Here is a 57,671-nt window from a genome sequence, read left to right as displayed (position 1 = left end):
TTATCTTGATTCGTATCTCTACTCATATCCGCATATAATTTAATATACTTCTGTATATCCTGACGTAAAATGTAGCCATGAGATGGTGCAATCATTTGTACATCCAAATCTTTTAAAGCTTCTATTAATGTTCTTACATATCTTCTATGTGGATGGATAATGGCATTATAATAACCAATAAAGTCTTCCGTAATATCTACATTCGCTTTATCACTGAAAATCTCGTCATTTGCTATATGAGTACTAAAAATATCACAAGGAAATAAAATTTTATCCTCTACACAGTAGGTAATCATTGTTTCTTCCGTATGAAGATATGGTGTTTCTTTAAATTTTAATGTTTTTCCACCAATATCTAATGTATCACCGTCTTTTACTATTAAAAACTTTCGATTATGCAGCTTATACATCTCTTGTATTTCTGGTACTGCAATTTCTGTACATACAATCGTTGCATTAGTAGCTCTTGATGCTAATGCTGCCAATCCCCCTGAATGGTCGGGCTCTGTATGATTCACTACGATATACTGAATTTCTTGTGGATCAATTAATTTACTTAATGATTCTACAAATTCTCTTCCAAACTCTATATCAACTGTATCAATCACTGTTGGTTTTTCCGTTTTTAGCAAGTACGCGTTATAAGTTGTTCCTTTTGCTAAGATTAAACGATGAAATGGAACTTCTCTATTATCAACTTTTCCTACCCAATATATATCTTTAGTTAACTGAATTTCTTTGCACATATAACTCAATTCCTCCTCAATCAGATTCGATTTACCACTGAATTATATAAACTTTTTTATAATTAAAAGAGGACTAGAATCACATTTTAAAAAAATTAATAAAAAAATACCTGAGTAACAGCTTTCTACTCAGGTGTTTTTAAAATTTATTTTGTTGCTACAATTACTAATGCCGGACCATCAAGTGAATATATTTTTTTATCAAAATTAGCGTAAGTTTCTACTGACTCAAATCCACAATCTATTAATATGGGAAGTAATTGTTTTTTTGTAATTGGATATAACTCTATACTGTTTGAGAATTCTTCACCACATGTATTTAATGTTACAGTAAATAGCACCTTTGTTCTCTCTATTGCATAATCTCGTTTGAATGAGAAATGTTCTTTCTTAATTACTGGAAATATGAAATTTTTTTGATTTAATACTTTTTCATAGTTTACAATTTGAACTATGAACTTTCCATTTTTCTTAAGTTTTTTAAAAGAGCTTTGAATAAAATCAGTAATTTCCTGTACATTGTCTAAATGAACCAACGTATTTCCAATACAATAAATACCATCAAATATCCCAGGTACATCGTCTATTTGCTGCATTCTAAGTGTATTTACAAAAAGTCTTCCCCTATGGGTTTTAGCCTTCTCAGAAATTTTATCAGCCATTTTCTTCTCTGGTTCCATCGCAGTTACAATCATTCCTTTTTCAACTAATGCATTAGCCACATTCCCTGTTGCCGCACCTACATCAATTACGGAGTCCCCCTCTTGTAAATAAGAAGCAATAAAATTCACTTGTTTTTCATTTTCCGGAAAAATTTCATCATAATACGGCATTAATTTTTGGTAAAAAGTCATTATTTATACACTCCTTTCTACAAACAGTATTGAAGTAAACATTAATACAATATTATATATAAATATAATATAAACAATATAAATCATTATTAGTCTTTACGAGATAAAATATTTAAATACTATTATTGTTGTAATAAAAACGTAAATAGCATTTATACTCTCTAAAATCCCCACCTTTAAGATTGAAATATTCCTTCCATACAGTACTATAGACCGTATCAAACTTGGGATAAAAATAATGGTAATCGTTGGTGATAAAATAAGCGTAACAATCACAAGTAATAAATGGTACCACCATGACAGAATGCGATACGTTGGATTCTTTTTTTCACGTATCATTGTTTTTACATAAAACGTACTTCCTATAAAATATAAAAATGTTATAGTCGCTATTATCAATATATTTTTATCGACTGTTTTCATTGTGAAGTAATAACTTATAATGCCCCCTATACAAAACAAAAGAATTGCACATACATCATTTAATAAGGCTCGTTCATTTTTTTTGCTAGAAAAATAAATGTTTATACAAAAAAACGGGAGCATAATAATAGAAAAGTAAACTATACGCCATTCATAACTAAGAGCAATAGCTGTACATATACAAGCCTCACCAAAGTAAAGAAAAAAATAATATAAATAATACTTCTTTCGCGGCTGTTTTACATACATTAATAAGGGATATGTAGCTACATACACAAAAAACCACGCTAACAAAAGAGGTATATGATACCATGTCCATTTACCAGTTAAAATACCTAAAACAAATGGAATAAGCAGCATTCCCCAGGCTCCATGCTGCTTTGGAATAATTAACTTCATTCTTCCACACCTCACATTTAATTTTTTATCAAAATGTTACGTAAGAATGATAATAAGTAGCATATATATCATTAAATTTATAGATAAAAAACTTTACCAGTGAGAGAATCCCCCCACTGGTAATCATACTCCACCAATTTAGGGAATACCCATCCCAAATAGTAAAATATAATGAATTTCTCATACTCACTCTTCCCTTATAAGATAAACTATGTTTTTAAAAAATACTGTGAGTGAAATCACTGCATTCTATTTTTATACCTTTTATTTTATAGAATAAAACATTCTTCATTGTGTTTTTACTCTCTATTGATAACCTCACTCTTTGAACCTAAAACAAAAGAATTTTTATCTATAAATAATTAAATCATTCTATATCTTTTCATTTTTTATGAGCAAGATAATACGATAAACTTCTAGATTTAATCTCTTCTAAATAGAAAACATCACATACTTCATTTATTAGTACCATTGCAGAAATAAACTATATATAGTATCATTTATCGATGTTGAGTACTATATATTGAAAAGGAGTGAATTTAATGAACAACTCAGACAATGTAAAACAGCAAAAAAATACTTTATGGACAACTTTTGATAAAATTATAAACAGTAACGATCAAGACTTAATGCAAGAAAATGCAAATGTTGATGGTCGATCTCCAATGGGAATGATGGGAACATTTGCATCAGAGAGCGCAAAACTTTATGTAAGGGAACATTTGCTTTCTAAACAAGTAAAACAAGCTATTAATCAAAATATTTTATACCCACACGATTTAGATTTTTATGCAACAGGAACAACCACTTGTTCACAAATTCCTTTAGCACATTTGCTGAAAAAAGGGTTCCACACTGGACATGGCCATATGAGACAACCACAAGATATTAAAAGTGCATTAGCACTCTCGTCTATTATTCTTCAAGCTAATCAAAATATGCAGCATGGTGGGCAATCTCTTGCCATGTTTGATATAGATTTAGCACCATATGTGAGGAAAACATTTGAAAAAAATAAGAAAAAGTTAAAAGACTATCCACTAACAAAGGAACAAATCGAAGTGTTTGCATGGAAAGAAACAGAAAACGATACATATCAAGCATGTGAAGCATTTATTCATAATTCCAATAGTATGCATAGCCGTGGTGGTGGACAAGTTCCGTTTATTTCAATTAATTACGGAACAGATACATCAAAGGAAGGAAGGCTATTAATTAAACAATTACTACAGGCAACACAAGCGGGATTAGGAAAAAGTGAAACTCCTATTTTCCCCATTCAAATTTTCAAGTTAAAAAAAGGTGTGAATTTTGAAGAAAAAGATCCAAATTATGATTTATTTGAACTTGCATTAGAAACAACAGCAAAGCGATTGTTCCCTAACTTTTCATTTTTAGATGCGCCATTTAATGCAGCGTATTATAATGGGCACCCAGAAAGTGAAGTATGTTATATGGGTTGTCGTACTCGTGTGATGTCTAATATTCATGGTGAGGAGACAGCAATTGGCAGGGGAAATCTATCATTTACCTCTATTAATCTAGTAAAATTGGCTTTAATAAATGATTCAAAAGAGGGATTTTTCGAATCGTTAAATCATTATATCAAACTTGGCATTCGTCAATTGCTAGAAAGATATTCATATCAATGCACAAAAAAGGCAAGAGACTTTCAATTCCTATATTCACAAGGGATTTGGCGCAATGGAGAAAAACTACAACCGGAAGACTCAGTTACTGAGATTTTAAAGCAAGGAACATTGAGCCTTGGTTTTATTGGACTTGCGGAATGCTTGGTTGCCTTAACAGGAAAACACCATGGGGAAGATAAAGATTCATGGCAACTTGGAAAAGAAATTGTTACCTTTATGAGAAATAAGATGGACCAAGCAACAGAAGAACATTGCTTGAATTTCACTTTAATTGCAACTCCTGCCGAGGGACTATCAGGGAAGTTTATCAAAAAGGATTGTGCTGAGTTTGGAACTATTACAGGTGTAACCGATCATGATTACTATACAAATTCATTTCATATTCCAGTTTATTATCCTATTCAAGCAATTAATAAAATACGTTTAGAAGGACCGTTTCATGCTCTTTGTAACGGTGGTCATATTACGTATATTGAACTAGATGGGGCGGCAGCGCATAATCAAATGGCTTTAAAACAAATTGTTCAAGCAATGGCACAGTATGAAGTAGGATATGGTTCAATTAATCACCCAGTGGATCGTTGTAAATGTTGTGACTATAATGGAGTGATTGAAAATGAGTGCCCTAGCTGTGGAAATATAGAAGATCATCATATTGAAAGAATTCGCCGTATTACTGGATATCTTGTAGGGGACATGTCAAAATGGAACAATGCAAAGCGTAGTGAAGAAGCAGATCGTGTGAAACATAAATGAAGGTAATGAATATTATTCATGATAGTGTAGTAGATGGTGAAGGGTTACGGACAGTTGTGTTTTTTGCCGGTTGTCCGCATCATTGTTTAGGTTGCCATAACCCCAAATCATGGAATCTTTATAATGGTACCGAGATGAGTGTGAAAGATATTATAAAAGAAATTTCCACAAACCCTCTAACTGATGTAACATTTTCAGGTGGTGACCCATTTTTTCAAGCTATCGAGGTCAAAGAAGTTGCAAAGGCAGTAAAAAGTTTAAACAAAAATCTTTGGATTTACACTGGTTATACACTAGAAGAGTTACAAAACTCACAAAACAAAGATATGATTGAGCTGTTACATTATGGAGATGTTTTAGTTGATGGAAGATTTGAAATCGAAAAAAGAGATTTGACACTTCCATTTCGCGGAAGCTCAAATCAACGTATTATACGACTAAAATAAATATAATTTCCTTGCTCTTTTTCGATTATTAGTCATTACTAATCCAATATTTATGAGCAGAAAGCATCTGCTCATAAATATTGGAAATATACAATAAAAAATTTATAAAAAGGGCCATGCTCAATTCTTACACTTTTTTTGCAATGCTTTTGGAACATATACACAAAAAGGTTCGCTTTCCATGTAATCCCCCGTAATCGCAAATGCCCTAGAACGAGATCCCCCACAAACATATCGAAACTCACAAACACCGCATTTTCCTTTATAATTGTCTGGATTACGAAGGCTTTGAAAAATAGGAGAGTTTCGATAAATTTCAGCTATCGGTTTTGATTTAATATTCCCGGTTTTAATTGGCAATAACCCACTTGGGTATACATCTCCAATATGAGAAATAAATACAACTCCATTTCCATCGTTCACTCCTTTTGGAGCGCGTCCAAATCCATTAATTCCGTCCATCATCCTTTCCATTAGTACATCTCTATATTGAATAATTTGATCGATTTTTTTAATCCCTTTCATTTTTTCTTGAAGAACAACGCGTCTATAGTGCTGAGCAGCTGTGGTTTTTATATCAAAAGAAACCGTTCTGCTAAGCTGGTATAGCCAGCGGAACACTCTTTCATGTTGAATTGGTGAAATCATATCTTCCTCTTTACCACGTCCTGTTGGGACTAAGAAAAATACACTCCACAACACACAACCTAATTCTTCTACTAAAATTGCCATATCTTTAAGTACACTCAAATTATAATTAGAAACAACTGTATTAATTTGAATAGGGATGTTTAATTCGTTTAAATGATGAATTGCATCCATTGTTAATTTAAATGATCCCTCTGTTCCTCTAAAATGATCGTGTACTTCAGCTGTTGGTCCATCTATACTAAATGCCCATCTAGCAATCCCAACCTCTTTTGCTTTTTTAATCGCTTCTTTAGTAACCTTTGGAGTAGCACTGGGCGTCATAGAAACCCGAATACCTTTCTTCACCGCGTATTCCGCAATATCATATATATCCGAACGCATTAATGGATCCCCACCAGTAAAAACAAGCATCGGATTATCCATTTCATAAATATCATCAATTAGTTTTTTTCCTTCTTCTAATGTTAACTCAAAAGGATCACGATAATGCTGTGCTTCAGCACGACAATGTAGACATTTTAATTTACATGCTCTTGTTAACTCCCATATTACAATAAATGGGTTTTTATTATAATCACGATTTGTCAAAAAGAAAGCCTCCCATCAACTTACATACTATATTGTAAAATTATATGTTCATTTATGTTGTGAGTTTTATCACGCATAAGTTTTTAGCAATTAAAAATCCCTCACCAAAATAGATCAAATTAAGATAAAAAAGCACTCCCCTATAAGTAGGAGAGCGCTTTTTATTTTAAAAATATCTTAAAAATTTATATTTTATATTTTTTTATATAAATTTTATTTATTTATTATTTCTATTAGATTTCATCAAATCATCTAGTAATAAATCTAATTCTCTACTATAACAAATTACCTTTTCATGAATGAATCCATACTGCTTAACAAGCGATATTAATTCCTCTTTTTTTTTCAATTACTTGATTTAACTTCTTATAATTAGACATAGCTTTTGTACACTCCCATCTTACCTACATACAGGTCATCTAGGCAGCATTTTTGTTAGATGTTCTATTTAAAACAATGCTGTTTATAATATATATTTCCCCTTAACACCCATATACAATATATTTACAAATATCAAATACAAAATCTATGAACTTAAAAAGTTATACCTACTTAACTTATTACACACCTTTATATGCTTGTTTATATACTTCTTTTAATTCTGAAATCAATGGAAGTTTCGGATTTGCTGGTGTACATTGATCTTCAAATGCTCTTTCCGATAAGACATCCACAACATTGTCAAATGCTTCTTGTTTTACTCCTTGTCCTGCAATACTCATATTAATATTTAATTCTTTTCCAAGGCTGATAATTGCTTGCACAAGAGATTCTACCCCTTCTTCTACTGTACTTGCTGGTAGCCCCAATGTTCTTGCAATATATGCATAACGTTCATCTGCCACAAAATGCTCATATTTTGGGAACAATGCATGTTTTCTCGGCTTAATGGCATTATAGCGAATTACATGTGGCATTAAGATTGCGTTAGCGCGTCCATGTGGAATGTGAAATTCTGGCCCAAGCTTATGCGCCAAACTATGATTAATACCAAGAAATGCATTTGCAAAAGCCATACCTGCAATTGCAGAAGCATTATGCATTTTTTCACGTGCTTCTTCATCATTTCCGTTTTTATATGCTCGCGGTAAATATTTAAATACTAGATCAATAGCTTTTAAGGCCAATCCATCTGTATAGTCATTTGCCATAATAGACACGTATGCTTCAATTGCATGTGTTAACACATCCATTCCAGTGTCTGCTGTTACATGAGGTGGCACTGTCATTACAAACTGTGGATCAATAATCGCTACATCTGGTGTTAATTCATAATCAGCAAGTGGATATTTTATATTATTTTTTTTATCTGTAATAACCGCGAATGGTGTCACTTCTGACCCTGTTCCTGATGTTGTTGGAATCGCAACAAATTGTGCTTTTTGCCCTAATGTTGGAAACTTACATGTACGTTTTCTAATATCTAAAAACTTTTGTTTGATTCCAAAGAATTTTGTTTCTGGATATTCATAAAATAGCCACATTCCTTTTGCTGCATCCATTGCTGAACCTCCGCCCAATGCAATAATTACATCAGGTTTGAAGCTTCTCATCATCTCAGCACCCTTGAATACTGTTTCATCTGATGGATCTGGTTCTACCTCTGAGAAAACACCTACTTTTACATCATTTAAATGCTGTTGTAAGTAATGTGTAACTGTGTCCACATATCCCAGGTCTACCATTCCTGGATCCGTTACAATGAATGCTCGCGAAATGTTTGGCATCTTAGCTAAATATTGTGTCGCATGTTTTTCAAAAAAAACCTTAGGTGGTAATTTGAACCATTGCATATTATTTTTTCTATTTGCCAAACGCTTTACATTTATTAAATGTGTAGCTGTTACGTTTTGAGAAACAGAATTTTTACCGTATGAACCACAACCTAATGTTAAAGATGGAATAAATGCGTTATATATATCACCAATCCCACCTTGTGCTGATGGTGAATTTACAATAAGGCGACAAGCTTTCATTCTTAAACCAAATTGTTTTTGTACTTCTTTATTTGTAGAATGAATAACCGCTGAATGCCCTAAGCCACCTAAATTTAACATTTCTTCACAATATTTAAATCCTTCTTCTTGTGAATTTGCTTTGATACAAGCTAATACTGGGCTCAATTTTTCACGTGATAGTGGATATTCTGCACCCACTCCCTTAATTTCAGCTACAAGTATTTTTGTATCTTCTGGTACCTTAATGCCTACTAATGATGCAATATAATGTGCTGATTTCCCAACGATATCACTATTTACTGCACATGTATTTTCATTAATAACAAGCTTCTCTAGTTTTATTCTCTCTTCTTCGGTAACAAAATAACAATTGTTGTCTTGCATTTCTTTTTTTACACTATTATAGATTTCTTTATCTACAATGATTGCTTGTTCAGAAGCACAAATCATACCATTATCAAATGTTTTTGATAAAATTAAATCATTTACAGCTCGTTTTACATGTGCTGATTTCTCTAAATAACAAGGTACATTCCCAGGTCCTACTCCTAAGGCCGGTTTCCCTGTAGAATATGCTGATTTCACCATTCCAGCACCCCCGGTTGCAAGAACAAGTGCAACCCCCTCATGGTTCATTAATCTTTTTGTTGCCTCAACAGAAGGTTTTTCGATCCATTGAATGCAATTTTTCGGTGCCCCTGCCTTAATTGCAGCATCTCTTAAAATTTTAGCCGCTGCAACAGAGCATCGCTGAGCAGATGGATGAAAAGCAAAAATAATTGGATTTCTTGTTTTCATTGCAATAATTGCTTTAAACATAGTAGTTGAAGTGGGATTAGTTACTGGTGTCACACCAGCAACTACACCTACTGGTTCGGCAATTTCAATGACTTCTTCATGTGGATCTTCATGAATAATTCCTACAGTCTTATCTTTTTTTATGCTATGCCAAATATATTCAGTCGCAAATATATTTTTTGTACATTTATCCTCATACACACCTCGACCAGTTTCCTCTACCGCCATTTTTGCTAATGGCATATGTTGGTCTAATCCAGATAGTGCCATTTCATGAACAATATGATCTACTTGCTCTTGCGTATAAGATTCCATTGCTTTTAGTGCTTCTTTTCCATTTTCAACTAAAGTATTAACAACTTCTTGTACATCATTTTCATCTTTAATTACTACGTTGACCATTGCTTGTACTTCTTTTTCATCTGTCTTGTTTGTCATATTAAAGCCTCCAGATCACTATAAAAATAGATTTAAAATGTTGGAACTTATTGTTTTCATCTTGCCTATTAAGTAAAGTCTTAAAACATGTGAAGTATTTCACAAGTAATGATATGAAATTTTCAACTACTCCCACTATACATGAAATGACTATTTTTTATTGTGTATTTTTTGTGAAGTATTTCACAAATATTTATAATAATTCTAATCAGTAATTACTTATTTACACCATCAATATATACAATTACATTCTCAGTTGTATTATTTCTCAATTCAATGTACACCTCAGCATTAAAATACAATATTTGTTGATGCCTTAATATCTCAATTTCATTATCAATTATAACCATCGTTTCACCGAAAACTGCATAGATACATATATCCTTGTTCAAATATTTTGGTATGACAACATTACCTGACGGATTAATGAAAAAAAATGATGGGAATGTATTTTCAGTTTTATTAATAATTGTTTTGAATACATCATCATTTAACCCCATAGGTGTTACATTTTTTAGTTGCATAAATATCACTCCTATTCATGTATAAAAAATTTAATAAAGTATAATAAATTTATACTTTATTTTTACAAACTTATAGCTAGGATCTTGACTTTGCATATAAGTTTATAACTATTAATTTCCTAAAGCAATAATAATTCATCTTCTTGTAAAGGACTATTAATTTGTTATAGTATGTAAATCTCTTTGTTGTGATAACTCTACTAAAGAAGACACTTAACACTTATATGTAATTTATCTAGTAGTATTTTATGTGTATAGTAGTTAGAAATTTTTATTAATAAATTTTGAAAACATTAGTATATATAATATAAAATATTTTTTTATTTAAAAATATTTTGTTTGTCCCCATCCTCTCTAAAATATTCCCCCTTTTCTTAAAATCTTATATAAATATATATCTTATATATATTAAAAATATAAAGATAAAACTTTTATAGGTTCATAAAATATAGAATAAAGCCTGCTATGACAATGTTTTTAACATACCCTACTGTAAAAAATCATAAATGGTATGTAATGGGAGTGTAAAAATAGACTTTGTTGTACCATCCTTTCTACATAAAATCATAAATTAATACCACTATTCCTACATAAAAAATGAAGAAAAAAATTCACTGATAGGTATATTTATTCAAACGTAAATAAGAAGATATTCTCGATAGTTGTCCCCAATTTGTAGTTATTTGTACACAATCTATACACAAGGATCATAATTTAATCCACTTAATTCAGTTATTCATATTTAATCACATAAAACTTGATGAATTTTAGTAGATTTACTTATAGAACCTTTATATAGCAACAATAGTATGATATTTTTATTCACAAATGATACTTTTTATAAACATATCCACTAAAAATTTAATTTTTCTTATGATTTTATGTAGGGTAAAATCTCTATTTATATAGGTATTGGATACCTTTTCAAGTTACTATTGTGGAAATTAAGAAGGATGAATAACTTTTATTGTATAGAAGTGCATAAAAAAAGACTCTATTTTCAATAGAATCTTTTAGAAAAGTATATAAATGTATCTAATAGAAAGACTTTGAATGATAGAGCCAACACGAATAGCCCTCTACTTTGATTTTTTTTCAAATATAGAGAGCTGAAAATGATTACATTTCTTCCATTACTTTTAATACCTGTTCAGTTGATGTTACTTGAATTCCAGTACGTATCAGCTTTTCCAAGGCACGTATAAAGGTAATTAAATTTATGCTATCAGGTACTTCAATTACCCTTAGCTTTTCTTTTGGTAATTTATCTATCTTTTCAATGAACAATTCACGTACATCGCTAGGAATAAAGCGTTCCTTATGTCCTTTTATTTTTAGAAGTTCACGCATTTCTATTTCTAAAGCCATATAAGCATTTAGATTTGCACCTTGTTCATAAGCGTATTTTCTAAATAATGTTTCTTCTTGATATCTTAGATAATTACGATGGTAAGATTCCTCTGTAACAGGTACGGCAAATTTGTTCTTTAATAACTCAAATGTTTTACGGAACAGCTTCTTGATGCTTCGGCGAGAGTACATAGAGAAATGCAATCCGAAATCAAATATAGCTTGTTCTTTTTGTTTTGCGGGTACGTGCTGTGTAATAAGAGGATAAACCCCTTCTTTAGCTGCGGTATCAAGAATATGATACTGTGATGTTTGATTCAATAATTTTTTCAGTGTATATACTAACTTACTTGGATATTTTTCAGTGCGATCAATCATGTCACGCAAACTATGTATTACACTACGGATTTGTCGATGACAGGTATTTTTAAGTACATGAATAAATTTATTCATGTCTCGTGTAAATTCCCCAATATGCATTTCTTGTAGTGTAGATTCAATAAATCTGGCTTTACGGGCATACGTAACCTTTGGAGTAAAAGGATCACGATACTGTAGTTCGCCTGATTCTTTTCCACATAAGAAGTCTGAATGAATAGATAAAAATAAAGTCGTGTATTTTTTCTTGTTTTGAACCCCTTTTTGTAGTTTACAGATTTTGAATAGTGGAGTTCCTGTACAAGGCAATACAGTCGTTAGTTCTTTCATAACTGCACGAATTTGATGTGGATACTTCTTATGTAGAAAGCGGTACATCCCACCCAAGTGAGTCTTATTACCTCTTTCATCCTGTTTGTCTAAAGAACGTTTTAATGTAGTTTCTCTATGCTGTTGCATAGCAATATCTAAGAATAGCTTCTTAGATGCTACTGAAAGTTCAAAGAAAGCTTTTGTAAAGACTACAGGACTAATGTAAACATAAGGATTTGCTTTTTCTGTTTCTTCATTCATAAAATGAGTTATTTTAATTGTGTATCGACTATCTAATTCATTTTCAATAGTAATAATGTTATGTAGGCTTAATTTTTTTAATGCAATATAGAATTGAGAATGCTGTATACATGCCAATTCTTCTTTGTATTGCTTATAGTCTTCCCAAAGCATATGTACTGTTACGTTTGGAATAATACCATTCGTATAGCATTTTTTATGTAGATAAAGGAATACTTCAAGATCTGCATTTGTAATACCGTACAATCTATGTTTTCTTCCCATTGTCTTTGAAATAGTATGACGTGAAAAAGATGGCTTTGCCTGTGCAACAAATCCATCGATATCCGCAATACGTTCTTCATACGACATTTGATTAATAATATCTTCAAGGTATGTATCTTTATAGCTATAGTATTTTCCTTCCAATGCATCAACAAGTGCTTGCCAAGATTTTAATGTAACTATAACCGCATTAGTAGATTGTCCATTTAGACTACGTTGATTACGAATAACAAATGATTTGCTCATCTTTTTCACCTCCTATACAAATTAAAATATACATCTCCGTACAATATAAAATATACCGATTTTAATTATAGCAAATCAAAATTCGATGAAATGGGCCCCTTTAAGAGCAAACATGAAAAAATGAAATGTACGTTAATCCCTTTCATATCAAGGGGTTTCGGGTTTTGTTCTATTTTTTTTATGGACATGATATCACTATGGATTTTTATGTTCCGAATAAACAAGAAAATGAGTTATAAACTGCTAATAAACGTTGTTCTAATGGGATTGGAAGCTTATTTTCACAAAAATATAAGGGACATGATAGGGCTGTGGATTTTCATATTTCTATTTATTACAATTCACATGAAAATCGTTAATAAACATTGATGTTAAAGGGATTTATATGAAATTTGGCATTTATAAAAGGAACATGATACCGCTAGGAGTGATTCATCTTTTCAGATAGAAAGGGACGTGATATCGCTATAAATTTTCATGTTTTATAATCCCCTGAAATTTGAGAAGATGTGGTATAAATGTATGGTATATAAGGGATTTAAGAGGATTTATGAAACACGAAAGGGACATGATACCGCTATAAATTTTCTTGTTTCATACCTTGAATATAGAAGAAACCCTTTTGTATCAAGGATAGAAAAGATTATGAAAAAATATATAGTTTAATTTCATGAAACATTTTAGGCTGGATTTTTTTCATGTTTTAATCAAAAGGGACATGATACCGCTATAAATTTTCACTTTGTATGCAAAATTTAATGAGTTTTACCATATATACAGCGAAACTGTTAAAACATGAATAACCTAGCTTTTTCATGTTTAGTCAAAAGGGACATGATATCGCAAAAGAATTTCATGTTTCAGTTAATCCCTTGAAAAATATTGGTTTTCATATAACGTCTTACCTTTTCCAAATGGATACAGTCTTGTATAATCAGTAAAAGAGGTGGTTATAAGCATACATGCTAGATTATCACTAAAGGATGGTTGGATAGAACTTACTGTATTCTTTTTTATTTTCATGAATAGGAACATCATAAGGCTATATAGATTTAAGTTTAAATCATTCTCAATTGTAAATTAAATAAGGAGAAGGATGTATATGGATAATGTTCTACAATTGTTTAAAGATGCATTAGTAATATCAGCACCTATCTATAAACATAATGAACAATTGTGGTATAAATGGAATGCTTATTACTTAGAAGTTAAAGAAGATACTAGTAGGATCGTAACTTCGGACTATTTTTCCCCATCATTTTCAATGCTTGTACAGTGGCTTGAACAGCAACAAAAAAAGGGTATCTCCTCTTTGGAAATATTCACCAACATAGAAGCTTACCAAATTGAAATTGATGTGGCGATAGGATTATTTGTGGAGCAAGAGTTTTCAAGAGCTAACAATGAAACCGTGCAGGAACCAAAGGAATCTAATACAAGTTTAGAGCACGAGAATTACTATGAAGTGAATAATTCTGCGGTTTATTATAAATTAAGAGATGGTATAGCAAAGAATCAATTTGAAGAAGATGAAAATACAAAGTTGAAATCTTATCCAATTGAAACGAAAGATAGTAGTGGAGTTGCACAACTTTCTTCACATAAAGATGAAGATTTAAGATTAATAAATATTGAAGAAGCTGCTCGTTGGAATACATTGGTTGATGGTGTAATGAGTAATATGGATGATTTAACTGCTGACTGTTTAGATGCAATTACTATCCAATGGTTAAATGAGGCAAAGTCCCCTGATGAATTCATAGACTTTTCATATAATCAGGTATTAGAAATGTGTAGTATACCTAAAGCAAAGGCTAATAACACAGAATATTATCGAGCAGAAGATAAAATAAAGGTTGCCAAACGAATTGCTGCCTTAGCAAGTATTTTTATCTATTTAAATGATGATAATGAGGTAGTTGTATTAAATGATCGAGCTGAAGCAGGTAAACATTATGAAGTAAAGCGAGAAGTTATTAAAAGGCTTTTTGTATTAGATTCTGTGGTACTCTGGAGAGATACTAACACTAACGAATATATGGGGATAGAATCTTGCAGGATTAAGCCAGGGAGCTTCTTATCAAGTTATTTATATGGTTCTAGTAGTACAACGGCACTATTATCAAAAAAAGCTTTAGAATATAATAGTTATAGACATAAATATCATAAGAGATTGATTCGTTATTTAACTTGGCAATGGAGAATTCGTCAAATGTTCTCTAGCTTAAAAAGGCCTTACTCTATAGGAGGAGATAAGGGATTACTGGCTGTCATGGGTATAAATCAAAATCAAAAGCCAAATCGTATTCGTGAACAGTTAGAAAATGTTCTTATTGATTTAGAGAAGGAAAAGGTAATATCACATTGGGAGTACAGTGAAGATTTAAAAGAGGAAATGTTAACAAAGAAGAATTGGTTTAAGAACTATTATGCTCAGTTAGGTATAATAATTTTACCGCCGAAAGAATTAATGAATTCAATAGAAAAAATAGTGAAGAAAAAAACAGTAGAGATCATACAAGAAGAGTCTCCTGTGAAAATAGAAAATAACACTTTAGATGTTGATGAGTATGAAAATTCAATTAGAGAAAAAATATCATACTTCCATATGAATAAAAATATTACAATGCGAGAACTTTCAAAAGAAATAGGTATATCACAACCTACCCTTTCTAGGTTTTATAATAAGAAAACAAAACGCCTTTCAGGCACGGCTAAAGATAAATTAAATCAGTGGTACAAAAGACAAATTATTATTGATAAGATGTAGAAAAAGCTTAAATTTATGATAAAAAGAGTCCCTATTTTAGGGACTCTTTTTATCATGGATTTATAACGCTAGTTACCAAATAAATTGGCCGTATCCAGATCTTCATATTCATCTTTTAGTACTGCTTTTTCAGTTGTTGATTCATTTTCTATATGTGTATCTTTAGAAGTAGAATTCTTTTCAGTAGATGAGATTATTCTATTTGAATCGGCTAGCTCTTCTTCATTTGCTTGGCTTTCTTTTTGAATAGTAAGGTTTGAATTATTTAAAAGTATACGCTTAACATCATTTAAAAAGTCTTTATCTTGAAGTAAAATTTCTTTTTGCATTTGTTGTTGTATCTTATAATCAGCCACGTCTTGTAATCCGTGTTTATCAATAAAATAGCAAACAAGTTTATACAAAGAATCGGCTATATTGCTTTGTGACTCGAACCATTTAAAGAATTCTTCATTCTCAATCTTCTTGAGGTTCCAGAAGAAGGATTCTCTTTTTTTGTCGGACATACTATTTCACCTTTTTTCGAGAAAGAATTTTCTTGATAATTTGCATCCCCTTAGCATTCATATCTACAGCGTATTTCTCTGGAATCCACAATAAGTACATTCCAACTCGCTCACAATACTCTAATAATTGATTATATAATTCATCTTTAAAAGTAATACTTCCCCCACCATACACACATAAAACTTCAGCTTCACTGGCTGTATTGTTTACATATTTTTCATCTGTATCTTCTAGGATTAGTTCAGCTTGTTCCACTTTTGTAATATTAAAGTGGGTTGTTGCCTCTTCATGGTATTTATGATCTATATCTTGAAGAATTTGAGAGAATTGTTGGCGTTTAATGTTTGTGCCACGTTCTTGATTTAATAATTTTACAGCTTCTTCTGTAGCATGACCGACACCACGTCTTTCACCGCTACAAGCATCAATTACTGGGTTCACGCCAACTGTATAGATATACTCAGTTGTTCCATCCCCAATATCAGAATGTAGAATCTTTTTGTTTTTAAAGAAAGAGCCGTCAATTTTTTTGATTTCAAGTTTTTTTGCATATAGTTTAGTGAAATCAGTAAACATCTCCTCTTCCCCTTCAAGAATTGCAAATAACGGAGGAACACCCTCTTGTGTAATGTTTGCACTATTAAATGTTAAGCTAACCGTTACCTGCTCTTCTCCTACATAAACCACTACAACATGATTTGAATTAGTAAAACGCTGTTCTAAATGTTTAGCGTTTACGGGTGTCCATTGGCTTGCTGGGATAGCTGAAATAAGGTCGACAGTCACATTGATTGATTGTGGTAGTTCTTCTGTGCGTTCCCATTCAAGTTGAACTGATTTGTTTGCAATTAATCCTAGCATATTAATTAGAGGTAAATCATCATTGTATTTTTGACCTACTTTAATGTTCATGTTTTTAGGATTTTTCCCTGTTAACATCGCTCGATTACCAATGAAATACATTCCGGATCTTCGAATTGATTTACTAGCAATATTTACGAACATATTATCTACTAAATTAACTACGTTTTTTTGGATGTTTGTCTCAGTAACATTAGGCATTGAGTAAACACTTTGATATACATTTTTCATTTTTATGTATTCACCATTGATGTAACCTTTAAATGAATCGTTCCCAATATCACCTTCTATGTCTATATGAAGAGTTTTGCCTTTTAAACTTGCCATTATACATCACCTCTATGAAATTTATTTCTAATTTATATCTAATAAATATATTATAACCTATAAAACCTTTAACAACAAGGTTTTTATAAAATTCATGAATAAAAAATATAATTTAAATATAAAATAGATATAAAATAAATATAAATTAGATGATAAATCGAGATGGATTGGGTTATTTCGGGATATTTCTGATCCTTTGTATTTTTAGATATATATTAGATATCTTTTAAATATCAATAAAATATAAAAGGCGTTATTGGTGGGAGGAATACGTTTGTCGAAGATGCCTTTTAAAATATCATGTTGCTTCTATGGTTTACGGATAGACTATTGATGATATATTTTGGGAACCCAAGGGATATCTAGTGGAATGAGGTATACATTTTAATCAGGAGGAAGAAAATTAGAAAGCAAGTAAGATTAATTACAAATATGACTTATACATACTTGAATAGTTAAAATGGTTAGCTGAATAAACGTTATAAAGGTGTTATTCCGGTGTTTGATATTATGTGAACGCTAGGCGTTATTAATGCGTTAAACCCCTTTATATCAACGATTTCAATGTTTTTTATAAACAAATAGCTGATAAAAGAAATGAGATTGGAAGATTAGATGTTTTTTGGTGTAGTAACGCATTGAAAGACGGTTTTAAACTGAGATCTTTACTATATAAGTTTGTTTTTGGCTATTTTGATGATAACTATAACTAAAAGACTAAAAAAGTAGTATGCAAATTAACCCTATACATATCAAGTTACAATATGTATTTTGTTGTATATGTTCTATTTGTATCTGCAGCACTCCTTTAAAAGAATAGAGAATCTATAAAATTTGATTTGAATACAAAAATTGAACAGGATTAATTACAGATTCATATATATTTGCTAAACAAACGTTATTATGGTGTTTATCTGGCGAACTTAGCAGATGAACACTAGGCGTTTTTAAAGCGTTAAACATTGTAATAGCAACATTTAAAGGTGGTTTTAAAGAGAAAATGGTTTACGTAATGATAAAACCTATAAATTTATTTTTCGAGCTCAATAATAAAAAAAGTAGTTTATATAGGCTGTAAAGAATTTCAATTGAAGTATTTCTATATAAAAAATCACATAGATATCAAAGTAGTCTCTACATACATACTTAAATCATAGTGGCAATATAAAGCTATGTTGAAAAGGTGTTTTTTAGGAGGTTCATTGGTAACATACTTTGAAAAATAAAACTACTTTCTGAAGCAACTAATATAATATGATTTGGGATTGGATATATATCTAGGGTGTTAATCGGTTTACATACTTTTACTGTTTATAGTAGGAATGTAGTAAGTGATCCTCCGTGAACGCATAGCGTTCACGGAGGATCACAGGAATGCTGGCTTAAAGTTTAAAAGTAAGATATTTAAATAGATAATGAATAACCTTCAGTGCTCTTGTTTTATTTTTGAAATTAACTCTAAATTTTTGTGGTAAGACATCAAATTTTTTAACCAAAATTATATATTTAAGTTTCTTAAGTTACATTAAATACAATAGTTTTATTATATGAACGTTTTAGAAGTGTTATTTAGGCGTTGTTATTTTGTAATGGGGCCTACTTGAATCAATTTTTAGTTGCATATTTACATATTAATTAATTCGATGTTTTTGATGGATAGAGCAGAAGCTTCGGTAAAGAGATAATATGAGTGTAATTTAAAAGAATCTTCTTTTTTATATAAGGAGATTCAAGATAGAAATCTTAGTCCGGAGAGAAGTACGATGGATATAAGCATATGTTTTTTGAAATGAATTACTCTAGTTCAAACAAAATAAAATTCTACAAAAGAAACAAACGAACGGAAATATGGTTATAATAGATGATCAAACAAAAATATCTATAATCTATAGTGGAACGCTGTTTGTAAAGCCTATGAATTAGTACGACTGTTAGATGATACATAAAAGAATTAATGAAAATTGGTACTTCTGTTGAGAATGATGTGGGATTAGGAATTAAAGAAGTCTTTTTATTTATAAAAAAGCTAAATTTGTTCCAACAGTAGAAACTAGCTAATAAAAACAAAACGTATTCTTTTCAGAAGAACGAATGATACTTTGAACTGGCATATGTAGTCTAAAGAAGGCAATAATTTTTTGATGTATCTTAGATGTAATTTCAATAACGTTGGAGTCGAAGGCAAAATGTAATGAGGAGAAAGTTATAGTTATATCTAATCGCATGCTTTAGGCATTTATTTTAGAGGTTTTACGAATGAATTTTTCATTATTATGGCATATTCTATAATAGATATATTAATCAAGGATTAACTAAAAAAATAAATCAATTCATTTCTAGCTTTACAATATAATTATAAAGAAATAGAAAAATTTTATAATGGGATTTATGAGTGTAACGAAAGTTACTATCACACATTGAGGGTTTCATGAACGTTATAAAAACGGTCATGAAACCCTCAGAAAATATTTTTAACACTACTAACAATTTTTTGTATAGGATGTATTTAATATGAGAATACTATTTATGTGAAACTGTGACCTCTTAACAATATTGCGATCTATTTAATATATGAGATTACTGTTTTATCCTGTTTTTCATAATTTCGTCAAGTATGGGACGATAGTTTACAATTGCAATGAGTTTTCTGCAACCAACATCCTATCTTAAGAATTCATAAAAAGCAATATCTACAATTATATGATAACAAGCCAAGCATTTTGGCTTACGTCAATTGGCATACACCTACCACGTTCACATTTTTGAGGAAATAGTTCTTTGTCAGAGATTGATAAAATTTATGCAATAATTTTGAGAATGCTACTTTTAAGCAACTATGCTTTTAAATGATGTTACCAAATCGAAGATGTTATAAATTTAAATTATTAATCCTAACTATAATCTATAAAGGTTAAGTGAATATTTTAAGGTATCGGGATTCTTGGAGAATCTAAACGTTATCAAAGTGTTATTTTAGTGTTTATTTTCACGTGAACGCTATCCGTTATTTTACCGACTAATCCCTTAACTACAACGTTAGGAGTTATTTAAAGAGTGTTACACCTAACAGATGTATGAATAAATAAAATAAGGATTCATATGATGTTTTGTTCCATTTGAATGATAAAAATAAAATATATCTATACATAAATTAGCATTCTATATATTATTTAATTCTTATAATATAATATATTTTATAACTAGTACTAAATGTTATAAAAACAATTTCAACTAAATGAAGTAAAAATATATCGTATTAAATTCTTTAAACAGGGATCAACTTGCAAGAAGCAAAGCATAATCTTCCAAGGGCTTATTTCAAGAAATCCACTAATTTTAGCTGTGTTATAGATGTTCATGAGAGTTTCATTCTTATAACACACATTATGATAAAGGTATTAACACAAGTTTAAATCATGAGAAGGAAGTATTTTATTTATAAAGTATATGAATTACGAGAATAGCCACCTAACAAATAAGAAATGGAGTGTCTTTTTATTTAATAATCTTGCATCTCCAAACATCCATACAGGCTGTTTGAGGCACAAGATGTTTAATACTGTAGGAATAAAAAAATGAACGCTTACGAAACGTTAATTTAACGATTCGTAAAACGTGAACGCATAGCGTTCACAAGGAATTCGGCACATTAATATTATACGTTTAGATATATTTATATCTAAACGTATAATGTGGCTTTAGGATAGATAGGTCTTATTTAACAGTGTTGATAACGCGTATAAATTAGTAATAATGAACGCTGCGATGGTATGGTGCTTTTTTTTCATTACAAATCTTAAGATGTATCCTAAGTTAATGTTAAGCTTAATATAACAAATACAATCTGATAAATTTATTAAAGTAGGCTGGAGATATATGAAGTATCTTTGGAATCCATAAGGCAGGACAAAGGGATAAGTAGTTGTGATTATGCTAAAATCTTTTTAACTTAAGTGTTATTGAGTGTTTTTTATGTGAACACTACCCGTTTTTTTTGCGTTTATCTCTTTAATATCAATATCCTGAGTTGTTTAAAGGATACAATATATGCTAAAGCAATATATAAAATCTGATAGGGTGTATCAATTAATAGTCCATAATAAAGCTGGATGTTTCTATGTTGTACTAATTAATGAACGTTATAATAACGACCCTGACTATGCTATATATGTCATAAAGTATTTTAAGCAAGTGGTATGAAATAAAGTAGTTGATGTTAGTAGACTATGTTCGAAGTATGATTACGGAAATATAGACATTAATTGGCGTGTTCTTCCTGTGGTACATATCTTATTAGCAAAGTTTTAAATTATAAGAGCGATAAGAATCGTCTAAAAGGCCTAGGAGCTATGTGATAGCGGCCTAACAAATTAAAGAATGGAAAATTTTCTTTGTTTAGTGTTTTGAACTTGAAACGATCTGTAAGGATATTAGATGGCAAGTATTTTAATACAATAAAAAAACGCTATGAGCGCTTACAAAACGTTAAATTAACGTTTTGTAAATAATGAACGCTATGCGTTCATTAGAGATTCAGTGCATAAATATAGTAGTTTTCCTTTAAGGACGACATAATGTAACTTTAGAAGTAAAAGATATGGCCTTTAATAATAGCGTTTATAACGCATAGGATTTAATAATAATGAATGCTGTGATTGATGACATTTATATGAAAAAATTTAGTCTGGCAAAATGAATTAAAGAAGACTAGAAAAAACATGGAGTTTCCTATACAGGTTTATTATGTGGTTAAGAAATTAGAGGAGTTGTCAATCTTACCTAAAAATTGACAAAGTAAACACTTAACTAATTTTAGGAAATAGGATTAACATGTTTTTATTAGCGATATAAAGAGTTTTTTGAATCCATAAGAAAGGTCCAATAAGATATGTTAAGAAAAATATATTGGGCAACTGAGTACCTAGTATCCTTGAGGTAATGGATACCTAAGTACAGAAGCCAAACGGTTTCTAATTCAGTAGGCTATCCCGATAGTTCTTATGTTTAGCTTCATTTCTAAGATTGAGCGCTGTGTTACGATCTCTATCATGACGTGTGTCACAATAAGGATAGTCCTACTCACGAATGTTTAAATTTTTAGCATCTATGTTTTTATAGTTGCAATTGGAACATAATTGACTAGAAGCAAATGTTTTAGATATTACAACTAATTGTTCACTACACCACTTTACTTTATATTTCAACATTGTTTGAAATTGTGACCAAGACATGTCACTAATCGCTTTTACAAGCTTTCTATTTTTGAGCATACCACTGAATTATAAGTATTCTTTACCAATGACATGATGCTTTTTGATGATTTTAGTAGAAAGTTTATGTAATTAATCAACCCTTATAATAGCATCATGTATCACAGGCTATTTATTCTAGTTAGGATTAGTAACACAAGTTGTAAAAAACTACACTCTTCGAAATTTAACAAGAAAAAACGTATCATAGAAATTTTTTTTACAAAACTACATATTCGTGTTGTAAGGATGAGCAAAAAAAAAAGCGGTAGCTACCGCTTTTTTTTTTGCTCAATTAGATATATTTGATAAAAAACGTATATCTGATTTAATTTAAATTAAATTAAATAAACGTTGAATGAACGTTTTTTTGGTGTTATCTTGCTGTTCTTGGCGATCTTCATTTAATAGTTCAATTGCTTTATCCAGTTTTTCTTGTAATAACTGAATCTGTAGATCTTTGTCTTCTTTTTCTGAGCGTTCCTGTAATAACAATTTAATGATATCTTGGTTTTGTTGTACAATTTTATCTTGTTGCTCAAGCATGTGAGAAAATTTTTCTTGAATCATCAAAATATCAGTTTCTGAACGTTTTCTGAGCGTTACTTGAACTTCATTTTCCTCATGAACGCTATCCGTTTTCTGAGCGTTCTCTTCAGTATTTTCCATGCTTTCCATACTTCTTGTTGCAGCTTCTTCTAGTTTCCAGTTTTGATTTAAGTATTCTTTCATTTGCTTTAAGATATCTATATCATTCTCATAGTAAATTCGTTGATTACGCTCATTTCTTTCAAATATATATTCCATTTTTTCTAGTTCAATTGACCATCTGCGAAGTGTATTGGTGTTTATATCTAGTTGTTTTGCTACTTCTTGTGCAAAATATCCATATTCCAAACTTCACACCTCCATTATTTGTATGTTAGATATTGATTCGTTCTTGAAAAGATCTTTCCTTTAAGAGTAGAAATTTTTATAGGCAGCCATCTAATCATTTGTACTCATATCAGTTTGTTTGTATACATACTTATATATTAAGTCAGTATATACATCTAGCGTTAATGTTTTTTCAATAATGAACGCTATTCGTTCTAATAGCGTTCATTGTTGGAAGTGAACAAGTATTTATACAACATTAATGTACATAGGAAACTATTTTAAAACTAACTATTAATATTAGAAGTTTGTTGCTGATATAAGAATTTTACTAGATATTTGCAATAGAATCAAAGCTTTCATTAATAGAATTAGCAATTAAGTACGGTTTTTATAGTACATATGCCTAAAAAGCTTTATTTATATGTGAACGCTATGCGTTAAAGTAGCGTTTTATTGTTGTATGAAAGCATGTATAGGTATTGTTTGAATTTTCAAAAGATGCTGATATTATTTGCTGGGGTTTGAATCTCGAACAGGGTTATTTTTATAAGTGAAAAGTAATGAGCATATTGGGAGATGAAATATATTAATTAAATATTAAATAATCAAAGCTAAAAAAACTTAATTTGAGGTTTCATTTGTATTAGTATGGACCAGATTTCTGAATAATATACATTATAAATTTGATATGAAATGTAGATGTGTATAGGAAGATGAAAAGGGGGGCAATAAATCTAGACGTTTATTAATTTTACTAGTAATTAGGGTGAAGGATTTCAAGAGTCGTTAAAAGTAATAGAACAGATGCTAGAACAAAATGTAGATTGTACTATAGTTGAAGAGGGGGACGAAGACGCTTGTATAATGAAATCAGTTGTTAAGACAATTCGTGAAATAAGTTATTATACCTTTTAAAGAGTGAAATCAATGAGTACGAAGATTTTAAAGAACATAGGTAATTTAGAAAAAAGTTAATTCAATATTATTGAACAATTTTGATGAATAATAAAAGATCAGTGTAGTTATATAACCAATAGAATCATATTTTAATCGATTGTTTAAAATATGAATTATGCCAAATTATATAAAAAGTTAGGGAATCTTTTAGAAAATATGCTAAGCCTCCCTAAAAAGTTACAAATAGATGCAAAGTACTATATTTAATAAATCTTGTTTTAGAAATTAAAATAAATAAAAACATTAGAATTAATATTTGGGCCATAATGGTTATTGTATCAAGGTATTGGAGATTTTTACTTAGTAAATTTCTAAGTAAATAGTTTAGTAAATAATAATTGAATATACTGTATTCATAAGGTTTAAATTTTATAGTTGAATTAAAAAGAAAAAACTATAGTACATAGAAAATATATATGATTTATGAGTTGTTTAATTGAAGACCAACAAGGTTATAAAGAACTATAGGAAGACATTACAAATAGCCTTGCTGTATATGTTTTTTTTCAGCAAGGCTATTTGTAATTGGATTTTTTTGATTTTAATCGTGTTCTTCTAGAAAATTATAGAAAAGAAATGTATGACTATTAGTTGTATCTGAGAGTGAGCTTGTATTTTGTGCATTACGTTTTCTACGTTCTTGCTTCTGTTTAGATTTTTGATTAAACATTTTTATGAAATGTGCAGGATTACTGTTTTCAGCTTTATTAAACTGGAACCATTGCACACATTCTTCAAAATCCCATCTTGTGTAGCGATCAATATCCGGTGGCAATCTTAAAGCAATTGTATACGCATCATTTTCAGATAGGTATGTTAGCTCTTGACTCAAAATGTAGTAATACGCTCTTTTCTGATCTTCACTCAAATAATCATTTAATTCTTGTAATCTATTATTTTTTCCTTGTTTCTCATGATTGACAGCAGGTTTTGATTGCTCTTCAATGCTGAAAAAATCTAAGGAAGGTGAAGGTTTAAAATTGTTTTTTTGCATAAATTCAAGATTTGTTACATCAGAGTTTTTACTAATTTTGTTCTTTAAAAATCTAGTAAAAGTAGCACAAACATCAATTGCTACAGCCCATTTTATCTTGAAATATTCAACAATCTTTAAATAGTTATTATGTATTGTTAAGATGTAAACAGAGGGGGCGATCTTTCCATGTCGTCTTACCTTTATTTGTTGGCATACTCCTAAATCTTGCAGCCAATTAAAAACGTAATTAATAATAGGTTTTGAAATTCCAGATTTTTTGCTGATGTGTTCTTGTCTAACTTGACTATAGCCTTCTTGTACTAAATAAGATAAAACAGTCTCTAAAGCTTCGTATTTCCTTTTGGTAAGATAATCTTTTGTGGTAGCACCTTCACACTCTAGGACAATACTATCAATATAAGAAATTATTTTCTTGATTGCTTGATTGATAGCTCCAGGAGTTTTAGATAAGTGATGAATGTGGGGACTTAGTTCCGCTTTTGCTCGACTTAACAAAAAGTTTCGTGAAATCACAAAAAAACCTCCTATTTCTCCCACTAAACACATACAGAAAAAACATGGAAAAATAGAGGTTCTTATTCACATTAAATTCACCTTATGTTATAATTATCGTCATAAGTGAACATTAAAAATGTTAAATAAGACCCTTGCTATTCTAGGAGTTTTAAATTGGTTCATGTCGCCAAACTAGAGACCAATTTAAAACTGAGTATAGTGGGGGTTTTTTTCTGTCTACATATTTAAAAAAACATTTTTTCTTCAAAATACAATCTTTCTTTTTATCTTATATTGTTATTAAAATAATATCAATCCCCTCAAGTAGACTTTGTTATCCCATCTGTAAAAAACATGTGGATTTATTCACGCTAAAAGCATATCTGAATTTAAAAGTTTGTATTTTCTTATTAAATTTTTTAATTTTCTGATAAATAAATATAAAATTTTTATAATGAGCACTTTACACATAACTATAAGACCTTCGTGTTAAAATATTTCTAATTATACAATTTATGAGAAAAATATTAAGTTATATAATGACAAGTTTTGATTACCCGATTATAAAAATTAATTATTAACCTCCAAGAATATATCAAAATACTACACTATAGATTAAAATGTCTTTTAAATAATTTATATTGGGTGATGCGTCTTGTGCTTGGAAGGGGGCTTTACATTGAAGAATTTAATGGGGAAATTGTCGAAAATTAAAACTGAAAAGAAAATAAGTAGTAGACAACTAGCAAAGGAAATTGGAACAAGTAAAACAACAATTGATAACGGACTTCAATGTAAAACAGAAGAGTTTAAATTTGAGATTTTCTTAAAGTTAGTTCAAGCCATTTGTGATAGTTCGGAAGAGCAAGGAAAAATCATTCATGAATATATTCTTCTTTGTAAAACACCATTAAATGTACAAAAAGCATTATGCTATTGCCAAGCAATGGGAGAATACAAATTAATAGCAGATATTATAGAAAAACATTCAGATACAAAAGGATTAAAGAAGTACTTAGCGGTTTATAAAATACAGAACAAAAGGAATCAAAACATAGCAAGAGGTCAGCAACTATTGGATGAGATGTATGTTAAAGATTTCTCTTCAGATACAGTGTGCCAAGCAGCCTTAAACATTTTATATATGGAAGCTATGTATGATAAGCAAAATTATAATGCTGTTATCCCTTATGCTGATCGCACAGATGTTATTTTAAAAGAAGTAAAACAAGAGTACGTTAAGCAATGCTTGGAAATGAAATATAAAGAGCGTTTGGCTTATATATACTTAATGAGAAATGACTTAGAAAGATGTCGCAATACATGCTATGAAATTCTGGATTCTGAATTAGATATTTCTATTATTAAAGCTACAGCGTGGTGTTGTTTAGGAGAAAGTTTCACATTTGAATGCCCATCTACAGCTGAGACGTATATTAAGAAAGCTATTTCTCTTTGTGAAAGTATTCAAGTTCCACAAAAAACACAAAAATATGTAGCGTTTCATACTACACTAGCGCATTTATATATAGAAAATGGTGTTAATTTGGAGGAGATAAGATTTGATCTTATTCATTTATCTGAGAAAGCTTTTTTTGAATGTATGCATGGTGATAGGGAAACAGGAATTAAGCTATATGAAGGACTGAGAAAAGATGGCAAAAAATTCACGGCTTTTCAACAGTATTCGTTTTCGAAAATAAATAATGATATAATAGGATTAAAAGAATCGTTAGAATCTTTTGAATTGACAGGTAATATCTTTTATTCGCAATACGTCAAGAAAGAGCTATTAAAAGAAGAGGTGAAGTCAAGTGAATAAATTTTTAGCGGTTACGTTATATACCGTAATGCTATTGACATCGTTTTTTCAATTAGAAACACCAGATTCACAACATGCAAAAGTGCAAGATACAAATAAATATGTTATGCAAAGAATGGTCGACCCCGGCGGTGGTTAAGCCGTTTAAGCAAGAAAGACGCTACTAAAAGGTAGCGTCTTTCGTACTTTATAATGGTGGTTCATTATTTAAAAACGTAAAAATTTCGTGCCACTAACACATGAAAATATAAAAAATTCACGTAAATACGGGAGGGTTACATAATGAATCTTAATCAAGAATGGTTTAATGAAATGATTGACCAGGACAATCAAATTTTAGAAACTTATCGTGAATTATTACTGTTAATTGGAAACTTCCAAGAAGAATAATGGATTTCAGCTATCTTTTAGTTTATTTTTAGTCTCAATTCTATGCGTTAAATATTTTGCATACTCAATCAATTCATTTTCTAATAGTGGTTTATCTTTATCAGGAACATTTTTATAACTTTCGTACAAATCTTGGGCTAAACGTTCTACAATTATTTTTCGATCTTCTGTTGTAAGAGCTTCACTATCACCAATTTTATGATTTAGGAGTCGATCAGTACTTACATTAAAATAAATGGAGATCTTTTGGAGCGTTTCAAAACTTGGCTCTTTCCTGTTATTTTCCCAGTTGGAAATAGTACTACTAGCGACTCCTAAAACATCACCAAGTTCCTTCATATTTAATCCTTTAAGTGTTCTTAGAATTCTAACATTTTCCCCGAAATAATTCTGTATCATTTATTTCACTCCAATCGATTTATTCACCTTTGGGATAGTAATTCACCGTTGGGATAAAAAAGTTTCCCGAAAGGATTGACATTCTACTTTAAGGAGAATAGAATGTGATTAAGGGGGTGAGAAATTGACTGTTATACGCAATATTAGAGAATCAAAAGGGTTAACAATTCAAGAGCTGTCGGAGGCTTCTGAAATACCCGTGAAAACTCTGTATCACATTGAAACTGGTACAAAAGGAGTTATTGAAAATAGGGCCAAACTTCTTGCCGATATTTTCAATGAACCAATTGAAAAACTTTTTTTTGCTACGTACTATCGAGCAAGATTAGAATGAAACAAATTTCATTTACTCGTTAAACAATAATTATACATCTATATTGTAAATGAACAATACAGAAAAAGGATAACTTAATTAGTATTTTTCAAGTTAATAAAACTGAAAATTTAGTTTTTAATGATCTTTGAAAATTGTATATCATATGAGGGAGCTGTTAGTCATGTTGAAACGTTCGTATCAAATGCTACTCATTACAATGAGTACGCTTCTTGTAGCAATAAACTTCCTATTTCCGTTTACTAAGGTAAGTGCTGAAGTAATTCAGCATGAGCAATATAAAATGGATTGGAGTTATAGCCATCAATATGGGAAAGATGTTCGAACGGAACTCCTCAAAAATTCTAATGGGCAAATTGCGTACTGTCTTACATATGGACTACGTTCACCGAATGGTGAGGATCTTCCAGAAGTAGGGCGAGCAGATAATGTGGTATATAGAATTTTAATGAATGGATACCCACAGAAATCTCCACAAGAATTAGGTGTTTCGAATTGGAAGGAAGCTCATTATGCAACGCAATTAGCGATTTGGAATGCATTAGGACAATTATCTATTTGGGAGCTTGAGCATCGTAATGCTAATGTTGAAAAAGCAGCTAAGGAAATTATTTATGCGGTGAATCATAGTAACGCAACACAAGAAACTTACATGAATGTAATTCAAACTGATAAACAAGAAGCAAAACTTAATGGTGAGTACTTTGAAACGAGTTTGTACCAAGTAGAAAGTAACGCTAAAAATGGTGTATTCACTGTAAACCTTAAAAATGCACCGAATGGTACAAAAATTGTAGCTGAGAATGGAGCAATGAAAGAACAATTACAATGAGGAGAGAAATTCCGTATTTTGGTTCCGAAATCCTCCAATACAGGTAATCTTTCCTTAAAAATCACTTCTAACCTAGTCAATTTACATGCAGTTGCTTACAAAGGAACTGATAAAATTCAAGATGCTACCGTACTATTAGAGCGTAGTGAAGAAAAAGTAAGTACGGATTTAAATGTGAGTTGGAAATCAGTAGGGCAATTAGAAGTTATTAAAGTAGGAGAACAAAAAGAAGTATTACAAGATGCGGTATTTGATGTGTTTAATATTAAGAATGAAAAGGTTGGTACTATTACTACAAATGAAAAAGGAATTGCTAGCCTTTCTGGTTTAGAAATTGGAACTTATACTCTTAAAGAGGTAAAATCACCTACTGGTTATGTACTGAATGGGCAGCCACAACAAATTGAAGTTAAAACAGGTGAGATTGCAACAATTACAGTGCAAAATACGAAGATAAAAGGAAACATGGAGATTAAAAAACTAAGTGATAGTGGAAAAACACTTCCAAAAGTAGAATTCACAGTGTATACAGCAGAGGGAAAACAAATCACAAAAGCAACTACAAACGAACAAGGGATTGCACAAGTGAAGGATCTACCGTATGGAAAGTATTATTTTGTTGAGACAAAAGGGGTAGAAGGATACCTTCTTAATCAAACTAAATATCCATTCGAGATTAAAGAGCAAGGAAAAACGCTAACATTCACAGTCGAAAATAAAGAAGTAAAAGGAAACGTGCAACTTCTAAAAGTAGATGGAGAGAATCCAGATAAAAAATTAGAAGGTGCAGTGTTCGTTCTTCAAGATAGTAAAGGGAAGAAAATAAGTGAACACAAAAGTGATAAAAACGGTTTGATTGAAGTGAAAGACTTACCATTTGGAGCATACTCATTTGTTGAGAAGCAAGCACCAACTGGCTATGTTTTAACGAAAGAATCTATTCCTTTTAGTATCTCGGAACAAGGAAAGACAATCATGCTAACAGCGAAAAATAAGCACATCACAGGTGAGTTAGAGATTAGTAAGGTAGATATTGCGGATGGCAACAATAAACTTCCAAACGCTGAATTTACTATCTTTAACGAGGAAGGAAAAGAAGTTGCAAAAGGAAAAACGGATGAAAACGGCATTGCAAAATTCAAGCTTCCATATGGAAAGTACACGTATAAAGAAACGTTCGCAACAGACGGATATCTACTGAATGAAGAGATTTTCCCTTTTGAAATTAAAGAGGATGGTCAAATTATTAAGCATACTGTGAAGGACCAGAAGAAACCGACACCAACTACACTAGAGACACCAAAACCAGAACAGCCAGAACAACCACAAAAACCAGAAATACCACAAAAGCCAGAGCAAGCAGAAGCGCCACAACCACAGGTACCGGAACAACCAAAAGTAACCGAAAAACCTGTCATTCCACAACTAGAGCAACCACAACAGATTGTTATAAAACCACAACTAGAACAAACACCAAAGAAAATTGAAACGTATCTTCCGACAACAGGCGGTAAAGCTGAAAATCCATACATAAAATGGATTGGTCTTGCATGTGTCGTACTTGGCTTAATTGGAGCTGTATTTGCAGTAAGAAACCGTAAGAAAGCTCAATCATGATATGAAAGAAAATGAAGCTCATTTTACTGAAGTAGATGAAAATCCGTTAGGGTTTGCTATTGGATGTCGGAATGCATGTATACTCGTAATTCCCATTTGGATCGTTGTTTTTTGGATAGGGAGCAAGATATAAGAAACCGAGAGGGAGATGATATGAGATGTCAGAAATCTACGTCGGTAAAATGAAAAAAATAGGGAAACTTGGGGAAGACGATATGCAGCGCAAGAGTGCTTGGTTGTCTGAAGAATTGATGCAAGCAATTTCTATCGCTCAAACTGTAATAAAACCAATAAAAAAGCATGATTATTGTATAGAACACGCTACAAAATTATTGGCGGGAAGTATTTTGTATCTGAATCAACGACATAAAAATTTGTATTACTTAGATGTGAAAAAAGCTATTGAGTTCACAGAAAAATTATATGAAAGTGAGGCAAACTTGGTAGAAGTAGTAAATTCGCTTGAGAAGGAGCATCCAGCTTATCGTATCTTCCATGAGTTAGGTTTTTATTCAGAAGAAACAAGGGATACGATAATTGTTACATTGCTATACAATCTAGAAAAATATCAGCGTGAAAAATTAAATCCAGAGAGAGAGTATTTTTGTTTTCAGTAGTAATCATAAGAGGGAAATGAAGTAGGAAGGAGTGCAACGCATGTTAGGCGTATCCAAGAAGTATACAAAGGTGATTAGAGCGTTGAAAGAACTGAATGAAGGGGGAAAGGTTGCAGGTGTCATAAAAGCTCGTTTTGGAGCTTATAAAACGGTCATAGAAGGTGTAAAAGAAAACGCCAACGATTTTATTTTCATTTTTGATCCAAAAGGTATCTTTTATGAAGACACTCATCACGAAAAACGAAAACAGGGGTATCACATCATCAAACATGATTTATTAACTGGTTATGAAACGCTACAAATGGATCTAAAACAAAAATCCGTTGTGTACATCAGTGTAGAAACGGAAACGAGTACGTATCAAGAGAGAGGGGAAGCATTATCAAATTTTCTTCAATATCTAACAGAGTGCAAGAATATAAGACCGATTCACCTGGTATTTCATCAATATGATTTGTACCCAATCCCTCATATGGAGCAGTTTTTGAAAGAAAGCGCAACATACCACATTCAGCATTCAATCGTAGTTGAATCTCAATCCGCATTACAACACATATACGGAAAAGAGGCAGCACAACGCATCATAACCTCGTATAACACAACAATCCTAGCATGATCTAAAGCACTCGTTCACTATTTCATCCTATCTAGATGGCTAGAAAACTAGACAAGGGAGAAGCGTTTTTCTCCCTTCTTTATCAAGAATAGGAGGCGTTCATATGGGAAAAGAAAAAAGACTTACATTTTATGATATTGCGGCATCACAAGCTCATAGTGTTAAAACTTTTGATGGAAAAACATACGAACTAAAAGGCACGATAGCAATTGAAAATAGCACAGGAAGCATTGAAAAAGTGGCTCAAATTTATTATCAAGTGCGCTCGGTTAGAGATGAACATCAAAACTTAATTGCTAAACGAAAAAATAAACATGCAGAATTAGTAGCTGTCAAACAAAAATGTAAATAAAAAAAGCGATTTTGAAGTGTGCTGAGAACATAGCACAAAGTAAGTTGTTCTTTGACAATTTAGATATATATTGTGTATCTCTTCCTTTCAGTAATGATGTAGAAAGGTGAAATATACAATATATATGCGTGCCTCCCTTCGAAAGGTCACTAGAGGGGTTAGGTATACGATTATCGTTGGGTGAGTAAGATCGTAAAACTCATCTGTGACCACTGGGAAATGCAGTGTATCAAAGACCTGTTTGTGTCAGTACTCGTGAGGAATATCCCATTTTGACATTCTGAAGAAGCGAGGAGCATCACAACAGTAGATACATAAGGTTCTACGTTCACGCCAAAATACGTAGTGCGGTATTGGGCATATAGAAGCTAGGTCGGGATTAGTCTCTATACGCATGCCAATACAGGGTTCGTCATTCCAGCCATAAATGATATTTCCATTTTCTATCCCACTTTCCTTTAAATGTTATAAAATAAAGACAGATGTTGGAGTTTAAAAGTGTCTCATCACACTTCAAAATCGCTTATAAAAATATGACATAGGGAGGAATACACATGAGTCGTAAAGGGTGGATCATTTCCGCTGTTGTTGGACTGTTAATTGCAATTGGTATTGGTTCAACATTTGTCTTTAGTTCGGGAAAAGGGGAAGTAATGGAACTTAGTCCGTTAGAAATGAAGAAGTTCATGAGTGAAGATGGCACAGGTTTTGTTATGTTAAGCGCTGACAAGAAAAAGCGAGAAGATTGGCTTCATTTTGTAAAAAAAGTAGCTAAACAAGAAAATGTTGAAGTACACGAGTTAGATGAAGAACGTGAGGATATACCAGGTACCAGCAATCCTCATGATTGGGGACTATCTCAAAGACGAAGTTCTCTTGCGTACTATGAAAAAGGAAAGCCGAAAAAAGATATTAAGCTGTCAGAAATTAAAGCATCAGAGCTTGAAAAAGAAATTAGTTTTTTTGTTAAAAATTGCAAAGAACAATATCAGAGGTAATCACATAATCATTGAAAGGTGGTGATATAGTGGCGATTACACAGAGGGAATTAAAAAAAGAAAAAGATATGGTAGCAAACCTATTAAGAGCCAATGGTCAGGATTATAACCATTGGCTTCATTTACATCATCAGAAATACATTGAAGAAAATCAAGATCTAGTAATGAAGGCTTTGCAAGCTTATAAGGCAACATCAACAGAAGTAAAAGAAGACAGCAAGGCGAATGAATCAAGTCAGCTTAGTAACGTATAAGTATTTAAAAATGAAAAGGGAGTGAATGTATATGTCAATGTTGGAAACATTATCTCAAATGTTAGTGTTAGGTGATGCGATGGATGGTCTAATTAATACGGGGAATTCATTTATTACATGGATGCAAAGAGGGGCAATGGTTAGTACAGCGATTGTATTTTGCTGGGGCGCTTATCTATTAATTTGGGGTGGTGAACGAGGAAGACATAAATGTATTTGGTGGTTTATTGGTGGGGCAGCCGGACTTGTGATCGTAATGGGATGCCAATACTTAGCAGAAAGCGTAAATAGCAATGTGAAATTTGGTCAAATCTTATTCCCGTTTTTCTGGATGAAATAGTGAAGAAATATAAATAAGGCAATGAGGGAGCTATGCAAAGGGTATGGCTTTTTTTGTTGCCTTTTTTTCATGGAATTTTAGTTTTATTAAGCAATCGGGGTGTTAATTATGAGATTACCAAGTGTATTGGAGAGCGTTTCGGTTATTGGTAATATACAACCGATTATGACAGTACCAACAACAGAAGGGCTGTTAAGAGCTTTGATATTCTTCATCGTTATTTGGATATTGATTTCTGTTTTTTGTATCTATCATAAGTACGCAACCAATAAAGCTGAAAATAGTAATTCAAGAGATCAGTCAAAGTGAATTTGAATTAAACGGAAGAAAGGAGAAGCCATGTTTGTCATTTTTAAGAGTAGCAATGGAACAGAAATTGAGTCGGGTAAGCAATATTCGTTTCATGATGCTTATATCTTAACGAAGCGATTAGAACGAGTTTATAGAGAGGCAGGGCGGCAAGAACATATTGATTTCGATTTGTTAGATGGTCATTCTAATGAAATTTATAACGGTACACTATCACTTGGTTCGAGATATGCAGATCATATTTTTGATCACATTTCTAAAAAAATGAATGTGATGCAACTAGATCCAGAACAAGAGGAACAAAAGAAGGAGCTGTTAGAAACATTAGAAAGAGAAATTAATGATTCTCCTTTTCATGAAGAATATGAATATCAAGAAGAATCACCAGAAAGGAAGGAAGAACCCTCTTATAGTCCATCGGATGAAGTGAAAACACAAATAAAGCCTGGAAAGGAAAATAGAAAAGGATTCAAGATTATTGCGAGTGTCATAGGGAGCGTGGTGTTAATAGGAGCTGGTGTCATATTTGCCTTTAAGTTATTCTCTTCCGAGCCAGTTTCGAGTGCAAATGCTGGCTCGGAACAATATGTAGTAAAAGGATTACAACAAGCAGCCATTCAACAGTATGGAGAAGCTGTTAAATACTTCGATAAGGTCAATTACACAGAATTAGATAAAGATAGTCAGAAGGCAGTTTTATTTACCTATTTATTAAATGGAAAGGCAAATAAGGCATTACAATATGAGCCGAAATTTGCAGAAAGTGTGGTTGCTTATTTTATTGGGATAGACAACATGAATAAGATCAATGAAATTGATGTCAAAAATGATGTAATCGACTTTGAAAAAGCAGCGCTTAATAAGAAATATGAGGAGGTAATAAAGCTTAAGGGGAAAGTCAATATGGATGGTAGACGTGAGAAACTGATTGTTGAAGCTTTTGTAAATCTAAAAAAATATGAAGACTGTTATTCTTTTGCCAAAACCCAAGGAAATAAAAACGTAATGAAAGAGGTCAAAGAATTAGAGAAACGAGATATTCAACAATCTACGATAAGTGAAGAGGAAAAGAAAGCTAAGATTGAAAAAATTGATAAAGATCTACAGAACATCTAAGGGGGAGAGAATAACATGCCTTTAAATTATGAGAATCTGTACAAAAAAATGGGAATTGTTTTTCTTGGTGGTTCATTGATATTAAGTACGACAGGTTGCAGTTGGTTTGGAAGTAAGGAATCATCAAAAAGTAAATCAGCTATTACAAAAAAAGTAGATAAGAATAAGCCGGAGGAAAAGAAAGAAGATCTGAACAAACAAGATTTTGAAGCAATTACAGAGAATGCAATTCAAAGTAAGGATAATGAAGTTGCTTATGTACTCGAAGAGCTGGATAAATCAAAAATTAATTTTAAGGAAAAATCTATTGTGAGTAATCTTCAAAAGGGGGATGACACCACTTCTCGTGTTCTAGCACTCTTTGATAAAGAAACGACAGATAAATCAATTCAAGATACAGCAAAAGACAACGTGATTGCAGCTATTACAGATAATAAGCCACAAGTCACCGTGAATGGAGAGCATTTTGCATTTGGCGATCAAAATATTGCTTCTTCAGTAGCGAGTATAGGAGATATTCTTCCACCAGAAAAGAAACCAGATGCAATTGTGAACCCACCAATTATAACGGAGGGTGAGAATAGTAATACGGAAAATGCAGGGACAGAAAAACCAAAGCCACCTATAGAGCCGGAAAAACCAACAGAGCCAGAGAAACCGACAGAACCGAAAAAACCAACAAATCCAGAGAAGCCGACAGAACCGGAAAAACCAACAAATCCAGAGAAGCCGACAGAACCGGAAAAACCAACAAATCCAGAGAAGCCGACAGAACCGGAAAAACCAACAGAGCCAGAGAAACCGACAGAACCGGAAAAACCAACAGAGCCAGAGAAACCGACAGAACCGGAAAAACCAACAGAGCCACCAGGTAAACCAACAGAACCAGAGAAGCCAACAGAACCAGAGAAGCCAACAGAACCAGAGAAACCAACAGAACCAGAGAAACCAACAGAACCAGAGAAACCAACAGAACCAGAGAAACCAACAGAACCAGAGAAACCGACAGAACCAGAGAAACCAACAGAACCAGAGAAGCCAACAGAACCAGAGAAACCAACAGATCCAGAGAAACCGACAGAACCAGAAAAACCAACAGAACCGGAAAAACCAACAGAGCCAGAAAAACCAACAGAACCGGAAAAGCCGACAGAACCAGAGAAACCAACAGAACCGGAAAAGCCGACAAATCCAGAGAAAACAACGAATCAAGAAAAGCCAGTTCTGAAACAAAATGAAAAGATGGTAGCGAGTAAATAAAGAAAAAATTAACTGATATTGTCAAAAAGGTACTCATAAAAAGAGTACCTTTTTAATTTGAAAGGGGTCATATAGATGTTTGTTAATAGTGCAAATTTAGTACAAATTTCAAGTCTAGATAAAAGTTTAATGGTGGTAGGTCGAGTGGGAACAGGGAAAACGAGGGAACTGAAGAAAATGGCTTTAAGTTTATCAAAAGTTTTAGTGTTAGATCCAATGAGAGAATACGAAGACGAAGAATTTGAGAAGAAAACGGGTCATGTGACTCTACAACACTTGGAATGTGAATCGAATGAAGGGTATGGAAATTTTAAAATTACAGAAGATGTAATAAATAAAGCTAAACAATTTGAATATGTAATTGTAGATGAAACCAATTATTTAAGTCAGGAAGATTTTATATACTTTCTTCAACAAATGAAGGATTCCGATATAAAAGTAATAGCAAGTTTTCAACAAATGCCAACAGATGACCAAATTACTAAGAAATTTGGATATATCATATCTTTAGATGTAACGAATGACTTCGATAAGATAACAGAATATGAGAAATATAATTATGATTCGGGCTTCGGCTTAAAGAAGTAATACGTGTGGCTAGATTGAACAGAGGTGATTCTTTGATATGTATAGTGAAAAGATATCAATCAAATATAAATTAGCTGAAAAAGAAGTACTCATTCCATTGAGTGCTTTTTTGTTTGTTGGAATGTTTTTAATCGCAAATTTTTTATTAAACTTAACTTTAGAGCTGATAGAAACAACATTTAGTGATTTATTACACCCCAAACCATTTCATATGGAGGTAGGATTTCTTTTTCAGATGCCAATTGCAGAACATCCGATTTACTACATACTTGTTTTCCTTGTAGTGATTGGAACCATTGCAAGAACAGTGTACAAATTGAAATCTTCCTTTAAAAACTTAAATAATCATGAGAAAGGTTCTAGTCGTTTTACAACAGTTGAAGAGCTGAAAAAGCAGTACCGAGCTGTACCAGATCGAGAGGAAACATTTAAAGGTGGCGGTGGTGTTGTTATCTCCCGATTAGGTGACAAGGTATTTATTGATGATAGCCCGGTAAACAATTTAATCATTGGTACAACACGCTCTGGTAAAGGAGAAACCTTTGTATTTCCTACAATTGATGTCTATTCTAGAGCGGAACATAAGCCATCTTTAATTTTTAACGATCCAAAGGGGGAGTTGTTCAGCGCATCAAAAGAAACGCTGGAAGAACGAGGGTATCACATTGAAGTTTTGAATTTATTAACTCCACTTGATTCTATGAGTTATAACTTATTGCAGCTTGTCAAAGATGCTTATAAAGATGGAGATTATTCAACAGCGCAAGCACTATGTAAAACACTCTCTCACACTTTGTATTATAAACCAGGTGTTAAAGATCCTTTTTGGCAAGATTGCGCTATGAGCTTATGTAACGCCATGATTTTAGCCATAACAGATAAATGTATTGCAGAAGGAACAGAAGAAAAAATAACGATGTATGCAGTAGCTAACATGCTATCGGAACTTGGTTCGAAAGAAATAATTATAGATCCAGAGGAACCGCCGAAAAATGCTTTAGATTTATACTTTGAGAATTTACCATCAGACAGTGTTGCGAAAATGCAATATGCAACTTCTAATTTCTCAAAAGGGCAAGCTAGAGGTGGTATTTTTACACAAACAATGAACGGTTTATCTATTTTTACATTTGATGAAATCGCTAAAATGACCGCAAAAAATAGTGTGGATTTAAAACGTGTAGGTTTTGGAAAAACAATAAAAGGAAAAGTGGCACCTAGAAAACGAATAGAAATTGTATTTCCGGATGGCTCAAAGGAGTCTATCAAATCAGATATTACGGGACGTTTTGCATTAGATTTTAAGAAAGTAATAAAAGTTGGGGATACCATTCAATTTAATGAAAAAGGAAATAAGAAAAAGAAAACATCTATTTCTATTATGAAAATAGATGAAAAGACAGGTGATACAGAATTTAAAGTAGTAGAAGAAAATGAAGATATACAAGTAATAACAGTGGACTATTTCGATAAACCAGTCGCTATTTTTATGATTACACCAGACTTTGATTCTTCAAATCATGTGATTGCTTCTATTTTTGTAAGGCAGCTTTATTTTATATTGGCAAAGGGTGCATCCCTCGCTCGTGGAGGAAAATGTCACCGTGAAGTGATTTTTTGCTTAGATGAGTTTGGAAATATGCCGAGTATTGAAGGAATGGCAAATATTATCACGGTTTGTCTTGGTAGAAATGTTCGCTTTAACCTTGTAATCCAGGCATATGCACAATTGAAAAATAAGTATGGTGAGGATGCAGATACGATTGATGGAAACTGTGGGAATACAATTTACATTCTAACTAACGATCAAGAAACCGCCGAAAAAGTTTCTAAAAAACTAGGGAATCAGACGATTAATCTATCTTCCCGAAGCGGAAAAGGTCTTTCTACTGATAAAAATAAAACGGAAAGTCTAGATCAACGACCACTGTTAACAGCAAATGAACTTATGAATTTTAAAGAAGGAGAAAGTGCCGTTATTCGTGTCATAAAACGTCAGGATAATAACAGAAAACGGATCAGACCTCGCCCGATTTATAATACGGGGGAAACAGCCTTAAAATACAGATGGGAGTACTTAGGAGTAGAGTTCGATACAGATAAATCTATTTTAGATATAGATATTGATTCTCTACATGATGATGTAAATCCAAAATCACTTATTGTTGATTTTCTAAGAGAGAGAAAAGCAGAACAAATTGAGAAAAAAACATCAGAACCAGAACAGGATGATTTGCCACCAGTAGAGACATCGCAGCCAGTAGAAGAGCCAACAATGATGGGTATTGATGAAGAGATTCCGGAAGAGGCATTTCAGCAGGAAGACAGCCCGTTTGATTCCCTTTCCATTGAAAATTGGAAAGAAAAAACGGTTAATGAATTTTTCGAATCTGATTTAGCAGTTTTGAAACTGGTTGATAAGTTCTTTTTAGCGCAATTAGGTAAATCAATAGATGAAGTTGAAAATCAAGAAATGGGCGAGTTTTACAGTGAATTTCAAATGTTAGCTCACAATGACCACATCGACAAAAGTGTCTATCAAGCAGTCGAAAACAAGATTAATCGAATCTTGCGTGATTTAGAAGAAAAAGAACAAGTAACAAGTTAGAAAGCACTCAAATAATTGGGTGCTTTTTTGATTCCAAAAATAAAGGAGGAAGAGGGAATGTGTGTACCGACAATCACGGATAAAATGCAATTGATTTTAGATAGTTACTCGCCATTTGTAACAGAAGAAAATGAAATCATTCTTGGTCTAGAAGATGCGGTTCTTTTCCTTTCAGTAGATCGGGAACAAAAAGGGAAATTGATTATTCGTATCGACAGACTAAATGAGAGAGTGAATTGGACAGCAAAAGAAGTATTAGGGCAATAGCAAGCATGAGAGGAGGGTAAATAGTGAAAGATGAAGAGATTTTAAAGGTTTTAGAATCGTTCTCGGATTATCTTCAAGTGGGAGACATCGTGAATTATGTATTGCGTTGGCTAGGATGGTTCCTAATTGTAGGCTTATCTTTAGTTGTAGATGCTTTAGAAGGTGTGACAGATGCAATTCTGGGGATTAAAGGATTCTTTAATTCACCGGAAATACAAAATTTTGTTGATATGTTATATCCATTGTTTGTTGTTCTTTTAGCCATATCGTTTTTATATATTGGCTACATGTTCATTATGAACAAACAAATGAACCGTTCTCAAATTATCATCAATATTTTCATAACATTGAGTGTACTTTGTTTATTAAGTACTGGTATGACAAAGGTTGATAAGTTCACCGATGATGCCATAGCAGTTGTAAAATCAGAACAAAAAGGCTCTTTAAGTGATGAAATTATTAAGAAGAATATAACAGATGTTGCAGTAATAGATCAAAACGGATGGAAAAAGAAAGAAGATATGAATCCGAAAAATAATATTCCTGAAAAAAATATTAGACAGATAGATATTACTGAAAAAATAGATGAGGATTTTGAATTTACAAAGGACAAAGATTTATCAGATAACGGAAAGAAAATTTTGAAAAATAAAAGAGTAATGGATGCGTTAGGAGTTGCATCCTTAGCTGAATTAAAAGATGGATGGTTTGATTTCTTTCCAGAGAAGTATTATCGCTGGCATTGGAATTTCTGGAATATATTCTTTACTTTACTGATAACAGGATTAACTTTGTTATTGGTGAGTATTAAATTAGCTAGGTTATTTTATGAATTGGCATTTAACTACTTGTTAGCGAACCTATTAGCACCAGCGGATGTTGCGAATGGTCAAAAGTTAAAAGCTGTGTTATCCAATATTCTCAATATACTTATAGCAACGATTATGATATTCCTATCTTTGAAGCTATATCTAATTGGGACGGGATTTGTTCATGACAAATTAAATGGTGTACCGTATCTGATTGCATTAGCGGCATTTAGTATGGCAGTTCTAGATGGTCCGGCAGTCGTAGAAAGGTTATTTGGAATAGATATTGGATTAAAGAGCAGTTGGGGCATGTTAGTAGGTGGTTTCGCACTTGGTAAAGGAATTGGCAGTCTCGCAAATTCAAAACCTATGAAGAGTCTCGGAAATATGATTGGAAAAGGAGCGAAAGGTGCAGCAGAAGGAACGGGTGTTGCAGCAGCTAAAACAGCAAGTGCGGCAGCGATGGCAACAGGTGGCGTGGCTGGTCTTATAAGCGGTTTGAAAAAAGGGAATGAGTCTGAAAATAAAGAGTCATTGCAAGATCAAATGAAAAAAGTGAATCAGAAAAAAGCAACTGGTAATGATTTAGCAAAAAAAGAAAAAGAAAAAGGGAACTTAGATAAGGAAGAAGATAAAAAGAATGGTGGTATGCCATCTATTCAAGAAGACATGAAAAAAGAAGGGAATGGAAATCCAGGGGAAGCGAATGGGCAAGATTCGGGAACAACAAGTCTTCAAGATGAAATGAAAGAAGCTGGAAAAACAAATGGAGAGAGCGCAGGAAGTCAAACACCAGGAGGCGTAAGACAAGGAGCAAGTGAAGGGAATCAAACACCAGGAGGTGTAAGACAAGGAGCAAGTGAAGGAAGTCAAACACCAGGAGGCGTGAGACAAGGAGCGAGTGAAGGAAATCAAACACCAGGAACGGTAAGACAAGGAACAAGTGAAGGAGTTCAAACACCAGGAACGGTAAGACAAGGAGCGAGTGAAGGAAATCAAACATCAAGACCAGCATCAAGCGGAAGTAGCCCGGCACCAGTGGAAACACCAAGATCAGTACCAAGCGGAAGTAGCCCGGCACCAGTGGAAACACCAAGATCAGTACTAAGCGGAGAAAGCCCGGCGCCAGTGGAAACACCAAGATCAGTACCAAGCGGAAGTAGCCCGGCACCAGTGGAAACACCAAGATCAGTACCAAGCGGAGAAAGCCCGGCGCCAGTGGAAACACCAAGATCAGTACCAAGCGGAAGTAGCCCGGCACCAGTGGAAACACCAAGATCAGTACTAAGCGGAAGTAGCCCGGCGCCAGTGGAAGCGCCAAAATCAGCACCAAGCGGAGGAAGCCCGGCATCAGCCGACATCGTAACGGTGACACATAGTAGCCCAATTATTCCTTATGAAAGTGATAAAGAAGTGGCAGCAAGTAGCAGTAAGGAAACACGGACATTAGGACAATATACAACCGAAAAAGTTAAACATACTACATCATCGGTGAAACAAAAAGTAAGAGGTGTACAAGAACGAATTAATACTTCTGAAACGGTACAAAATACAAAGCGTTTTTATCAAATGGGTCAAAATACGGGTAAAAGTTGGAGAGATATTGTGAACAAAAATAAAAAGAATACGGATAAAAAATAAGCGTAATCGTACGCTTATTTTTTATTGTCGAAAAGGAGGGAATCCCGATGAGAAGCTATCGGATTCCGAAGGAAATCAGTACAGAATTACGGATTAATAAAGTGCTTTATTTAATAGATTTCTTTTTATTAATTGGTTTATTAGTTGTAACGATGATTCTTAGGAACTTCGTACATGAGTCCTTTCAGTTACCATTTATTCTTTTCATGGTAGCTATTGCAATTATCATGATTTGGCGACCAAGTACGAATCCTCAAAAACGAATGTATGAGGTATTGATTATTACTTTGCTAAGAAGGAAAGGTGCATATTGCGCCATTGATAACGATCAATAAGGGAGGGATCACATATGGCGTTATTCAGCGAAAAAGATGTAGAGAAAGAAGAGCCGAAACAACTAGAAAGACCGAAGAAAAATGCATTTCGATTTAACGAAAAAAACGTAAAAGAATCAATTTCTGAACCAAAAGAAATTGTGAAGGTGGTACCTAACAAAAAGAAAGAAGAAAGAACAAAGGCAGAACCAAAAGTAAAAAAACAGAAGAAAGAAAAGCCAAAGAAAGACACTTCGAAAAAGAAAAATCCAAAACTGTTAGGTTTTTTATCTAGAAAAAAGAAAGAAGCGCCACCAAAGGTAAAGAAAAGTATTGCGGAAATTATGCAAATTGTAGACATGACGGAGGATGGCATATTTGAACTAAAAAATGAGGAGTTTTTAGAAATTCTTCAAGTCGAAGGTGACGATATGTTCTCTAAGAATAGTGATGAACAAGCATTTGTCATTTTCTCACATGCGTATTTTTATCAAGCCTACAAACAGTCCATTAAACTCGTTTTTTTAAACTTTCCATGTCAAACAACCGAACAACAACGATATATTGAGAAGAAAATTAAAGAATGTACTAGTCCTTTGTATGAACGAATTTTAAATCAAAAGTTAAAAGAACTTCAGTTTTTAGAATGGGGCAGAACCAATCGGGAAGCCTTCTTATTTATGGAGAAACGGAATTAATCGTAAAAGAACGTGTAGATGCAGCAAAGCGATATATCAAACGCTCTACTGAACTATTAGAGGTGGATGAAGAGAAAAAGTTAGAGCTTATGTTTAAATTGTTTAATCAAAATGCAAAATTAGGAACGAAAAATATATGGTAGTAAGGGGGCAACAATATGTTTGCGTTCAAGAGTAGAAAATCTAAAAAAGAAAAACAAGAGGAACTAAAAAAGAAGAAAGGTTACAACCCCTTTTTAGTGGCTAGAGTTCAGCCACAAGGGGGAATTAGTTTTAAGGAAAGTTATTTTCAAACAGGTGATGGATTAGGCACTTGCATTCATGTCTATGATTATCCAACAGAGGTAAATGATTTTTGGTTAGAGCAAATTATGAATATGCCAAATGTGATCACAACATTAGATGTCATGAGTGATAATCGAAATGAAGTAGTTGAATCAATTAATAAATCCATGAGTGAACAAAGTGTTCGGCATGATACAGCAAAGGATAATATAGATCGAATTGATGCGAAAAATGAATTTTTAGAGCTGGAAGCTCTCTATACGGATTTGAAACAAGGTGAGGTCATGAAACGTATTCACATTCGTACTTATGTTTCCGCTAGAACAATAGATGAGCTAGAAAAACAAGTAAAAGAGATCCTGGAAACATTAGAATCTTATAACTTTCGAGGAGCTGTCTTTTTAAATGAACAAGAGTATGAATGGGATGCACTCGTAACGAGCTTTGATACACAAAAAAATTATGTGAATCGAAGAAAAGGGAAAGAAATTCCGGCAGTCAGTTTGGCTGGTGGGTGTCCGTTTCATTATTCCTATTTGCACGATCCATACGGTACGTATTATGGAACAACGAAAACAAAAGGAAATGTTATTTTTGATATCTTCCATAAAGACAATCAAAGAAAGAGTTATAACGGTGTAATGATTGGGAAGTCTGGTGCGGGGAAATCAACATTGTTAAAAAAGAAAAGTGTGGATTATGCAAGTAAGGGTCATTTTGTTCGGATATTTGATGTTGTAGAAGAGTTTACAGATACAGTGAAAGAACTAGGAGGAAAGACCATCTCATTAGACGGTTCTCAAGGTCAAATTAACCCACTTCAAGTGTACAAAACAGCAGAACTTGAAGAAGTTAGTTTCACTCAACATCTATCTAAATTGACAATTTTTTATCGTTTCATTGCGCCAGAAGCAAAAGATGATGAAATTAAAGAATATGAAAATTTGCTTCGTAAATTATATATTCGTATGGGATTATGGAATGACGAAAAAGGAGCGAAAAATGAAATTACAACAAGAAAATCAAAAGAATATCCGATTTTCTCTGACTTTTTAATGTTTGTTCGTAAAGAATTATATCAAGATGTAGAAGCTAGAAAGCATCATGATAATTTAGGAGACAGTAGAATTCATCGTTTAGAATTAATTGAATTAAATCTTACAAATTTAGTAGAAGCATATGCAGAATTATTTGATGGTCATACTACAATTGAAGATTTCAAGAAAGAACAAGTTGTATCCTTTTCCTTACGGAATATATCCAGCTTTAAACCAGAAGTATTCCAGGCACAGATCTTTAATGTGTTAAATCTCCTTTGGGATGAAATGATTTCAAATGGTGCGCCTCAATTAAAAGCCTTTAACAAAAAGCAACTTGCTTTTGAAGATGTAACTCGTTATTTCATTATTATTGACGAGGCGCATCATATCATAAACACGAAAAAAGAAAGTGCTCATGCTCTACAATTTTTAACGAAACTTAGCCGAGAAGATCGAAAATACTTTGCAGGGCTTTTATATGCAAGTCACACGATTCGTGATTTTGTACCGGAAGGATCTTCACAAGAAATGATTGATGAAATTAAAAAACTATTTGAACTTACACAGTACAAATTTATCATGCAACAAGATAATAACAGTTTAGATATGTTACGAAAAGTATTTGCAGGACAGTTAAGTGAAAGTGAGATTGCAGCGATTCCACATTTGCCAACAGGGGATGTCATCTTAAGTATTGGGGCTGTAAAAAACATTCATTTTCATGTAGAAGTAACAGATGAAGAATTGATGTTATTTGGGGGAGGTGCTTAATTCTATGCATCTAGTTTTAAAGATTATACCAAAGAAATGGCTCATCACTTTAGCACTACTTGTGATGGGTCTTTTTTCTTTTCTTTTACTTGGAGTAGTAAGCATTTTTATTGCGGCAATGGGGAGTGATAGTGGAACAGACACGGGTGATATTACGTATACAGGTGAAGGGCAAGTTATGAATGTTTCACCTGAAGTTCTAAAATGGGAACCTACGATTCGGAAGCATGCGAAAGCCTTTGGCGTGGAACCGTTTGTCGCTTTAATGCTTGCTCAAATGATGCAAGAGAGCGGAGGACATGGTAGTGATCCGATGCAGAGTTCCGAAGGCGCTTTTAATACGAAATATTGTAAATCACCAAACTGTATTACAGATCCGGACTACAGTATTTGGGCTGGTGTACAGGAGTTTAAACATGCGATAGAAAGAGCCGGAGTAACGAGTCCAGGGGACATGGATCATATTAAAACAGCCCTTCAAGCTTACAATTTCGGGACAGGATTTTTTGATTTTGTTGGCGCAAATGGTGGTAAGTATACGAAAGAATTAGCAATCAAATTTTCACAACAACAGTATCAAAAAGTAAAACATACGGGTATGTATCATTGCCTTAGACCAGAAGCCGTACCATATCAAGCGTGCTACGGCGATATTTTGTACGTTGACGCAGTTTTAAAGTATTATCAGCCGGGTTCTGTCGTTTCTGGTGGAGGAGGAAATCCAGGAAGTGGCGGAAGTAGTGGTTCAAAAGTTGCCGATGTAGGTCGCCAATGGATAGGGCGTTCCACGTATGTATTTGGTGGAGGACGTAACACAAATGACATTGCAAGAGGGATATTTGATTGTAGTAGTTTTGTACGCTGGGCATTCGAACAAGTGGGGATGTATACCAGTCCGATTGGCGCTGTAAGTACGGAAACATTAAATAAAATTGGTACAAAAGTATCAGCAAATGATATGAAACCAGGTGACGTTATTTTCTTTGATACCTACAAACATGACGGACACGTTGGCATTGTAATTGATAAAAATACATTCATTGGTTGCCAAACGAATAAAGGTGTTTCTATTGAAGATTTAAATAATCCGTATTGGAAAAAAGTCTTTTCTGGTCATGTAAGAAGGTTCTAAAAACCGAAAGAATAGGAGACTAAAAGAATGAAAAATAAACGAAAATCTTTGTTTATTGTGTTTGTCATTTTAGTTGTAGGTGTAACAGCTTTTAATATCTATTTGAGCAAAAAATCAATGAGTGATGGCAAAGAAAAACAGTTAAAACTTTCAAATGAATTACTAACAAAACAAAATGAAGACTTAAAAAAACGACTGGATAAGGTGCTTCCTTCCGCACAAGAACAACAGAGAAGGGCGTATTTAACGACAGCCGAAACGTTTATACAATTATCATTTCACAGAGAAAAAGAAGGGTACAGCGAGCGAAAAGAAAAGGCAAAATCCATTATAAGTGAAGAACTTTTACAACAATTTTATCCAACTGATAAATACGAACTAGGAGATACCTATAAAACAAAACCAATAGAAATGAAGTTTTATTTACAAGAAAATGAACCGAATAAAGAGGAAGTAAATGTGTTAGCTGAATTTATAAATGTCACGACAGATGCAACGCAAAACCGAGAAGAAAAAGTAAACAATGTGCTACGAATCATCATGAAAAAAGAAAATGAAACATGGCGAGTTACAAGTGTGGAAGAGTTAAATATGAAAGTTTTATAACGAAAAAGGTGGGGTGAGAGTGTGATAGGTGCAATTGGTAAGAAGAGTGAAAGAATCAATCTAAGAAAAAATAAGTCGTGGATCTACTTAACAATTATAAGCTTTCTATTTTTAGGTTTTTTCGCTTTCCTAACATCTAAAATTTACATGCCAAACGATGAAAAACTATTTCATACAGAGACAAATAAAGTAATTAAGTTGTCGGGTATGGGGAAATTGATTGTAGAGAAAAGGGAATACAATCCACACAAAAACTTTATACAAATTTACTTTCGATTAGAAGGATATGAGGAAACAGGATATACATTTAAAGCACAGCAAAAAGCAAATCCAGTTGTTCAATTACCTGTCAAAGTATTGTATGAGGAGAACGGAAAATACGTAGTAGAAGTAAAAGACTTATCTCCGAATTGGGGAGCGTTAGCTTTTGATATTTATAATAAAAATGCTGAAAAAGAACAAATGGATATTCGTAAATTCACACAAGATGTGAACGAATCTGAAGAAGAAAATGCAGCAACAAAAAGTCCGAATAAATTAGTTCAGACGATTTTTACCGATCAAAGAAAAACAAAAGCGAATGACGAATTGATAGCTGAAGATAAAAAAACATATGAGCTAGATTTTATAGAAAGGGACAAAAAGGATATCGAAACAAAGATAAAAAATTATGGGAAAGCAATCAAACTGGAAGAAGAAAATGCGAAGACAGTTTATGGAAAAGTAAAAGAATTACAAGATGAAATGAAGTACCAAACGGAAGTAGAAAAAACAGAAACACAATCAAAAATAGCATCCCTAGAATCAAAAATAAAATCATCAGAAAAGAACGTGGAATTGTTTAAAGGAGAACAAAAAATTGCACGAGATAAAATCAAAAAGTTAGAGCAAAAGGCACAAGAAATTAATAAAAAGTAAAACAAGATATAGGGACATGGTGGAGACATTCATTTGAAATAAGGGGACACGAAAGGGACATTAAGAAAAAATAACGGGACATGGTGGAGACATTAATAAAAAAGATAGGGACGTAATGGGGACATTCAACTTCTTTTCTTGTTCCCATCGTTTTGCTAGGCTCTGCCTAGCTTCACACCTTAGGTGGGAACAAAAACCCCTTATGCTCTTCTCACTATTTTTTGATCTCTACCCAGATTTGCAGAAAGGAGAGGGAAAAGTGGAAATTAGAATTAGAGAAGTAGATCCAATTGCCGTAAAGAAAATAGATGAAATGGCAAAGAGGAAAGGATTATCCCGGCAAAAATTTTTGAAAGCTCAAATTGAAATGCTGGCATTTTTTCAGCAGCAAAATAAAAGGGAAATGGAATTAGAAAATCTCATTGAAAAGAACATCCATATGATGAGTGATTGTTATAGCGCAATGGAAAAAATGAATGAGTTTATTCAACTGATGATGCAGGATATTGAAAATGAGTAATGCGGTTCCTGTTCAGTCTTCCGTCACACCGGGTGTTGTTTTAAAAACGAAATTTGTGTTACCAAGTTCCGATGCGTTTCAGAACTATATTGAGTATGTAGATCGAGAGGAAGCGAAAAGTGAAGTGAAGCTGAATCCGAAAATGTTCGAAACGTATCAAGACTATATGGGGAATTCAGAAAAGACATCGGCACTATTTACGGAGCACGCAAATCGTTTAACAGAAAGTGAGAAAAAGTCCTTAAAGGAAATGTTTAAAACCGCTCATGAAAATGGAAGTATCATGTGGCAAGATGTCATTTCTTTTCATAATCCCTGGTTAGAGAAACAAGGAATTTATGATGAGAAAACAAAAACATTGGATGAAAAAAAGTTAATGGATGTAACACGGCTTGCGATGAAGGAAATGCAAAAAAGAGAGGGGATAGAAAAAAGTTCAATCTGGTCAGCAGCTATTCATTTTAATACGGACAATATTCATATTCATGTAGCAACTGTTGAACCATTTACAACGAGAGAACGTGGCAAAAGAAAACCAAAAACATTGGATGCGATGAAGGGGAAAGTCGTAAATAATTTGTTAGATCGTAAGCAGGAACAAAAGCAAATTAATGATTTAATTAGAAATAATATGGTGAGAAGTAAAAAAGAAGATTCCGTTTTTGATTGGCGCAATCAACATTTGAAACCACTGTTTTTACGAATTTATAAACAGTTACCAAGTGATAAAAGACAGTGGCAATATAGCTACAATACAATTCAACCATTGAAGCCGGAAATTGATGAATTAAGCAGGCGATATATTCAACATCATCATAAAAAAGATTACGATCAATTTCTCAAAAAGTTAGACAAAGAATTGCAAGTTTTTAAAGAAGCTTATGGGGAAGGAAAGTATGATAAGAAGCAATATGAAAATTATAAAACGAATAAAATCAATGACCTATATAAAAGAATGGGAAACGCCTTTTTACAAGAAATGAAGGCATATGATAAGGAACAAAAGAGAATCCATCACATGAAAAAATCAAAGCCGTTTCAAAAATTTCAACAGAATGTATCTATTCAGTATTCCATGAAAAAGGTGGAACGTGCTTTTAAAAGTGAGTATGAAAGCTGGAAGAATCAAAAGTATTATGAGCGTATGCAAAGGGAAAATGCATATGAAAACGAAAGGGGTTAGGGCATGGAGAATAAAAAAATAAGAATGAAGTTATCGTTAAATGAAAATGTTCATCAATACATTCAAGATTATATGGATGAAAATAATATTACACATCCAGGTGATGCTATATCGAAAATTTGTATGGAGCATCAAGCATCAAAAAGTTCAGAATGGTCATTGAATTATATTTCCGAAATTGTATCAAAGAATCTACACGATGTGTTGAAAAGTGAACTAACAAAAATTCGTCTTGGTGCAAACAGTGCGGATCGAAATACACAAGTTCTAATTGAATTAATGAATGGATACTTTTTTGCTAACGACTTGGATTTAGAAAGCATTATTACAACAGATAAAATAGAAGTCGGTGGCGTAAAGATAGCAAAAGAAGTCGTAGCGGAACGGATTAGTCATGCAAGACAAAAACGTATAGATCATGAGGCGTCAAAGAACAATGTAACGTAAGCTACATTGTTTCTTTTTATAAAAAAACAGGAGGTTATAAGGATGTTATTATTTCATGAAGATATCGCATTAGGAGTCATTAAAGAGATTGGAGAAGGTGAACTTGTTTTACTTGTAAAAGATGAAGAACTAACAATCAAAATTACACGAGAACAAGAGGAAGAACTTGCAGTTCATGTTATGAATCAAGAAAATATGTTAGTTCCGGTTAATGTAAAAACTCATGAGCTTTTCTTTGATACAGCTGAGAGATGGAATGAAGAAGAAATGGAGGAATTGCAAAAAGCGAGTGAAAGAGTAGGAGAAGATAATGAGTAAAAATTATAAGAAAAAGTATCAAACGAAATCACCAGAAGAAAAGAAAGAAGCGGTGCAAGCTTTAACAAAAAAGATGGAAAAAAGCGTAGAAGGTTATTTCCGTACACCAGGAGATTTAAAAGAGTATCTAACGTTTATGGCAAAGTTTTATCACTATTCACCATCTAATATTTCATTAATACAGAGTCAATTCGAGGGAGCCAATGCAGTTGGTTCCTTTTCTTTTTGGAAAGAAAAAGGATTTCCGGTTAAGAAGGGTGAGAAAGGAATTAAAATTCTTGTTCCAAACCGAACGGTAGCAAAATTTAAAGACAAAGAAGGCGCTTGGAAAACAGTAACTAAAGCAAATGAGGAAGAGAAGAAACAAATTGAATCTAAAAGTGTAGAAATGATACCTGGTCGCTTATATTTTGCTGTCGGTCATGTGTTTGACCTGTCCCAAACACACGCAAAAGCGGAAGATCTACCTCGTATTTTTCCAAATCGTTGGCTAGAAGGGAGCGTTACAGACTACCAGAGTTTGTATAAAGGAATGGAAGCCATTGCGGAAAAAAACGGTGTAAAAATTATTGAGCCGAAGCAAGAACTTGGGGTCGCACAGGGAGTTAGTTATACCTTAACAAAAGAGGTTGCTTTGAATCCTAGAAACAGTGAGTTACAAAATGTAAAAACACTTCTTCACGAATTGGCACATGCCAAACTTCATACAACAGAGACACTTATGCATTACACAGCACCAGAAAAAGAGTTTCAAGCAGAAATGACAGCTTATGCCGTTTCTTCTTATTTTGGGATTGATACAAGTGAATATTCGTTAGGATATTTAGCGAGCTGGACACAAGGAAAAGAAATGAAAGATAAAACCAAGTTGTTGAAAGAAGTACATGAAACTTCAATTGAATTTATTGAAACAATTGAAAGTAGTTTGGAAACAGAAAAACAACAAATAAATGAAAAAGAGGTAGAAAGTATGGCAAATCAAAATGAGAAACAGGATGAAAAAAATATTTTATTAGTGGAATACATGAGTTTAAGTAATACGACACAAGAACTTGTTTCTATTTCAGAGTTAAGGGAACAAACAGATAGGAATCGTGCGTTTGAACCAGTAGATGATGCAGAAAAATTGAGTGATAAAGAATTTATTGATGCATTTAACGAGGCAAATCAAGAAAAGTATGCAGCACTAAATCAGAATGAAATTAACCGTCCAACTATGCTAGTTCAATGGAGCGACAACGAAACTTTTAAAAACAATCAACTGATCCCATTTGGAGAAGCCAATGAAAAAATGGCTGAAGTTATTTCAAGTATTGAAAAAGCAAGGGAAGAAGCTAGAGAAAGAGGTGAAACCATCCCTTACGATCAAGCTCGTTATCATATTGCCATTCCAAAAGAAGTCGATAGGGATTTTGGAAGAATGGAGCTTGTGAGTATGGATCGTATGAATATGGGGGATGGGGACTATAAGGCACCGTATGAACAGGTATTAAACGAGAAAAGGTATTTATCGGATGAAGTAAAACAAGCGTTACGAGATGAGGTAGTAAACCATAGAAATAACAAAGAAATAACGATGGAAAAAGCACAGGAAAGTACATTAGAAAGCTTGAAAGGGGTACCTACTCATTTAGTTACAATTGAAGTGTTGGCGAAGGATATGCAAGATGAAGAGGTTGCAAGGATTCACATGATGGATGGTGTTACGAAAGATATTAATTATTTATCGGTATGGAACCAAGATAAAACAAATCCAGAAGATTTATATGTTTCGTTAATGGAGAAAAATGGAGAACGAGAAAATGTCTATTTAGATAACATTTTGAAGCCAGACTTATATGAAAAGGTTCAAAGCTCTATTTTTGATGGAAGAGGAAATTTATCATTTGTCATTCATGAAAAGGATACAAATATGAGTCTAGATGAAATCGTAAAAGATGAACGATATGGACTCTTAGTTGATAAGGGGGAGGCGCAAAAGGATTACTCATTTAATGAAAAAGAAGTGGAATTATATAAAGAAATGAAGATGGAGGGATATGCACCTATTGCTTCTCTAGATCAACAAATTCAGCCTTTAAAAGAAAAGGAGCCAACTATATTAGATAAAGATTTAAGCCGGAAATTCGAAGCTTACAGACGTTCACAATATGAAGAGACACCAGATAATATTGATAGCATTGTCACTCGTGTAAAAGCTGAAGAACGGTATTATACAACGAAATATGTTTCGATTGATAATGAGCTTGTAAGCCAGGAACACGTAGTAAAATTAGAAAGTCAGGTGGATGAGAAGCTTGGAAAAGAAGGAATAACGGTGAATCAGTCTACAACTTCAAAGGAAACGGATTTTGATAAAAATTTTCAGCCATTGAATGGAAAAAAAGCGAATGATAAAGAAAAAGACAGGGAAATAGATCCTGGGAATGTAGAACAGTCGAAGTCTACAAAGAAATCGGGTAGAAAAAAAGAAACAATGGAAATGGAACGATGAAAAATTGTATAGACAGAATACCAGATTAAATCATTTTTTGTTACTCAATTGAGATAGCGGAGAGTGATTTTTTTATATCTAAAAATGAAAGAGGGTAAAAGGAAAAGCCCTCTTTCTTATTTATAGAACGAAAGGAGAGAATACCATGAATGTATGGTTGTTTGCGGGCTGTATGTTCCTTGTAGCTGTCTTTTTGAACATGTTGCTATTATTTTGGTCACAGAATGATGAAAAAGCGGAGAAATAAGAAATGGAAGCGTGAAATTGCAGATTAATAGGAGGTAGTACGTATGGGGAAAACATTATTTATTGCTGAAAAGTCGAAGGTAGCTGTTGAATTATTAAAATCACCTAGATTTAGAAACTCACAAAGGTATTCGGGGAGCAAGCCATATTATGGCTACTATGAAAATGAAAATTACATTATTAGTTGGTGCCGTGGGCACTTATTAGAACTAAAATATCCGGAGGAAATGGATGAAAAATACAAAGAGTTTAAATTTGATCACTTACCTATTATTTTAGAGCCGGAATATAAAGAAAAACCGGATGGTCTGGAACAAATTAAAATATTGGTTAAGTTGTTAAATCGTCCCGATGTAGATCATGTGGCAAACGCCTGTGACGCGGATAAGGAAGGTGAGCTTATCTATCGTGAAATAGTTGAACATGCAGGTGTGAACAAGCGAGAATCACGCCTGTTTATCTCTTCTTATGAAGCCGCCGAACTAGAAGGAGCCTTGAACCGATTAGAACCAAGAGTAGACTATGACGGTCTTGCTCAATCCGCTAAAGCAAGGCAATACCTGGATTATATTCTAGGGATTAATGTTACAAGAGGCTGTACATCCAAACTAGCAAGAAACCAATTCTTATTGGCTTCTGGTCGTGTTCAAATGTGTATCCTGAATGAAATCCGTCAAAGGGAAATCGCTATTCAAAATTATAAAGAACAAACCTATTACAATTTAAAGCTACTAACGGAAAACGGTTTATCACCAGTAATGAAAACAGAAGATCAACTGATAGATCCATCGCCACTACAAAAGCTTGGAGATAGCTTGAAAGAAACGAATGTAATTGTAACGGAATTTAAAGAAAGCAATAGAAAAAAGAAACCAAAATTATTATATAACTTAACGGATATCTACAAAGATGCTCACGCCAAACTGAAGATAAATGCGGAAACAGCAAAAAAGCATATTCAGAGTTTGTATGAAGAAGGCTTTATCACATATCCTCGTTCTTCATCCAGGCACTTACCTACAGAACAAGTGGAACGAGTGAAAGAAGTAATGGCAGCATTAGAAAAAAGCGCCTATGCAAATCTTGTACAACAAGTATCTCCATCTTCTATTACGAAAAAACATTCTACTTTTAATGATGAATTAGTCAGTAGTCACTTTGCCATCACCCCAACAACAAAATTATATGTTGGGACCAACCGAGAACCATTAGAAAAACAGTTATATGACTTAATTGTAAAACGATTTATCGGGAATTTTATGAAACCAGCAATCTACTTGGTAAGAGAAGTGCATTTTATAGATCAAGAGGGCAACACATACAGTACAAAAGAAAAGATCCTACAAGAGAAAGGGTTTCTAAGTGTGTTTCAAGAGGATATAGAAGAGGGATCAGTTGAAGCATTCCAGATACCTATTTTACAAGAAGGAGATTCTTTCAGAATCATTCAGTATGACTTGATTGAGTCTCGAACGAAGAAACCAGCCTTTCATACGGAAAGTTCCATTTTAACCTTTATGGAGACGGCAGGGCGTAAATTAGATGATGAACATTTGAAAGAACTTATGAAAGGAAAACGGATTGGGACAGTCGCAACGGAAGAAACGTTTATTCCAAAACTGTTAGAGCGAAGCTATATTGATGTTACTAACAGTCAGATTCGAACTACTAATATTGGTCGTGCGTTTATAGATGCTTTTCCGGTAGATGAAATCAAAAATCCAGCTTATACGGCTGAAATGGAAGGGATGATCTACATGATCGAAAAGAATGAAATGAAATATGAGGAATTTGTGGAGAAAACAAATACGTTTGTAAAAGACACAGTGGAACAATTAGGCGCAATGGATGATAAGGTGTCGGATAGCATTATTAATACCTGGAATCAGCAGATTGAGTTGTGCAAATGTCCTTGTAGAAAAGGCAAAATCCTTCATAAAGGTAATTTTTATGGGTGCAGTAATTATCCGGAATGTGAAATCTCCTTACCGAAAAAAATTAAAGAAAAAGCGATTCCGGAAGCGCAAGCGAAAAAGCTGTTTGAGGATAAGAAAACAGATCTTTTAAAAGGATTTAAGTCCAATGAGAAGGAGTTTTCCGCTTATCTCGTATTACATGAAGGGAAAGTTAAATTTCAGTTCCCAACACAAGAAGAGCTGTCATTTGGTAAATGTCCAAAATGTAAAAAGGGTGATATGCTTCATCGTAAAACATTTTATGGATGCACGGAGCATAAAAATGGATGTGATTTTATGTTACCAGCCAAGATGAAAGGAAAAGCGATTCCTGGTAATCAGATGAAAAAGTTAATTCAGTATAAAACAACAGATTTTATCAACGGCTTTCAAGGAGAAAAAGGAGAATTTACAGCAGCTATCTATATGGAAGCGGACGGAAGTTTGAAATTCCGTTTTCCAACGACTGAAGATCGTACCATTGGTAAATGTCCATTGTGTAAGAGTAGAGTCCTTGTAGGGAAAAGTAACTACTTATGTGAGAAATACAAAAAAGGCTGTGATTTCATTATCTTTGGTACATTCTCTGGTAAAAACCTAAGTAGTAACCATGTAAAAAAGTTATTAGAAAAGAATGTAACGGATCAGATCAAAGGGTTTATCTCGAACAAAAACGGGAAAAAATTTGACGCTCGTTTATCATACAGCGTACAGGAGAAGCGATTAAAATTCTTATTCGGAAAATAAAAATTGAATGTATGTAAAAGAGGACTAGGAAACGGAATAGTCCTCTTTTTTATTTCATTTTATAGAGTAAAGGGGGGATTCCGTAATGGCACGTGTCAGTACGGAGGATGCGATGAAAGCAAGAAAAGTTGACTTAATTTCATATCTGGAAGCAAAAGGAGAAACGTTTAAGAAAGAAGGAAATTATTATCGTCATACGGAGCATGATAGTCTCATCATTAAAGGAAATCAGTACGCCTGGAATAGTCGAGGGGAAAAAGGATATGGAGCGATTAGCTTTGCCATGATGTACTATGACATGACATTCCCACAAGCCGTAATGGACATTCAGAAGGGAGACTACAAAGAGTTTGATCGTTCAAAAGCTGAAGAGGAGCGCCAAAAAGAGCAGCAGCCGTTTAGCTATCCAAAACACTTAGAGGTGCCGAAACAAACAGAAATCAAGCGATACTTAATTGATGAAAGGAAAATAGATCCTCGCTTGGTGAATTGGTTGATTAAAAAAGATCTCATCGCCCAGGATAAGAAAAATAATGTGGTGTTTAAATGGAGGGAAGAAGGAGGAAAAGGGCAAGTCATTGGTATGAACCGTCAAGGTACAGTCAAAATGGAGAATAAAAGAGGAAGCTTTAAGCAAATTGTCCCAAATTATGAAAAAATCAATGCCGGTTTTACGGTTGATGTAGGTAAACCGGATAAGATTTATTTTTATGAAGATCCTATCGACATGTTATCTCATTGG

41 protein-coding genes and 4 pseudogenes (2 of these 45 cut by a window edge) are annotated in these 57,671 nt (G+C 32.9%); 31 read left to right on the top strand and 14 right to left on the bottom strand.

Annotation, left to right across the window (positions count from 1 at the left end; all coding sequences use genetic code 11):
• From MHH27_RS28950 to MHH27_RS28940, 3 genes are all read right to left on the bottom strand, one after another.
• Positions 1-746, bottom strand: the 5' portion of a protein-coding gene (locus tag MHH27_RS28950; protein WP_000335065.1) for an FprA family A-type flavoprotein. The gene continues 490 nt to the left of window position 1, outside the view; the window shows 746 of its 1,236 coding nt (coding positions 1-746); the start codon lies at positions 744-746; the stop codon falls past the left edge of the window.
• A gap of 146 nt (positions 747-892) precedes the next feature.
• The gene (locus MHH27_RS28945) at positions 893-1,600 is read right to left on the bottom strand and encodes a class I SAM-dependent methyltransferase (protein WP_000145191.1); all 708 of its coding nucleotides are present in this window, start codon (positions 1,598-1,600) and stop codon (positions 893-895) included.
• A gap of 96 nt (positions 1,601-1,696) precedes the next feature.
• Positions 1,697-2,422 carry a YwiC-like family protein gene (locus MHH27_RS28940; protein WP_000766867.1) on the bottom strand — a complete coding sequence of 242 codons (726 nt, stop codon included), beginning with the start codon at positions 2,420-2,422 and terminating at the stop codon, positions 1,697-1,699.
• A gap of 542 nt (positions 2,423-2,964) precedes the next feature.
• Between MHH27_RS28940 and MHH27_RS28935 the strand changes: the two genes are divergently transcribed.
• A complete protein-coding gene (locus MHH27_RS28935) occupies positions 2,965-4,830 on the top strand; it encodes an anaerobic ribonucleoside triphosphate reductase (protein WP_340945094.1) in 1,866 nt (621 codons plus the stop codon).
• The gene (gene nrdG, locus MHH27_RS28930) at positions 4,827-5,276 is read left to right on the top strand and encodes an anaerobic ribonucleoside-triphosphate reductase activating protein (RefSeq protein WP_000867048.1); all 450 of its coding nucleotides are present in this window, start codon (positions 4,827-4,829) and stop codon (positions 5,274-5,276) included. Before MHH27_RS28935 ends, nrdG begins: the two co-directional genes overlap by 4 nt.
• Positions 5,277-5,396: 120 nt before the next feature.
• On the opposite strand, the gene MHH27_RS28925 is transcribed toward nrdG, so the two are convergent.
• From MHH27_RS28925 to MHH27_RS28905, 5 genes and pseudogenes are all read right to left on the bottom strand, one after another.
• Entirely contained in the window at positions 5,397-6,515 is a 1,119-nt protein-coding gene (locus MHH27_RS28925; RefSeq protein ID WP_340945092.1) for a TIGR04053 family radical SAM/SPASM domain-containing protein, read from the bottom strand.
• A 217-nt stretch (positions 6,516-6,732) separates the two neighbouring features.
• Positions 6,733-6,895 (bottom strand): annotated as a pseudogene (locus tag MHH27_RS28920) (Spo0E family sporulation regulatory protein-aspartic acid phosphatase).
• Positions 6,896-7,075: 180 nt separating this feature from the next.
• Positions 7,076-9,673 carry a bifunctional acetaldehyde-CoA/alcohol dehydrogenase gene (gene adhE / locus MHH27_RS28915; protein ID WP_097925568.1) on the bottom strand — a complete coding sequence of 866 codons (2,598 nt, stop codon included), beginning with the start codon at positions 9,671-9,673 and terminating at the stop codon, positions 7,076-7,078.
• A gap of 251 nt (positions 9,674-9,924) precedes the next feature.
• Positions 9,925-10,233: a hypothetical protein gene (locus tag MHH27_RS28910; RefSeq protein ID WP_001176238.1), complete on the bottom strand. Its 309-nt coding sequence runs from the start codon at positions 10,231-10,233 to the stop codon at positions 9,925-9,927.
• A 1,119-nt stretch (positions 10,234-11,352) separates the two neighbouring features.
• Entirely contained in the window at positions 11,353-13,044 is a 1,692-nt protein-coding gene (locus tag MHH27_RS28905) for a hypothetical protein (RefSeq protein WP_000045392.1), read from the bottom strand.
• A gap of 1,102 nt (positions 13,045-14,146) precedes the next feature.
• On the opposite strand from MHH27_RS28905, the gene MHH27_RS28900 reads away from it, so the two are divergent.
• Positions 14,147-15,814, top strand: a complete 1,668-nt coding sequence (locus MHH27_RS28900; protein ID WP_000370965.1) for a helix-turn-helix domain-containing protein — start codon at positions 14,147-14,149, stop codon at positions 15,812-15,814.
• Between the two features lie 68 nt (positions 15,815-15,882).
• On the opposite strand, the gene MHH27_RS28895 is transcribed toward MHH27_RS28900, so the two are convergent.
• The 5 genes and pseudogenes from MHH27_RS28895 to MHH27_RS28875 form a co-directional block, all read right to left on the bottom strand.
• Complete coding sequence (locus MHH27_RS28895; protein WP_340945089.1) at positions 15,883-16,320, bottom strand: hypothetical protein; 438 nt, start codon at positions 16,318-16,320, stop codon at positions 15,883-15,885.
• Between the two features lies 1 nt (position 16,321).
• Positions 16,322-17,509 carry a ParM/StbA family protein gene (locus MHH27_RS28890; RefSeq protein ID WP_000157615.1) on the bottom strand — a complete coding sequence of 396 codons (1,188 nt, stop codon included), beginning with the start codon at positions 17,507-17,509 and terminating at the stop codon, positions 16,322-16,324.
• 4,970 nt (positions 17,510-22,479) lie between these two features.
• Positions 22,480-22,851, bottom strand: a pseudogene (locus MHH27_RS28885) (zinc ribbon domain-containing protein); the annotation flags it as partial.
• Positions 22,852-23,091: 240 nt separating this feature from the next.
• Positions 23,092-23,655 carry a MerR family transcriptional regulator gene (locus MHH27_RS28880; protein WP_340945087.1) on the bottom strand — a complete coding sequence of 188 codons (564 nt, stop codon included), beginning with the start codon at positions 23,653-23,655 and terminating at the stop codon, positions 23,092-23,094.
• 1,480 nt (positions 23,656-25,135) lie between these two features.
• Complete coding sequence (locus MHH27_RS28875; protein ID WP_016513599.1) at positions 25,136-26,104, bottom strand: hypothetical protein; 969 nt, start codon at positions 26,102-26,104, stop codon at positions 25,136-25,138.
• A 673-nt stretch (positions 26,105-26,777) separates the two neighbouring features.
• On the opposite strand from MHH27_RS28875, the gene MHH27_RS28870 reads away from it, so the two are divergent.
• Entirely contained in the window at positions 26,778-27,908 is a 1,131-nt protein-coding gene (locus tag MHH27_RS28870; protein WP_340945303.1) for an AimR family lysis-lysogeny pheromone receptor, read from the top strand.
• Positions 27,909-28,304: 396 nt separating this feature from the next.
• On the opposite strand, the gene MHH27_RS28865 is transcribed toward MHH27_RS28870, so the two are convergent.
• On the bottom strand, positions 28,305-28,697 hold the full coding sequence (locus MHH27_RS28865; protein WP_000615757.1) for a helix-turn-helix domain-containing protein: 393 nt from the start codon (positions 28,695-28,697) through the stop codon (positions 28,305-28,307).
• Positions 28,698-28,821: 124 nt separating this feature from the next.
• Here MHH27_RS28865 and MHH27_RS28860 point away from each other — a divergent pair, with 124 nt between their 5' ends.
• The 27 genes and pseudogenes from MHH27_RS28860 to MHH27_RS28730 all read left to right on the top strand — a co-directional run.
• Positions 28,822-29,031, top strand: coding sequence for a helix-turn-helix transcriptional regulator (locus tag MHH27_RS28860; RefSeq protein WP_000216138.1), 210 nt, complete (start codon positions 28,822-28,824; stop codon positions 29,029-29,031).
• 163 nt (positions 29,032-29,194) lie between these two features.
• Positions 29,195-31,480 (top strand): annotated as a pseudogene (locus MHH27_RS28855) (SpaA isopeptide-forming pilin-related protein).
• Positions 31,481-31,638: 158 nt separating this feature from the next.
• Positions 31,639-32,097 (top strand): TRAG family protein, encoded by a 459-nt coding sequence (locus MHH27_RS28850; RefSeq protein ID WP_340945085.1) that lies wholly within the window; start codon positions 31,639-31,641, stop codon positions 32,095-32,097.
• Positions 32,098-32,137: 40 nt separating this feature from the next.
• Positions 32,138-32,713, top strand: coding sequence for a hypothetical protein (locus MHH27_RS28845; RefSeq protein WP_016513603.1), 576 nt, complete (start codon positions 32,138-32,140; stop codon positions 32,711-32,713).
• 103 nt (positions 32,714-32,816) lie between these two features.
• Entirely contained in the window at positions 32,817-33,065 is a 249-nt protein-coding gene (locus MHH27_RS28840; RefSeq protein WP_000514061.1) for a hypothetical protein, read from the top strand.
• Positions 33,066-33,619: 554 nt separating this feature from the next.
• Complete coding sequence (locus MHH27_RS28835) at positions 33,620-34,063, top strand: hypothetical protein (RefSeq protein ID WP_340945083.1); 444 nt, start codon at positions 33,620-33,622, stop codon at positions 34,061-34,063.
• 29 nt (positions 34,064-34,092) lie between these two features.
• Positions 34,093-34,317, top strand: a complete 225-nt coding sequence (locus MHH27_RS28830) for a hypothetical protein (protein WP_001018798.1) — start codon at positions 34,093-34,095, stop codon at positions 34,315-34,317.
• A gap of 31 nt (positions 34,318-34,348) precedes the next feature.
• Entirely contained in the window at positions 34,349-34,657 is a 309-nt protein-coding gene (locus MHH27_RS28825; RefSeq protein ID WP_016513605.1) for a hypothetical protein, read from the top strand.
• Positions 34,658-34,996: 339 nt separating this feature from the next.
• On the top strand, positions 34,997-36,082 hold the full coding sequence (locus MHH27_RS28820) for a hypothetical protein (RefSeq protein WP_016513607.1): 1,086 nt from the start codon (positions 34,997-34,999) through the stop codon (positions 36,080-36,082).
• 15 nt (positions 36,083-36,097) lie between these two features.
• Positions 36,098-37,342 (top strand): hypothetical protein, encoded by a 1,245-nt coding sequence (locus MHH27_RS28815; RefSeq protein ID WP_340945081.1) that lies wholly within the window; start codon positions 36,098-36,100, stop codon positions 37,340-37,342.
• Positions 37,343-37,417: 75 nt separating this feature from the next.
• Complete coding sequence (locus tag MHH27_RS28810) at positions 37,418-37,930, top strand: hypothetical protein (RefSeq protein WP_016513609.1); 513 nt, start codon at positions 37,418-37,420, stop codon at positions 37,928-37,930.
• 37 nt (positions 37,931-37,967) lie between these two features.
• Positions 37,968-40,538 carry a VirD4-like conjugal transfer protein, CD1115 family gene (locus MHH27_RS28805; protein WP_340945077.1) on the top strand — a complete coding sequence of 857 codons (2,571 nt, stop codon included), beginning with the start codon at positions 37,968-37,970 and terminating at the stop codon, positions 40,536-40,538.
• 57 nt (positions 40,539-40,595) lie between these two features.
• Complete coding sequence (locus tag MHH27_RS28800) at positions 40,596-40,805, top strand: hypothetical protein (protein WP_016513611.1); 210 nt, start codon at positions 40,596-40,598, stop codon at positions 40,803-40,805.
• 23 nt (positions 40,806-40,828) lie between these two features.
• Positions 40,829-43,255 (top strand): pLS20_p028 family conjugation system transmembrane protein, encoded by a 2,427-nt coding sequence (locus tag MHH27_RS28795; protein WP_340945075.1) that lies wholly within the window; start codon positions 40,829-40,831, stop codon positions 43,253-43,255.
• Between the two features lie 47 nt (positions 43,256-43,302).
• A complete protein-coding gene (locus tag MHH27_RS28790; RefSeq protein ID WP_001258281.1) occupies positions 43,303-43,590 on the top strand; it encodes a DUF5592 family protein in 288 nt (95 codons plus the stop codon).
• Positions 43,591-43,604: 14 nt separating this feature from the next.
• Positions 43,605-44,410: pseudogene (locus MHH27_RS28785) on the top strand (hypothetical protein).
• A gap of 15 nt (positions 44,411-44,425) precedes the next feature.
• A complete protein-coding gene (locus MHH27_RS28780; protein WP_340945073.1) occupies positions 44,426-46,363 on the top strand; it encodes a VirB4 family type IV secretion system protein in 1,938 nt (645 codons plus the stop codon).
• A 4-nt stretch (positions 46,364-46,367) separates the two neighbouring features.
• Positions 46,368-47,495: a bifunctional lytic transglycosylase/C40 family peptidase gene (locus MHH27_RS28775; RefSeq protein WP_340945071.1), complete on the top strand. Its 1,128-nt coding sequence runs from the start codon at positions 46,368-46,370 to the stop codon at positions 47,493-47,495.
• Between the two features lie 27 nt (positions 47,496-47,522).
• Entirely contained in the window at positions 47,523-48,101 is a 579-nt protein-coding gene (locus MHH27_RS28770; protein ID WP_016513354.1) for a hypothetical protein, read from the top strand.
• Between the two features lie 21 nt (positions 48,102-48,122).
• Positions 48,123-49,019: a hypothetical protein gene (locus tag MHH27_RS28765; RefSeq protein ID WP_097961263.1), complete on the top strand. Its 897-nt coding sequence runs from the start codon at positions 48,123-48,125 to the stop codon at positions 49,017-49,019.
• A gap of 259 nt (positions 49,020-49,278) precedes the next feature.
• Positions 49,279-49,539, top strand: coding sequence for a hypothetical protein (locus MHH27_RS28760; protein WP_097961264.1), 261 nt, complete (start codon positions 49,279-49,281; stop codon positions 49,537-49,539).
• The gene (mobP2, locus tag MHH27_RS28755; RefSeq protein WP_340945066.1) at positions 49,532-50,722 is read left to right on the top strand and encodes a MobP2 family relaxase; all 1,191 of its coding nucleotides are present in this window, start codon (positions 49,532-49,534) and stop codon (positions 50,720-50,722) included. The genes MHH27_RS28760 and mobP2 overlap by 8 nt, the downstream gene beginning before the upstream one ends.
• A 3-nt stretch (positions 50,723-50,725) precedes the next feature.
• The gene (locus MHH27_RS28750) at positions 50,726-51,169 is read left to right on the top strand and encodes a hypothetical protein (protein ID WP_097961261.1); all 444 of its coding nucleotides are present in this window, start codon (positions 50,726-50,728) and stop codon (positions 51,167-51,169) included.
• A gap of 42 nt (positions 51,170-51,211) precedes the next feature.
• A complete protein-coding gene (locus MHH27_RS28745) occupies positions 51,212-51,487 on the top strand; it encodes a hypothetical protein (protein ID WP_097961260.1) in 276 nt (91 codons plus the stop codon).
• The gene (locus MHH27_RS28740; RefSeq protein ID WP_340945062.1) at positions 51,480-53,981 is read left to right on the top strand and encodes an LPD25 domain-containing protein; all 2,502 of its coding nucleotides are present in this window, start codon (positions 51,480-51,482) and stop codon (positions 53,979-53,981) included. The genes MHH27_RS28745 and MHH27_RS28740 overlap by 8 nt, the downstream gene beginning before the upstream one ends.
• Positions 53,982-54,271: 290 nt before the next feature.
• Positions 54,272-56,929 carry a type IA DNA topoisomerase gene (locus tag MHH27_RS28735; RefSeq protein ID WP_340945060.1) on the top strand — a complete coding sequence of 886 codons (2,658 nt, stop codon included), beginning with the start codon at positions 54,272-54,274 and terminating at the stop codon, positions 56,927-56,929.
• Between the two features lie 85 nt (positions 56,930-57,014).
• On the top strand, positions 57,015-57,671 hold the 5' portion of the coding sequence (locus MHH27_RS28730) for a DUF3991 and TOPRIM domain-containing protein (RefSeq protein WP_097961257.1). Its footprint extends 321 nt past the window's final position; only the first 657 of its 978 coding nucleotides appear in the window; its start codon is at positions 57,015-57,017; its stop codon lies off the right edge, out of view.

It is taken from the genome of Bacillus sp. FSL L8-0152, from assembly GCF_038006365.1.
GTDB lineage: Bacteria > Bacillota > Bacilli > Bacillales > Bacillaceae_G > Bacillus_A > Bacillus_A cereus.
Note: the sequence above shows the minus strand (reverse complement) of the source record. Positions and strands in the feature narration are given on the sequence as shown.

What these genes read in the sequence shown, in the direction of transcription:
- MHH27_RS28895 (WP_340945089.1), bottom strand. Translation starts at nt 16,320, where the DNA reads ATGTCCGACAAAAAAAGAGAATCCTTCTTCTGGAACCTCAAGAAGATT.
- MHH27_RS28770 (WP_016513354.1), top strand. Translation starts at nt 47,523, where the DNA reads ATGAAAAATAAACGAAAATCTTTGTTTATTGTGTTTGTCATTTTAGTT.
- MHH27_RS28910 (WP_001176238.1), bottom strand. Translation starts at nt 10,233, where the DNA reads ATGCAACTAAAAAATGTAACACCTATGGGGTTAAATGATGATGTATTC.
- MHH27_RS28945 (WP_000145191.1), bottom strand. Translation starts at nt 1,600, where the DNA reads ATGACTTTTTACCAAAAATTAATGCCGTATTATGATGAAATTTTTCCG.
- MHH27_RS28815 (WP_340945081.1), top strand. Translation starts at nt 36,098, where the DNA reads ATGCCTTTAAATTATGAGAATCTGTACAAAAAAATGGGAATTGTTTTT.
- MHH27_RS28735 (WP_340945060.1), top strand. Translation starts at nt 54,272, where the DNA reads ATGGGGAAAACATTATTTATTGCTGAAAAGTCGAAGGTAGCTGTTGAA.
- MHH27_RS28745 (WP_097961260.1), top strand. Translation starts at nt 51,212, where the DNA reads ATGTTATTATTTCATGAAGATATCGCATTAGGAGTCATTAAAGAGATT.
- MHH27_RS28905 (WP_000045392.1), bottom strand. Translation starts at nt 13,044, where the DNA reads ATGAGCAAATCATTTGTTATTCGTAATCAACGTAGTCTAAATGGACAA.
- MHH27_RS28835 (WP_340945083.1), top strand. Translation starts at nt 33,620, where the DNA reads ATGAGTCGTAAAGGGTGGATCATTTCCGCTGTTGTTGGACTGTTAATT.
- MHH27_RS28890 (WP_000157615.1), bottom strand. Translation starts at nt 17,509, where the DNA reads ATGGCAAGTTTAAAAGGCAAAACTCTTCATATAGACATAGAAGGTGAT.
- MHH27_RS28820 (WP_016513607.1), top strand. Translation starts at nt 34,997, where the DNA reads ATGTTTGTCATTTTTAAGAGTAGCAATGGAACAGAAATTGAGTCGGGT.
- MHH27_RS28935 (WP_340945094.1), top strand. Translation starts at nt 2,965, where the DNA reads ATGAACAACTCAGACAATGTAAAACAGCAAAAAAATACTTTATGGACA.
- MHH27_RS28810 (WP_016513609.1), top strand. Translation starts at nt 37,418, where the DNA reads ATGTTTGTTAATAGTGCAAATTTAGTACAAATTTCAAGTCTAGATAAA.
- MHH27_RS28870 (WP_340945303.1), top strand. Translation starts at nt 26,778, where the DNA reads ATGGGGAAATTGTCGAAAATTAAAACTGAAAAGAAAATAAGTAGTAGA.
- MHH27_RS28940 (WP_000766867.1), bottom strand. Translation starts at nt 2,422, where the DNA reads ATGAAGTTAATTATTCCAAAGCAGCATGGAGCCTGGGGAATGCTGCTT.
- MHH27_RS28900 (WP_000370965.1), top strand. Translation starts at nt 14,147, where the DNA reads ATGGATAATGTTCTACAATTGTTTAAAGATGCATTAGTAATATCAGCA.
- MHH27_RS28825 (WP_016513605.1), top strand. Translation starts at nt 34,349, where the DNA reads ATGTCAATGTTGGAAACATTATCTCAAATGTTAGTGTTAGGTGATGCG.
- MHH27_RS28845 (WP_016513603.1), top strand. Translation starts at nt 32,138, where the DNA reads ATGTTAGGCGTATCCAAGAAGTATACAAAGGTGATTAGAGCGTTGAAA.
- MHH27_RS28750 (WP_097961261.1), top strand. Translation starts at nt 50,726, where the DNA reads ATGGAGAATAAAAAAATAAGAATGAAGTTATCGTTAAATGAAAATGTT.
- MHH27_RS28780 (WP_340945073.1), top strand. Translation starts at nt 44,426, where the DNA reads ATGTTTGCGTTCAAGAGTAGAAAATCTAAAAAAGAAAAACAAGAGGAA.
- nrdG (WP_000867048.1), top strand. Translation starts at nt 4,827, where the DNA reads ATGAAGGTAATGAATATTATTCATGATAGTGTAGTAGATGGTGAAGGG.
- MHH27_RS28805 (WP_340945077.1), top strand. Translation starts at nt 37,968, where the DNA reads ATGTATAGTGAAAAGATATCAATCAAATATAAATTAGCTGAAAAAGAA.
- MHH27_RS28865 (WP_000615757.1), bottom strand. Translation starts at nt 28,697, where the DNA reads ATGATACAGAATTATTTCGGGGAAAATGTTAGAATTCTAAGAACACTT.
- MHH27_RS28800 (WP_016513611.1), top strand. Translation starts at nt 40,596, where the DNA reads ATGTGTGTACCGACAATCACGGATAAAATGCAATTGATTTTAGATAGT.
- adhE (WP_097925568.1), bottom strand. Translation starts at nt 9,673, where the DNA reads ATGGTCAACGTAGTAATTAAAGATGAAAATGATGTACAAGAAGTTGTT.
- MHH27_RS28790 (WP_001258281.1), top strand. Translation starts at nt 43,303, where the DNA reads ATGAGAAGCTATCGGATTCCGAAGGAAATCAGTACAGAATTACGGATT.
- MHH27_RS28840 (WP_000514061.1), top strand. Translation starts at nt 32,817, where the DNA reads ATGGGAAAAGAAAAAAGACTTACATTTTATGATATTGCGGCATCACAA.
- MHH27_RS28740 (WP_340945062.1), top strand. Translation starts at nt 51,480, where the DNA reads ATGAGTAAAAATTATAAGAAAAAGTATCAAACGAAATCACCAGAAGAA.
- mobP2 (WP_340945066.1), top strand. Translation starts at nt 49,532, where the DNA reads ATGAGTAATGCGGTTCCTGTTCAGTCTTCCGTCACACCGGGTGTTGTT.
- MHH27_RS28775 (WP_340945071.1), top strand. Translation starts at nt 46,368, where the DNA reads ATGCATCTAGTTTTAAAGATTATACCAAAGAAATGGCTCATCACTTTA.
- MHH27_RS28850 (WP_340945085.1), top strand. Translation starts at nt 31,639, where the DNA reads ATGTCAGAAATCTACGTCGGTAAAATGAAAAAAATAGGGAAACTTGGG.